The organism is Pseudomonas sp. FW305-96 (assembly GCF_058783825.1).
Genome location: NZ_JBYSYW010000029.1, coordinates 1 through 56,595, shown reverse-complemented (window position 1 = coordinate 56,595; position 56,595 = coordinate 1). Strand labels below are relative to the sequence as shown.

The following is a 56,595-nucleotide window of genomic DNA, read 5'->3' as shown; positions in this document are numbered from 1 at the left end:
AGCGACGGAACCGCGTAAACCAGGCGACAACGCCAGTTCCTTTCCCAACTACCCTTGTAGACCGTCATCTCTACCCCCATATTGGGGCGACTGACGCGTGAAGGAATCCATCTTGAGCGACCTCCTCAACCGCCGCCTGAGCCTGCTCGGCGACAATATCGACCTGCTCAAGCAGTGCCTGCACGGCATTGAGCGCGAATGCCTGCGCGTGACCGACCAAGGTCGCCTGGCCCAGACCCCGCACCCCGAAGCACTGGGTTCGGCGCTGACCAACGAGCAGATCACCACCGACTATTCCGAGTCGCTGCTGGAGTTCATCACCCCGGCCCTGGCGGACCCTGCCAAGGTGCTCGAAAGCCTCGAACAGACCCACTGCTTCGTCTACAGCAAACTGGGCGACGAACTGCTGTGGAGCCCGTCGATGCCCTGCGCGCTGCCGGCCGAGGAGGACATCCCGATCGCCGAGTACGGCAGCTCGAACATCGGCAAGCTCAAGCACGTGTACCGCAAGGGCCTGGCCCTGCGTTACGGCCGTACCATGCAATGCATCGCCGGCATCCATTACAACTTCTCGCTGCCCGAGGCGCTGTGGCCGCTGTTGCGCGATGCCGAAGGCGGCGAGCAGGACGACCGCGACTACCAGTCCTCGGCCTATATCGCGCTGATCCGCAACTTCCGCCGCTACAGCTGGCTGCTGATGTACCTGTTCGGCGCGTCCCCGGCCCTGGACAAAGGCTTCCTGCGCGGCCGCCCGCACCAGCTCGAAGAGCTTGACGCCGAAACACTGTACCTGCCCTATGCCACCAGCCTGCGCATGAGCGACCTGGGCTACCAGAGCAACGCCCAGGCGGGCCTCACGCCCTGCTACAACAACCTGGCCAGCTACACCGACAGCCTGCGCAAGGCCGTGGGCACGCCCTACCCGCCCTATGTCGAGGTCGGCACGCACGTCGATGGCGAGTGGGTGCAGTTGAACACCAACATCCTGCAGATCGAGAACGAGTACTACTCGAATATCCGCCCCAAGCGCGTCACTTACACCGGCGAGCGGCCGATCCAGGCCCTGACCTCGCGCGGCGTGCAGTACGTGGAAGTGCGCTGCCTGGACATCAACCCGTTCCTGCCAGTGGGCATCGACCTGACCGAAGCCCGTTTCCTCGACGCCTTCCTGCTGTTCTGCGCCCTCGAAGAGAGCCCGCAACTGGACAACGGCGAGTGCGGCCAGTGCACCGACAACTTCCTCACCGTGGTCAAGGAAGGTCGGCGTCCGGGCCTGGAGCTGCGCCGTGACGGCCAACCGGTCGCGTTGAAGCAATGGGCAAGCGAACTCATCAAGCGGATCGGCCAGCTGGCCGGGCTGCTCGACCGTGCCCAGGGTGGCAATGACCACGCCAAGGCCCTGGAAGCACAGCAGGCCAAGGTCGACGATCCCGAACTGACGCCATCGGCCCAGGTGCTGGCGCGCATGACCGAACATGACGAGACCTTCGTCCAGTTCTCCCTGCGCCAGAGCCGCCTGCACGCCGAGAGCTTCCGCGAGCAGCCACTGAGCAGCGCGCAGCAACAGGCCTTCGAAACCCTGGCTCGCGAGTCGATCGCCAAGCAGTCCGAGCTGGAACAGGAAGAGGTCGGTGACTTCGACCTGTTCGTCGGCGCCTACCAGGCCAGCATCCTGGCAATCAGCAACTGATGAACCGCACCGCCACCCCGCGCAAGCCACGCGCCAGCAGCCAGGCCAGGATCGAAGCGATCCTCGCCGCGGCGCGCGAGCTGCTGGCAGGCCAAGGTGTGGCGGGGTTGTCGATCTACAGCGTGGCCGAACGGGCGCAGATTCCGCCCTCGTCGGTGTATCACTTCTTCGCCAGCGTGCCGGCCTTGCTGGAGGCGCTGACCGCCGACGTGCATCGGGCTTTTCGCGAAGCCTTGAGCGCACCGATCGACAGCGCGGCGTTCAGCACCTGGCATGGCCTGTCGCGGCTGATCGAGCAGCGCATGCTCGCCATCTACAACGAAGACGCCGCGGCGCGGCAACTGATCCTCGCCCAGCATGGTTTGAGCGAAGTGGTCCAGGCTGATCGCCAGCATGATCTGGAACTGGGCGAGTTGATGCACCAGCTGTTCGACCGGCACTTTCAGTTGCCAGCGATGCCGAGGGATGTGCACGTGTTCGCCCTGGCGATGGAACTGAGCGACCGGGTGTATGCCCGCTCGATGCAGCTGCATGAGGCGATCACGCCACGCATGGCGGAGGAAGGGATGCGCGTGTTCGAGGCGTATCTGGGGCTGTATCTGCCGCCTTATCTGGCCAAACGCTGACCCTGAGCCCTGCAAATATCCTGTAGGAGCGGCTTTAGCCGCAATGCAGCCAACGCGATGTCTGGCACCCGCTCCGCGGGTGATCGCGGCTAAAGCCGCTCCTAGAAGGTACCGTGCAAGACTTCAGAGCTTGGCGATAGACACCTCGGTCGATTTCACGAAGGCGATCACCTCGCTGCCCACCTGCAACTCGAGCTCCTTCACGGAACGGGTGGTAATCACCGAGGTGACGATGCCAGAGGCGGTCTGCACGTCGATTTCCGACAGTACCGGGCCTTCGAGAATTTCCTTCACGGTGCCTTTGAACTGGTTGCGAACGTTGATGGCTTTGATGGTCATGGCGTCATTCCTTTTTGCGGTTTCGGGGATTCAATGAGCCCAGCGCAACTGCGTGGGCAACGGGCCGACAGGTTCCGGATCGGGCGGCGTGCCCGGGACGGAGAGAACACGGTTGAGCACTTCGCTTTCCAGCGCCGCCAGGCGGTGCGAACCCCGCACTCGAGGTCGCGGCAGGTCGATGACCAGGTCCAGGCCGACGGCGCCGTCTTCGATCAGGATCACTCGGTCGGCCACGGCGACGGCTTCGCTGACGTCGTGGGTGACCAGCAGCACGGTGAAACCGTGCTGGCGCCACAGGCGCTCGATCAGTTGCTGCATCTCGATACGGGTCAGGGCGTCCAGCGCGCCCAAGGGTTCATCCAGCAGCAGCAGACGCGGCTGATGAATGAGCGCCCGGGCCAGGGCCACCCGCTGTTTCTGGCCACCGGACAAGGCTGCCGGCCACTCATTGGCGCGATCGACCAGGCCGACCGCCTCCAGGGCTTCCAGGGCGCGTGGCCGCCAGTTGCCGGACAACCCCAGGCCAACGTTGTCGATCACCTTCTTCCAGGGCAGCAGGCGCGCGTCCTGGAACATCAGCCGGGTATCCTCGCGGGCCTCGGCAAGCGCCGCGGCGCCCGCCAGCAATTGGCCGCCACTGGGCTGGTCGAGCCCGGCCAGCAGGCGCAGCAAGGTGCTTTTACCGCAACCACTGCGACCAACGATGGCGACGAACTGGCCAGCCGGAATGTGCAGATCGATCCCGCGCAGCACTTCGCGCTGGCCGAACGTACGACGCAGGTCCCTGGCCGCCAGGGGGATGCCACGCAGCAGGCGTGGCGGTTGTGCCTTGAGTACCGTCATCACGCGCCCTCCTTCTTCGCCACCTGGTAGGCCGGGTGCCAACGCAGCCACACACGCTCCAGGCCACGGGCGGCCAGGTCGGCGAGCTTGCCGAGTACCGCGTACAGGACGATGGCCAGCACCACCACGTCGGTCTGCAGGAATTCGCGGGCGTTCATCGCCAGATAGCCGATACCGGCATTGGCCGAGATGGTCTCGGCGACGATCAACGTCAGCCACATGAAACCCAGGGCGAAACGCACGCCGACCAGGATCGAAGGCAGCGCCCCCGGCAGGATCACCTGACGGAACAGCGCGAAGCCCGACAGCCCGTAGCTGCGCGCCATCTCCACCAGCGCCGGATCGACATTGCGGATCCCGTGATAGGTGTTCAGGTAGATGGGGAACAGCGTCCCCAGGGCCACCAGGAAAATCTTTGCCGACTCGTCGATGCCGAACCACAGGATCACCAGCGGGATCAGCGCCAGGTGCGGCACGTTGCGGATCATCTGCACCGAACTGTCGAGCAGGCGCTCGCCCCAGTTCGACAGGCCGGTGATGAAGCCGAGCAACAAGCCGAGACTGCCGCCGATCACGAAGCCCAGGCCGGCACGCCAGCCGCTGATGGCCAGGTGGGTCCAGATCTGGCCACTGCGCACCAGCTCGACGCCGGCACTGACCACCGCGCTCGGCGCCGGCAGGATGCGGGTCGACAGCCAGCCTGCGCTGACCGCCAACTGCCAAACCGCCAGCAGCAGGATCGGCAGGGCCCAGGGCGCCAGGCGCTTGGACCAGGTGGTGGTGGATGCACGACTCATGGCCTCGGCCCTCAGCTCTGCGACACGGACTTGGGCAGGATGTCGTTGGCGACCATTTCACCGAACGGGCTTACGTAGCCACCGGTTTTCGGCTGCTCCGGGCGCTGCACGTCCAGATGCGGGAACAGCAGCTCGGCGACCCGGTACGACTCTTCGAGGTGTGGATAACCCGAGAAGATGAAGGTATCGATGCCAAGATCGGCGTATTCCTTGACCCGCGCCGCGACGGTCGGGCCATCGCCCACCAACGCGGTGCCGGCACCGCCACGCACCAGGCCGACACCGGCCCACAGGTTAGGGGCCACTTCGAGCTTGTCGCGCTTGCCACCGTGCAGGGCGGCCATGCGCTGCTGGCCGACCGAGTCGAAGCGCGCCAGCGACGCCTGGGCGCGGGCGATGGTGTCGTCGTCCAGGTGCGAGATCAGCCTGTCGGCGGCAGCCCAGGCCTCCTCGTTGGTTTCCCGCACAATCACGTGCAAGCGAATGCCGAAGCGCACCTCACGGCCCTGGGCGGCCGCTTTCTCACGTACCGCAGCAATCTTCTCGGCCACCGCGGCCGGCGGCTCGCCCCAGGTCAGGTACAGCTCGACCTGTTCGGCGGCCAAGTCCTGGGCAGCGTCAGACGAGCCACCGAAGTACAGCGGCGGGCGCGGCTGCTGGATCGGTGGGTAGAGCAGCTTGGCGCCTTTGACCTGGATGTGCTTGCCGTCGTAGTCGACCGTTTCGCCTTCAAGCACCTTGCGCCAGATACGGGTGAATTCCACCGACGCCTCATAGCGTTCCTGGTGGTTCAGGTGCAGGCCATCACCGGCCAGTTCGTCCGGATCGCCACCAGTCACCAGGTTGAACAATGCACGGCCGTTGGACAGACGATCCAGGGTGGCGGCCTGGCGTGCAGCCACGGTCGGCGAGATGATCCCCGGGCGCAGGGCCACCAGGAACTTCAGACGCTCGGTCACCGGGATCAGCGACGCGGCCACCAGCCAGGAGTCCTCGCAGGAACGTCCGGTGGGGATCAGCACGCCGCCAAAGCCCAGGCGGTCGGCGGCCTGGGCGATCTGGCTCAGGTAGCCGTGATCGACGGCGCGGGCGCCTTCGCTGGTGCCCAGGTACTTGCCGTCACCATGGGTAGGGAGGAACCAGAAAATGTTAAGGCTCATTGGAGTTGTCTCCTCAAGGGTGGCTCATGCCGGGGCGACGCCCCGGCGCAGGCGAAACGTTCAAGGCGCACTGGCGACCTTGGCCGGGGGTGTCCAGATCACGTCCTTGATGCTCAAGGGCTTGGGAATCAGCTTCAGGGCCTGGAAGGTGTCGGCAATCTTCTGCTGTGCGGCGATCACTTCCGGGGTCAGCGGCGCGGCTCCGTAGCCTTGGCGCTTGACCGAAGTCAGGGTGATGTCGGCGGGCAGGCCGAGCAACGGCGCAACCTGGTCGGTGACCTGCTGCGGATTGGCCTGGGACCATTCGCCCACGGCGCGCACTTCTTCGACCAGGGTGTTGATCACCGCCGGGTGCTGGGTGGCATAGCTGCGGGTGGCGAGGTAGAACTGATGGTTGTCGACCAGGTCCTTGCCGTCACGCAGGGTGCGTGCCTGCAGCTGTTGCTCGGCGGCGGCCTGGTACGGATCCCAGATCACCCAGGCATCGACACTGCCACGCTCGAAGGCGGCGCGGGCATCGGCCGGGGGCAGGTAGACGGGCTGGATATCGGTGTACTTGAGACCGGCGTCTTCCAGGGCACGCACCAGCAGGTAATGCACGTTGGAACCCTTGTTGAGGGCGACTTTCCTGCCCTTGAGCTCCTTCACCGACTGGATCGTCGACCCCTTCGGCACCAGGATCGCCTCGCTGTGCGGAGCTGGCGGCTCATAGGCGACGTAGAGCAGATCGGCGCCCGCGGCCTGGGCAAACACCGGCGGCGTTTCGCCGGTCACGCCAAAGTCGATGGAGCCGACGTTGAGCCCTTCGAGCAGCTGTGGCCCTCCGGGGAACTCGGTCCATTGCACGTCGATGCCCTGTTCCTTCAGGCGCTTTTCCAGCGAACCCTTGGCCTTGAGCAGCACCAGGGTGCCGTATTTCTGGTAACCGATACGCAGGCTCTCGGCCTGGGCTTGGCTGATGGCGCCGAAGGACACAGCCGCCGCGAACAGGGCGACCAGACCACGACGCAAGAAGACTGTGCGCATGGCGCTCTCCTGTGCGAGTTGGGTTCGGGTAGCACCTGCTTGCCTCGTTGGCGGGCGAGTAAGGTGGGGACAGCGATGGAGCGGTCAAGCCTGGTTCAGATACTCCAGCGGGCACTGATCAGGCGTTCGTTGAGCACGCCGGGGGCGACAGGTTGGGGCCGGCGTGCCATGGCGCTGTGGAACGTTTCCAGCGAATCCTGCAGGCGCTGCTCCAGGGCAGCGGCCAGTTGCGCGGGCCTGGAGCCCTCACCGTAGGCAATCTGGCTGTCGTCGGCGAAGATCCCTTGCAGGGTCTCCTGCGCCTTGAGGGCCGACAGCACGGGCTTGAGCGCGTAGTCCACGGCCAGCATGTGGGCGATGCTGCCACCGGTTGCGATCGGCAATACCACCTTGTGTTCCAGGGCCCGCTCGGGCAGCAGGTCGAGCAAGGTCTTCAAGGCCCCGGCGAAGGACGCCTTGTACACCGGGGTGGCCACCACCAGGCCGTCGGCCTGGGCTACAAGTTCGTTGAAGTGGCGCACCTGCGGGCTGTCGAAACGGGCATGCAGCAGATCTTCGGCGGGAAACTCACGCACCTGGAAGGTCACCACTTCGACACCCCGCTCCTGCAGCCAGTCGCGCGAGCGTTCTAGCAGCACGCCGGAGCGTGAACGAAGACTGGGGCTACCACCGACAGAGACAACCAGCATTGAAAGCGCTTCCTTCGATTCGATTGCAGGGCCGCGAGGGGTTGTCCCCGCTGGATGTAACGACATTAACAGCTCGTCACATATACCTATAAATCATATTTTTTCATTTGTTTATTCCATTTGTGAATTTCGGATTTGTTGTAGCCACGCAATAAAAAAGGGCCGTCGAAACGGCCCGAAGATCCCTGCTTGGCTAAGAGCAATGCAACGAGGAATGCTTCAGCGATTGGGTTGCGGGGTCAGCCGCAGATAGGGTTTCACCGCCCGATACCCTTTCGGGAAACGACGTTTGATTTCATCTTCGTCCTTGAGCGAAGGCACGATCACTACCTCATCGCCGTCCTGCCAGTTGCCCGGCGTGGCGACCTTGTAGTTGTCGGTCAGCTGCAGCGAGTCGATCACCCGCAGGATCTCGTTGAAGCTGCGCCCGGTACTGGCCGGATAGGTAATGGTCAGGCGCACCTTCTTGTTCGGGTCGATGACGAACAGCGAGCGCACGGTCAGGGTGTCGCTGGCATTGGGGTGGATCAGGTCGTACAGGTCGGACACCTTGCGGTCGGCATCGGCGATGATCGGGAAGTTGACCACGGTGTTCTGGGTCTCGTTGATATCGTCGATCCACTTGTGGTGCGAGTCCACCGGGTCCACCGACAGGGCGATGGCCTTGATCCCGCGCTTGGCGAAATCATCCTTGAGCTTGGCGGTCAGGCCCAGTTCGGTGGTGCACACCGGGGTGAAATCGGCCGGGTGGGAGAACAGCACGCCCCAGCTGTCGCCCAGCCATTCGTGGAAACGGATCTTGCCGGCGCTGGAATCCTGTTCGAAATCGGGGGCGATATCGCCAAGTTTGAGGCTCATGGAAGCGGCTCCTGTGCTGTGTCTGGCCTTGTGGGTTCAATGTGCCTGCTTCCGAATAAAAACAAAAAGAATAAATATCGATTTATTTATAACCATATTGCATACGAATTCGCAGGCACAAAAAAGCCTCGCACTAGGCGAGGCTTTCTTTGTGCAGCTACGACTTACATGAAGGCGTAAGTGTAGTTGACGATGAAGCGAGTCTGGTCCTGGTCTTTGGTGAACTCGCTGGTCGAGCCACCGCTGCCACGGTACACGCCTTGGCGCAGGCTGAAGCCCAGGCCTTTGAAGGTGCCTTGCTGGATGGTGTAGTCGACGCGAGCGTCACGCTCCCACTCGTTGTAGGTGCCGTGGCCACTCTTGTAGCGAATGTCGTCACCACGCAGGTAGGCGACGGAAGCCTTCAGGCCTGGTACGCCCAGCGCAGCGAAATCATAGGAGTACTGACCGAAGTTGGTGTTCTCGCCAGCACGAGCGAACTGGTTGATCATGCTGTCGGTGAACAGGTAGAAGCTGGAACCGCCAGCGCCTTCCGAAGTACCGCTGTCGTTCACCAGGTTGCCCTGGCCCATCCAGACGAAGCCGCCATCGTCGCCAACCTGCTGGCGACCGAGCATCAGCGCGTGGCCACCCAGGGTGTAGGTGAACATGGCCGACCAGGTCTTGTTGTCGACCTTGCCGGTGTTCTTGGCGTAGCCGCCGTTGTTGCTGAAGTTGTAGGTGGCGTCGTGGCCGTTCTTGCCGTCGCTGCTGCTGTCGAAGTAGCGCAGGTCGGTCTTGAACGACTGGTCGTCAGCGATCTTGAAGACGTGGGTGGCGCCCAGGAAGTGCTGCTTGTAGAAGTCTTCCAGGTTCGAGTAGTAGTACTGCAGGGTCAGGTCTGGAGTGAGCTTGTAGTCCAGGCCACCGTAGCGGAACTTGTTGCTTTCGGCCGTGGCGCCTGCCACGGACAGACCGGTACGGTTGCTCGAGGCACGACCCATGGCGTGAGTCAGCTGACCGGCGTTGATGGTCAGGTTGTCGATTTCCTTCGACTGGATGGTGCCACCCTCGAAGGTTTGTGGCAGCAGACGGCCATCGTTGGAGACCAGAATCGGCAGGTTCGGCGCGAGAGCGCTACCGAAGTGTGCTTCGGTCTTGGAGAAGCGAGCCTTGGCATTGGCACCGAAACGGGCCCACTGGTCTGCGGCACCTTTGCCGTCATCCGGGAAGAAGCCACCCTTGTGATAACCCTTGCCGCCGTCCAGACGGATGCCCCACAGGGCCTGGGCGTCAACACCGAAACCGACGGTGCCCTCAGTGAAGCCCGAGATGTAGTCGAGCTTGAAACCCTGGCCAGACTCACGCTGATCCGGGCGAGGGTTGCCGTGGGCTTCACGGTTATCGTTGTTGAAGTACATGGTGCGCGAGCTCAGGGACAGCTTGCTGTCCTCGACGAAACCTGCAGCGCCTGCTTGTTGGGCGAGAACCCCCAGTGCCACGGCCAGAGCCAGGCTGGACTTGTACATGTTTTGCTCCTCTACGTTCTAATTTTTGTGCGTCTCAAGCGGCGGAGTCTGCTGCCCCACTCACCCGGATTGGCGATTTAGCCCTAAAGCGTGACCGCCAAGTCAATCGCTAACGATCGATTCGCGACTTTGGTCTAATCCGTCGATCTGCGCTACAGGATAATGACAATCCTATAAATCCAAAATGACCGTTTTATGAATCTGTAAGATTTTTACGGAATAACATCGGAACCATTCCTGCAAATCGTTGTATCGACGCCGTCAATCATACCTTTAGGTTATGTGCAAACGTTTGCAGAGGTGGCGACAGATGGCCTCTCGTCGGAACCGATCAAGCCTAGCTGGCTTGGCAGATTCCGCCACCAGCACTGCCACCCCACACGGGCGGGGTGTCAGAGCGATTGGCTTTTAAGCTAATTCTAAAAAGTTATTTATTTCATGTTTCTTAGATCATCTAGTCTTCTCGCCATCTATCCCCGAATGCCTGACGAGAGGTTCAACCATGATCCCGCATGCTCCGCTGCGCCTGTTCGCCGCCCTGACCCTCGCCAGTGCCAGCTGGCTGGCCCAGGCCGCCGACCTGACCGTCGCCTACCAGACCACCGTCGACCCGGCCAAGGTGGCCCAGGTCGATGGCACCTATGAAAAGGACAGCAAGGCCAGCATCGACTGGCGCAAGTTCGACAACGGCGCCGATGTGATCACCGCCGTCGCCTCGGGCGACGTGCAGATCGGCTACCTCGGCTCCAGCCCGCTGGCCGCCGCCGCCACCCGCAAACTGCCTGTGGAAACCTTCCTGATCGCCACCCAGATCGGCGCCGGCGAGGCCCTTGTCGCCCGCGACAGCATCAAGACCCCGCAGGATCTGGTCGGCAAGAAAGTCGCCGTGCCGTTCGTTTCCACCGGCCACTACAGCCTGTTGGCCGCACTGAAGAGCTGGAACATCGACCCGTCGAAAGTGCAGATCCTCAACCTCGCGCCACCGGCGATCATCGCCGCCTGGAAACGCGGCGACATCGACGCCACCTACGTCTGGGACCCGGCCCTGGGCGTGGCCAAGGAGAACGGCAAGGTGCTGATCACCTCCGGCGAGCTGGCCGAGAAAGGCGCGCCGACCTTCGATGCCTGGATCGTGCGCAAGGACTTCGCCGCCAAGCACCCGGAGATCGTCAAGTCGTTCGCCAAGGTCACCCTCGACGCCTACGCCGACTACCGCAAGGACCCGAAAGCCTGGCTGGCCGACAAGGACAACGTCGCCAAACTGGTCAAGTTGTCCGGTGCCAAGCCCGCCGATATTCCGGTGCTGCTGCAGGGCAACGTCTACCCACTGGCCGCCGACCAGGCCAATGCCCTTGGCGCACCGACCACCCAGGCGCTGACCGACACCGCCACCTTCCTCAAGCAGCAGGGCAAGGTTGATGCCGTGCTGCCGGACTACGCGCCCTACGTCAGCGCACAGTACCTGCCCAACTGATCCGGAGCCCGTCATGGCCTTGCTCGAGCTGGAGCGCATCAGCGCACAGTACCCCGGCGCCACCACCCCGGTGCTGGCCGACATCAACCTGAGCCTGGGTCCGCGCCAGCTGCTGGTGGCCCTCGGGCCTTCCGGCAGCGGCAAGACCTCGCTACTCAACCTGATCGCAGGCTTCGTCGCCCCCAGTGGCGGGCACATCACCCTCGATGCCGCACCGGTGCAAGGCCCGGGCGCCGAGCGCGGCGTGGTGTTCCAGGACGATGCCCTGCTGCCCTGGCAGGACGTGCTCGGCAACGTCGCCTTCGGCCTGGAGCTGGCCGGCGTGCCGCGTGCGCAGCGTGAAGCCAAGGCGCGCGAGATGCTCACACTGGTCGACCTGGCCGGCTTCGGCGAGCGGCGTGTATGGCAATTGTCCGGCGGGCAGAAACAACGTGTCGGCCTGGCCCGGGCGCTGGCCGCCGACCCACGGGTGCTGTTGATGGATGAACCGTTCGGCGCCCTCGATGCCTTTACCCGCGAACAGATGCAGGAGCTGCTGCTGCAGGTCTGGCAGCGCACCGCCAAGCCAGTGTTCCTGATCACCCACGACATTGAGGAGGCGGTGTTCCTCGCCACCGAGCTGGTGCTCCTGGCGCCCAATCCGGGGCGCGTGGTCGAACGCCTGCAACTGGACTTCGGCCAGCGCTACGCCGCTGGTGAGTCGGCCCGGGCGATCAAATCCGATCCACGCTTCATCGAAACCCGCGAGCACGTGCTGGCGCGGGTGTTCTCGCAACGTCAGGAGTCCGCATGAGCAGCATCGAATTGCCAGCCGCCGCCAAGCATGCAGCCCGGACGCCACCTGTCGTGAAAACCCGCAAGCCCTTGCCGACCCGCTTGATCAGCGCCCTCACCCTGGCCTCGCTGCTGCTGGTGTGGTGGCTGGTTACCGCCGCCGGCTGGATCGAGCCGCTGTTCCTGCCCTCGCCCGCCGATATCCTGGCCAAGGGCTGGACGCTGCTCACCCAGGGCTACATGGACGCCAGCCTGTGGCAGCACCTGGGCGCGAGCCTGGGGCGCATCGGCCTGGCGCTGCTGGCCGCCACCCTGACCGCCATCCCGGTGGGCATCGCCATCGGCTACAACCGCGTGGCCCGCGGCATCCTCGACCCGCTGATCGAGTTCTACCGACCGATCCCGCCGCTGGCCTACCTGCCGCTGATCGTCATCTGGTGCGGCATAGGCGAGCTGTCGAAAGTGCTTTTGATCTACCTGGCGATCTTCGCCCCGATTGCCATCGCCACCGCCACCGGCGTGCGCACCGTCGACCCGGCCAAGCTGCGCGCCGCGCAGTCGCTGGGCGCCAGCAAAATCCAGCTGATCCGCCATGTGATCCTGCCCAGTGCACTGCCCGACATTCTCACCGGCATCCGCATCGGCCTCGGCGTGGGCTGGTCGACCCTGGTGGCCGCCGAGCTGATCGCCGCCACCAGTGGCCTGGGCTTCATGGTGCAGTCGGCAGCGCAGTTCCTGGTCACCGATGTGGTGGTCCTGGGGATCCTGCTGATCGCCCTGATCGCCTTCGCCCTGGAGATGGGCCTGCGCGCCCTGCAGCGCAAGCTGGTGCCCTGGCACGGCCAGAGCCATTGACCACCGAATGACCACGCCGGCAACCCGGCACCTGCAACGAGAAACCACATGAGCCTGACCGTTACCCCCTTGAGCCCGGCACTGGGCGCGCAGATCAGCGGCGTGGACATCAGCCGCGACATCACTGCCGAACAGCGTGACGCCATCGAGCAGGCGCTGCTCGAACACCAGGTGCTGTTCTTCCGCGACCAACCGATCACCCCCGAGCAGCAGGCGCGCTTCGCCGCCCGCTTCGGCGACCTGCATATCCACCCGATCTACCCCAATGTGCCGGAGACACCGCAGGTGTTGATCCTCGACACCGCAGTTACCGACGTGCGCGACAACGCCGTGTGGCACACCGACGTAACCTTCCTGCCGACCCCGGCGCTGGGCGCGGTGCTCAGTGCCAAGCAGCTGCCGTCCTATGGTGGCGATACCCTGTGGGCCAGCGGCATAGCTGCGTTCGAGGCGCTGTCGGCGCCACTGCGCGAGATGCTCGACGGCCTGACCGCCACCCACGACTTCACCAAGTCGTTCCCGCTGGAGCGTTTCGGCACCACGCCCGAGGACCTGGCACGCTGGGAGGCGACCCGGCGCAACAACCCGCCGCTGTCGCATCCGGTGGTGCGCACCCATCCGGTCAGCGGACGCAAGGCGTTGTTCGTCAATGAAGGGTTCACCACGCGGATCAACGAACTGAACGAACTGGAGAGCGAGGCGCTGCTCAAGCTGCTGTTCGCCCATGCGACGCGACCAGAGTTCAGCATTCGCTGGCGTTGGCAGGAAAATGACGTGGCGTTCTGGGACAACCGCGTGACGCAGCACTTTGCGGTGGATGACTACCGCCCCAGCCGGCGGGTGATGCATCGGGCGACCATCCTGGGGGATGCGCCGTTCTGAAAGATCCGGGGAGGCCATTGGCCTCCTTTCGCTGGCAGGCCAGCTCCCACAGGTTTTGCCACAACCCTGCGGGAGCGTCCCCAGCGTTCTACCTGACCAGGTGCAGGTACTGCATGTGCCGCTCGTACTGGTCGAGGATGTCGTTGATGATCTGTTCCTTGCTGTAGCCCACCAGGTCGTAGTTCTGGCTGCCCTCGGACAGATGCACCTCCGCACGGTAGTAGCGGCGGTTCTTCAAGTCCTGGGTGCCCAGCCCGCCCAAGGCGAACGATGGCGTGAAGTAGCCGCGCATCTGCACCTGGTAGATGAACGGCTGCTCCTCGCCATGGCCGATCTTCAGGCTGACGTTGTCATGGCTCGGGTCGTCCTGGGTGATCAACACCAGGCCCTTCTGCTCGAACACCTCGCGCACCTCGGCGATGGCCGGGCGCACCACGTCGTCCATGAAGCGATACACCTCGTCCCGAGACGGGAAGTGCACCGCCTGGCTCAGGCGTTGGCGCCAGCCACCACGCCCGCGCCGGGATTGGGCGAACGGCGCCAGCGAATGCATCTGCGCGATCTGCCGCTGGCTTTCCAGGTAGAAGGCCTTGTGCAGCCCCCACATCATGCACAGCAGGATCAGCGAGAACGGCAACGAGGTCAGCACCACCGCCGACTTCAGCGAGTCGATGCTGCCGGCGAACAGCAGGCTGCTGGTAATCAGCGCAGTCATCGCGCCCCAGAAGATCCGCAGCCAGTTCGGACCGTCCTCGTCGGCGCCGCCGCCCTTGGCCGACAGCGTCGACAGCACCACGGTGCCGGAGTCGGCAGAAGTGACGAAGAACACGAAACTGATGAACACCGTCACGGCGATCACCGTCTTGCTCCACGGGTAGGTTTCCAGCAGCAGGTACAGGCTCATCGACGGGTTGTCGAGGGCTGACTGGCCGAGCGCGGTCATGCCGTGGTTGATCACCTGGTCCAGGGCGCTGTTGCCGAAGATCGACATCCACGCCAGGGTGAAGCCCAGCGGGATCAGCAGCACGCCGAAGACGAACTCGCGAATGGTCCGGCCCCGCGAGATACGAGCGATGAACAACCCCACGAACGGCGCCCAGGCAATCCACCAGGCCCAGTAGAACACCGTCCAGCCACCCAGCCAGTCGCGTTGTTCGCCGTAGGCGTACACATCGAAGCTCTTGCGCGGCAGGGCGCCAAGGTAGTCACCGAGGTTCTGGATCAGCGTATTGAACAGGTGCTGGGTGGGCCCGGCGAACAGCACGAACAGCAGCAGCGCGCAGGCCAGGAACAGGTTGATGTCGCTCATCACCCGCACGCCCTTCTCCACCCCGGCGACCGCCACGGCCACGGCCGCGCCCATCATCAGGGTGATGAGGATCACCTGCACCCATTGGCTGTGGCTGATGCCGAACAGGTAGTCCAGGCCTGCGTTCAGGTGGAGTACGCCGAAGCCCATGTCGGCGCCCAGGCCGAACACCGTGGCGATGATGCCGAAGCCATCCACCGCGTAGCCGATCGGCCCGTTGATGCGCTTGCCGATCAGCGGGTATAGCGCCGAGCGCAGGGCCAGTGGCAGGTTGTGACGGTAGGCGAAGTAGGCCAGCGCCATGCCGACGAAGGCGAATACGCCCCAGCCATGCAGGCCCCAGTGCAGGAACAGGATCTGCATCGCCTGGCGCCCGGCCTCGGCCGTGCCCGCCTCACCTTGTGGCGGCTGGAGCATGTGGGTCAGCGGTTCGGAGACGCAGAAGAAGAACAGCGTGATGCTGATACCGGCGGCGAACAGCATGCCGGCCCAGGACAGGTAGCTGAACTCGGGTTCGTCGTGGTCGGCGCCGAGCTTGATCTTGCCGTAGCCCGACAATGCGGTGACCACCACGAAGACCAGGTACAGGGTCATGGCCAGCATGTAGTACCAGCCGACCGTGTTGGCCGCCCAGTTCTGCGCGGCCAGCAACCACTCGCCGGCAGCCTGGGGCTGGGCGATGACGATCAGGCCGAAAATGAGGATGAAGCTTGCCGCGAAATAGAACACGGGGGGGTTCATGCGGATCTTGCCGTTGGCAAGGTCGGGGTTCGGTGCACTCATTGAACGGGCACCTCGTCACGGGACGTGAGGTTCGGATTGAACGGGTTCAGCAAAGGCGATTCCTCCTTTTGAACACCGGCAATGGACCAGCGTTTTTCGTTGAACAAGCGTTCAAGTTAAACATGGATTGGATTTCAATGCGACCCGATGCCGCTCCAGGACGTGATCGAGGTGGAGGCGGGAAGTCCCGCCGCCACGCCTCATAAGCCTTGAGCTAGAGGGCTTTCTTGCCCTCGCAATCCAGTTGCAGGTTCGCCTGGGTAATGTTGCTGTCAGCCGGCACGCTGCGGGTCAGCCAGACATTGCCGCCAATGGTCGAACCCTTGCCGATGGTGATCCGCCCGAGGATGGTCGCGCCGGCGTAGATCACCACGTCGTCCTCGACGATCGGGTGCCGCGCCAGGCCCTTGTGCAAGGTGCCGGACTCGTCGCTGGGGAAGCGCTTGGCGCCCAGGGTCACCGCCTGGTAGATGCGCACCCGCTCACCGATGATCGCGGTCTCGCCGATCACCACGCCGGTGCCGTGGTCAATGAAGAAGCTCGGGCCGATCTGCGCACCGGGGTGGATGTCGATGCCGGTGGCCGAGTGCGCCAGCTCCGAACTGATCCGCGCCAGCAGCGGCAGGCCGGCTCGATAGAGGTGGTGGGCCAGCCGATGGTGGATGATCGCCAGGATGCCCGGGTAGCACAGCAGCACCTCGTCGACGCTGCGCGCCGCCGGGTCGCCGTGGAAGGCGGCGAGTACGTCTGTGTCCAGCAGCACGCGCAGCGCCGGCAGGGCCGCGGCGAAATCCTGGATCAGGCGCAGGGCGTGGGTATCGACATCGACCACATCGGTCTTGCCATGGCGCGCCGCGTAGCGCAGTTCCAGACGGGCCTGGGCCAGCAGCGCGGTGAGGGCGGCGTCGAGGGTGTGGCCTACATAAAAGTCCTCGCTTTCCTCGCGCAGGTCCACCGGCCCCAGGCGCATGGGGAACAGCGCGCCGCACAGCTGTTCGAGAATCTGCCGCAGCGCCTCGCGCGACGGCAGTTCGCGCCCGCCCTGCTCGCCGCTGCTGCGGCCATTGCTGCTGCGCCACTGCTCGCGGGCGTTGCGCAGGCCACTGACGATACCCTGCAGTTGCCAGTGCCCGGTTGATGGTTGTTCGCTCACGGTGTTTCTCCTGCCAGGCGGCTTTCTCTATTTGCATACGCTCCTACAAGGAGGTGCAAAACACGATACGTCAAATCTGCCTCTTGGAAAAAACAACGCTTTATTCCATCCTGAGCTAAGTCGGGTATAAGCCGCTGCAATTTGCAGCTTTGGAATAACAACCTGATTTTTTATTATTTCCCGGCCTATGAAGCCCACCTCTATAGTCGCCACCTCACTACTTCCACAACAAGCGCGGGGCATGCCATGACCAAATTCGCCAAACCCCTTCTCAACGCCAGCCTGGCGCTCCTGCTCGGCGCCGGCCTGCTCGGCCAGGCCTTTGCCGGCGAACAGTTGAAGACCATCCAGGAAAAAGGCGTGATCAACGTCGGCCTGGAAGGCACCTACCCACCGTTCAGCTTCCAGGACGAAAACGGCAAGCTGACCGGCTTCGAGGTCGAGCTGTCCGAGTTGCTGGCCAAGGAGCTGGGGGTCAAGGCCAAGGTCCAGCCGACCAAGTGGGACGGCATCCTCGCCGCACTGGAATCCAAGCGCCTCGACGTGGTGATCAACCAGGTGACCATCTCCGAGGAACGCAAGAAGAAGTACGATTTCTCCGAGCCCTACACCGTTTCCGGCATTCAGGCGCTGGTACTCAAGGGCAGCGACAACGAGAAAAACATCAAGACTGCCGCCGATCTCGGTGGCAAGAAGGTCGGTGTCGGCCTGGGCACCAACTATGAGCAATGGGTGAAACAGGATGTGCCGACAGCCGATGTGCGCACCTACGAAGATGACCCGACCAAGTTCGCCGACCTGCGCAACGGTCGTATCGACGCCATCCTGATCGATCGCCTGGCGGCACTCGAGTACGTCCAGAAAACCGCCAAGGACAAGAAACCGACCGCACTCGCTGGCGAGAAATTCTCCAAGCTGGAATCGGGCGTGGCCTTGCGCAAAGGCGAACCTGAACTGCTCGATGCGCTGAACAAGGCCATCGACAAGCTCAAGGCCGACGGCTCGCTGGCCAAGCTGTCCGAGAAATACTTCGGTGCCGATGTCACCAAATGATCGCTGAAAGCCTGCAACTCGTTGTCGATTCCGCGCCCTTCCTGTTGAAGGGCGCGGGTTATACCGTGCTGCTCAGCGTCGGCGGCATGTTCTTTGGCCTGGTGCTGGGTTTTGCCCTGGCGCTGATGCGGCTGTCGAAGATCCTGCCGCTGGACTGGTTGGCGCGTATCTATGTGTCGTTCTTCCGCGGCACGCCGCTGCTGGTGCAGCTGTTCGTGATCTACTTCGGCCTGCCGCAGATCGGCATCGAGCTCGATCCGATCCCGGCCTCGCTGATTGGTCTGTCGCTGAACATGGCGGCGTATATCTGCGAGATCCTCCGCGCGGCAATCTCCTCGATCGACCGTGGCCAGTGGGAAGCAGCCGCCAGCATCGGCATGACCCGCACCCAGGCCATGCGCCGGGCGATCCTGCCGCAAGCCCTGCGCACCGCCCTGCCTCCGCTGGGCAACAGCTTCATCTCGCTGGTCAAGGACACCGCCCTGGCGGCGACCATCCAGGTGCCCGAGCTGTTCCGCCAGGCGCAGCTGATCACCGCACGGACCTTCGAGGTCTTCACCATGTACCTGGCTGTCGCGGTGGTCTACTGGATCCTCTGCAGCATCCTGGCGCACTTCCAGAACCGCATGGAAGCGCGGGTCAACCAGCACGACCAGGAGCACTGAGATGATCGTAGTAGAAGGCCTGACCAAGCAGTTCAAGGGCCAGACCGTGCTCAACGGCATCGACCTGAGCGTGCAGCCCGGCGAAGTGGTGGCCATCATCGGCCCCAGCGGCTCGGGCAAGACCACCTTCCTGCGCTGCCTGAACCTGCTGGAAACCCCCGATGCCGGGCGCATCCAGATCGGCGATATCAGCATCGATGCCAACCGTCCGTTGGGTGGCCAGCAGAGTGCGATCCGCCGCCTGCGCCAACAGGCCGGTTTCGTGTTCCAGAACTTCAACCTGTTCCCTCACCGCACCGCCCTGGAAAACGTCATCGAAGGGCCGGTGATCGTCAAGAAGACGCCCCGCGACAAGGCCATCGAGCTGGCCAGGCGCCTTCTGGCCAAGGTCGGCCTGGCAGGCAAGGAGGACGCCTACCCCCGGCGCCTGTCCGGCGGCCAGCAACAACGGGTGGCCATCGCCCGCGCCCTGGCCATGGAGCCGGAAGTGATCCTGTTCGACGAGCCCACCTCGGCGCTCGACCCCGAACTGGTCGGCGAAGTGCTGGAAACCATCCGCGGCCTGGCCGAGGAGAAGCGCACCATGATCATCGTCACCCACGAGATGAGCTTCGCCCGCGATGTCGCCAACCGGGTGATCTTCTTCGACAAGGGCGTGATCGTCGAGCAGGGCGAGGCCAAGGCGCTGTTCGCCAACCCGAAGGAAGAGCGCACACGCCAGTTCCTGCGCAAGTTCCTCGGCACCGCCGCCGGCCAGGAATGAGCCCGATGCGCGGGGCTCACACCTCGCGCAGGTTGTGACAACGCCTGAAGCGCGCTTCCAGGTTGCGATCGGGCATCTGGTGGCTGCGCAGGGCGTTGAGGGTCTGCTCCACGTAATCGCGCGTGGTGCCGTAGCGCCCCTTGGCGCTGGCGAGGATCTGGCTGAGCAGGGTGTCCGGCAGGTTGCCCGCGTAGCACGGCAGGTGCCGCTCGAGTACGAAACCCAGCGCTTGCACCTTGCTGCCATCGTCCAGGCGGCAGCTCAACCAATGCGGACGATAAGCGGGGAACGGCATCTCACGTTGCCACAGGGCCATCAGCGAGTCGTGCAGGTTGGTTTCGTCCAGACGGAAGGCAAAGCCGCTGCAGGAGCCGCCACGGTCCAGGCCGAACACCAGGCCCGGGCACTCCGGAGTGCCACGGTGTTCGTGGGACCACAGGTAGAGGCCGCGGTGGTAACCATGCACCCGCGCCCGCTGGCGCTCGACCGAGTTGCATTCGGGGCGCCAGATCAGCGAACCGTAGGCAAAAAGCCAGACCGGGCCGCCTTCGTGCTGGGACATGGTTTCCTGCATCGAACGCTGCAGTTGTTCACGGGTCAACTGCTGCCCGAAGTCGAGTGACGGCGGATAGGCTATTTGCCAGGATGAACTTTCAAGCGTCGACATGAGCTGCCGCCATTAATTCCTGAGAACTACCAAAGTGCAGGTATTGCCGTGCCTGTTCGGATGCTATCGCGGGGCAAGCCCGCTTCCCCAAAGGCCTACCAGGATCGCGTGGGAACGGGTTTGCCCGGCGATTTACCTGGCACCTAACGTAAGGCAGAACGCACTTTGCACTCAACCCCGAAAACAGGATTTCATTAAAGCATCCGCTGAACGGAAACTAATAGTCCGAGTATAGCGAAACTTATTACCCGCACCGGTAACAATCTCCGCCATATAATCAACAGGAAAACACTTGGTTATTAAACCCGACACGCCCTTGCAGCGTGCCGGGTTACTTCACCCGCGTGGCGCGTAGGCGAACACGTCAGCCCGCATGCGGTGGGCATCCATGCCTGCCTCGACCAATGCATCGAGGGTGGCGTAGACCATGTTCGGCGAGCCACTGGCATAGACATGCACCTGGTTGAGGTCGCCAATGTCCTCGCATACCGCTTCGTGGAGCAGGCCACACCGCCCTTCCCAACCGCACAGATCGCTGACCACCTTGTGCAGGAACAGGTTCGGCAGGCGCTCCCACTCGGCCCAGTGCTCGATCTGGTAGAAGTCTTCAGGCCGGCGCACACCCCAGTACAAGTGCACCGGGTGCTTGAAGCCCTGCGCCCGGCAGTGCTCGATCAGGCTGTGCATCTGCCCCATACCGGTACCGGCGGCGATCAGTACCAGCGGGCCGTCAGGCAACTCTGCCAGGTGCGCATCACCAAATGGCAGTTCGATGCGGGCCAGGCCATTGCGCTGCAACTGCTGGATCAACTGCACGGCACTGCTTTCGCGGGCCAGCACATGTAGCTCCAGCTCACGCCCACCGTGGGGCGCCGAAGCGAGCGAAAAAGCTGCCTTGTCCATGCCCTCACGCTCGATCATCAGGTATTGCCCGGCGTGGTAGCGGGGCGGCTTGCCGGCCGGCGCGCGCAGGCGCACGCGCCAGACATCGCCACCGATCTCGACGCACTCGCTCACGGTACAGGCCAGCTTGCGCAGCGGCAGCTCGCCCAGGGCCAGCACACCATCCCACAGCAACACACAGTCCTCCAGCGGCTCGGCGATGCAGGTGAACAGCTCACCGTGATCGCGCACCTGGCCTTCCTGGCGAACACTGCCTTCCACCAGCAGCGCGGCACACACATGGCAGTTGCCGTTGCGGCAGCTATTCGGGCAGTCATAGCCCAGGCGCCGTGCCGCATCCAGAATCCTTTCACCCGGTTCGACCGCCAGTACCGCCCCGGAAGGCTGCAAGGTTACCTGCATCAATCTATTCCCAACTGGTCCCACAGCTCATCGATACGGCGGGTGACGGCCTCGTCCTTGACGATGACCCGGCCCCATTCGCGTGTAGTCTCGCCCGGCCATTTGTGCGTGGCGTCCAGGCCCATCTTCGACCCCAGCCCCGATACCGGCGACGCGAAGTCGAGGTAGTCGATCGGGGTGTTGTCGATCATCACCGTATCACGCTTGGGGTCCATGCGCGTGGTGATGGCCCAGATCACGTCGTTCCAGTCGCGAGCGTTGATATCGTCGTCGGTGACGATAACGAACTTGGTGTACATGAACTGTCGCAGGAACGACCACACACCCAGCATCACGCGCTTGGCATGGCCAGGGTACTGCTTCTTCATGGTCACCACCGCCATGCGGTACGAGCAGCCTTCCGGCGGCAGGTAGAAGTCGGTGATCTCGGGGAACTGCTTCTGCAGGATCGGCACGAACACTTCGTTCAGCGCCACGCCAAGGATCGCCGGCTCATCCGGCGGCCTGCCAGTGTAGGTGCTGTGGTAGATCGGCTTTTGCCGGTGGGTGATGCGCTCGACGGTGAACACCGGGAAGCTGTCCACTTCGTTGTAGTAGCCGGTGTGGTCGCCGTACGGGCCTTCCGGGGCCATCTCGCCGGGGTGGATCACGCCTTCGAGGATGATCTCGGCGGTGGCCGGTACCTGCAGGTCGTTACCACGGCACTTGACCAGTTCGGTGCGGTTGCCACGCAACAGGCCAGCGAAGGCGTACTCGGAAAGCGTGTCCGGGACCGGGGTCACGGCACCGAGGATGGTCGCCGGGTCCGCGCCCAACGCCACGGCTACCGGGAACGGCTGGCCAGGATGCTTCTCGCACCATTCGCGGTAGTCCAGCGCCCCGCCGCGGTGGCTCAGCCAGCGCATGATCACCTTGTTGCGGCCAATCACCTGCTGGCGATAGATACCCAGGTTCTGGCGGTCCTTGTTCGGCCCGCGAGTCACGGTCAGGCCCCAGGTGATCAGTGGCGCAACATCGCCCGGCCAGCAGTGCTGGATCGGCAGCTGGCCGAGGTCGACATCATCGCCTTCGACCACGATTTCCTGGCACACCGCGTCCTTGATCACCTTCGGCGCCATGGACACGACCTTCTTGAAGATCGGCAGCTTCGACCAGGCATCCTTCAGGCCCTTCGGCGGCTCGGGCTCCTTGAGAAACGCCAGCAGCTTGCCGATCTCGCGCAGTTCTTCGGTCGACTCGGCGCCCATGCCCATGGCCACGCGCTCGGGGGTGCCGAACAGGTTGCCCAGCACCGGCATGTCGAAGCCGGTGGGTTTTTCGAAGAGCAAGGCCGGACCCTTGGCGCGCAGCGTGCGGTCGCAGACTTCGGTCATTTCCAGAACTGGGGAGATGGGAACCTGGATGCGCTTGAGTTCACCGCGCTGTTCCAGGCCACGAATGAAGTCGCGTAGATCGCGATACTGCATGCAAGGGCCTCGTGTTGGGCGTATCGGTCGGGGTGCAGAGTGTAGCGCCGTTGGCGGGGTAAAGGCCAAGAATGACTTGGGGCCGCTTCGCGCCCCATCGCCGGCAAGCCGGCTCCCACAAGGTCAGTGTGAGCCCTGTGGGAGCCCCCCCCCCCCCCCGGCGATGGGCTGCGAAGCAGCCCCAATCAGTTCCAGCCTGAAACGCTTACTTGCGCTTCATCGACAGGAAGAACTCATCGTTGGTCTTGGTCTGCTTGAGCTTGTCGACCAGGAACTCGATGGCGGCGATCTCGTCCATCGGGTGCAGCAGCTTGCGCAGGATCCACATGCGCTGCAGTTCGTCGTCGGCGGTCAGCAGCTCTTCGCGACGGGTACCGGACTTGTTGATGTTGATGGCCGGGAACACACGCTTCTCGGCGATGCGGCGGTCCAGGGGCAGCTCCATGTTGCCGGTACCCTTGAACTCTTCGTAGATCACCTCGTCCATCTTCGAGCCGGTTTCGACCAGCGCGGTGGCGATGATGGTCAGCGAACCGCCTTCCTCGATGTTACGGGCGGCACCGAAGAAGCGCTTCGGCTTTTCCAGGGCGTGGGCGTCGACACCACCGGTCAGCACCTTGCCGGAGCTCGGGATCACGGTGTTGTAGGCACGTGCCAGACGGGTGATGGAGTCGAGCAGGATGACCACGTCTTTCTTGTGCTCGACCAGGCGCTTGGCCTTCTCGATGACCATCTCGGCAACCTGCACGTGGCGGGTCGGCGGCTCGTCAAAGGTCGAAGCGACCACTTCGCCGCGCACGGTGCGCTGCATCTCGGTCACTTCTTCCGGGCGCTCGTCGATCAGCAGGACGATCAGGTGGCACTCGGGGTTGTTGCGGGTAATGTTGGCTGCGATGTTCTGCAGCATGATGGTCTTACCGGCTTTCGGCGGTGCGACGATCAGGCCACGCTGGCCTTTGCCGATCGGGGCGCACAGGTCGATGACGCGACCGGTGAGGTCTTCGGTGGAGCCGTTACCGGCTTCCATCTTCAGGCGCTTGTTGGGGAACAGCGGCGTCAGGTTTTCGAACAGGATCTTGTTCTTCGCGTTTTCCGGACGGTCGAAGTTGATGGTATCGACCTTCAGCAGCGCGAAGTAACGCTCGCCTTCCTTCGGTGGGCGGATCTTGCCGACGATGGTGTCGCCGGTGCGCAGGTTGAAGCGACGGATCTGGCTGGGCGAAACGTAGATGTCATCAGGGCCGGCCAGGTAAGAGGCATCCGCCGAACGCAGGAAACCGAAACCATCCTGGAGAATCTCCAGCACGCCGTCACCCGAGATCTCTTCGCCGCTTTTCGCATGCTTTTTCAGCAGGGCGAAAATCACGTCCTGTTTGCGCGAACGGGCCATGTTTTCGATGCCCATCTGTTCGGCCATTTCCAAAAGATCGGTAATCGGCTTTTGCTTGAGTTCTGTCAGGTTCATAAGGGGAGTGACGTAATCATGTAAGGAAGGGAAAAATTAAGCAGTTGGCTTAATGAGGCCGCGCCGCTAGATGGCGACAGGATCGCGTACTGATTCGAATTAGGGATGCTTCGGCGACGGCGTGCAGAGGGCACTGGAGAAGCAGTGCGAGGCCGAATGTAACACTTGCTTTTTTCGACGTCTAGTGGTTTTGGCCAGTGTTTTACGGGGCTATCCGACTGGATGGTCGCAAGGCCGGGGCTCGCCAGCCTTCAGGGAAACCACCTACAGCAGATAAAGAAAAGCCCCGCATTTGCGGGGCTTCTTCACATCACAGGCTGGCGTCGAGGAACGCCTTGAGCTGCGACTTGGACAAGGCGCCGACCTTGGTGGCCTCGACGTTGCCGTTCTTGAACAGCATCAGCGTCGGGATGCCACGCACGCCGTGCTTGGCCGGGGTTTCCTGGTTTTCGTCGATGTTCAGCTTGGCGATGGTCACCTTGCCTTGATATTCCGAAGCGATGTCGTCCAGTACCGGCGCGATCATCTTGCATGGGCCGCACCATTCAGCCCAGTAGTCGACCAGCACCGCGCCTTCAGCCTTGAGTACGTCGGCTTCGAAGCTGGCGTCGGTGACATGTTTGATAAGATCGCTGCTCATGGATATCTCCAGGTCGTAAGCACAAAAAAACGTTGCCCATCATAGCCGCACCCAGGCGCGACAGGAAGCCACAGACGATTGAGTGTAACTATAGTGGTGCAAGACGCCACGAATCGAAACTGTCATATCACGGTCATAACATTGCTATGACATTGCCATGCATCAAGCCTTGCAGTGCCGCTCGTTGGCGTAGGACCACGATCGTGGCACGATTGCCGGGTTAACGACCGAGAACCTCCAGACCATGCCGCATACCACCGCGAAGAACCTGTCTCTGATCGCCGCCATCGACCTGGGCTCCAACAGCTTCCACATGGTCGTGGCCAAGGCCCATCACACGGAAATCCGCATCCTCGAAAGGCTTGGAGAAAAGGTTCAGCTCGCCGCCGGCATCGACGATGAGCGCAGGCTCAGCGAAGAAGCCATGCAACGCGGCCTGGAATGCCTCAAGCGCTTCGCCCAACTGATCAACGGCATGCCACAGGGCGCGGTGCGCATCGTCGGCACCAACGCCTTGCGCGAAGCACGCAACCGCAACGAATTCATCCTGCGCGCCGAGGCCATCCTCGGCCACCCGGTCGAGGTCATTTCCGGCCGTGAAGAGGCGCGCCTGATCTACCTGGGCGTGTCCCACACCCTGGCCGACACCCCGGGCAAGCGCCTGGTCGCCGACATCGGCGGCGGCAGCACCGAGTTCATCATCGGCCAGCGCTTCGAGCCGCTGCTGCGCGAAAGCCTGCAGATGGGCTGCGTCAGCTTCACCCAGCGTTATTTCCGCGACGGCAAGATCACCCCGGCGCGCTACGCCCAGGCCTACACCGCCGCGCGCCTGGAGCTGATGAGCATCGAGAACGCCCTGCACCGCCTGACCTGGGACGAGGCGATCGGCTCATCCGGGACCATCCGTGCCATCGGCGCCGCCATCAAGTCCGGCGGCCTGGGCAATGGCGAGGTCAACGCCGAGGGCCTGGCCTGGGTCAAGCGCAAGCTGTTCAAGCTGGGCGAGACCGACAAGATCGACTTCGAAGGGGTCAAGCCCGATCGCCGCACCATCTTCCCGGCGGGGCTGGCCATCCTCGAGGCGATCTTCGACGCGCTGGAGCTGCAGCGCATGGAGCACTGCGACGGTGCCCTGCGTGAGGGCGTGCTGTTCGACCTGCTGGGCCGCCACCACCACGAGGACGTGCGCGAGCGCACCCTGAACTCGCTGATGGAGCGCTACCACGTCGATCAAGGTCAGGCCGCACGCGTGGAGCGCAAGGCGCTGCACGCCTTCGATCAAGTGGCCAAGGCATGGGACCTAGAAGAGGGCAACTGGCGCGATCTTCTGGGTTGGGCGGCGAAAGTGCATGAAGTTGGCTTGGATATCGCCCATTATCACTACCACAAGCACGGAGCCTACCTGATCGAGCACTCCGACCTGTCCGGCTTCTCCCGCGAAGACCAGCAGATGATGGCACTGCTGGTGCGCGGCCATCGCCGCAACATTCCCAAGGACAAGTTCGCCGAGTTCGGCGACGAAGGCATCAAGCTGATCCGCCTGTGCGTACTGCTGCGCTTCGCCATCCTCTTCCACCACATCCGCGGCACCCAGCAGATGCCGAAAGTGGTGCTGCACGCTGGCGACAACAGCCTGGAAGTGGTTTTCCCTGGCAACTGGCTGGAACAGAACCAGCTGACCCAGGCCGACTTCGCCAACGAGGCGGAGTGGCTAGCCCGGGTCGGCTTCGTCCTCAGCGTACGTTGAGCACCGGGTTGCTCAGGCGCTCCAGCAGGGTCGCCTGGGCACTGCGCGGGTTCTGGTTGCCGGTCGGGGTGCTGCGCACGTAGCGCCCGTCCGGCTGCAAGGTCCAGGCCTGGGTGTTGTCGGTCAGGTAGCCTTCCAGTTCCTTCTTGACCCTTAGCAACAGCTTCTTGCCTTCCACCGGGAAGCAGGTCTCGACGCGCTTGTCGAGGTTGCGCTCCATCCAGTCGGCACTGGACAGGTAGATCTGCTCCTCGCCGCCATTGAGGAAATAGAACACCCGGGTGTGCTCGAGGAAGCGGCCGATGATCGAGCGCACATGGATGTTGTGCGAAACGCCCGGGATGCCCGGACGCAGGCAGCACATGCCGCGCACTACCAGGTCGATGCGCACGCCCGACTGGCTGGCCTTGTACAGCGCCTTGATGATCTTGGCGTCGGTCAGCGAATTGAACTTGGCGATGATGTGTGCCGGCTTGCCCTCCAGGGCGAACTGGGTCTCCCGGGCGATCATGTCGAGCATGCCCTTCTTCAGGGTGAAGGGCGCGTGCAGCAGCTTCTTCATGCGCAGGGTCTTGCCCATGCCGATCAACTGGCTGAACAGTTTGCCGACGTCTTCGGTGAGGGCGTCGTCGGAGGTCAGCAGGCTGTAGTCAGTGTACAGGCGGGCGTTGCCGGCGTGGTAGTTGCCGGTCCCCAGGTGCGCGTAACGGACGATCTCGCCCTGCTCGCGGCGCAGGATCAGCATCATCTTGGCGTGGGTCTTGAAACCGACCACCCCGTAGATCACCACCGCGCCAGCGGCCTGCAGGCGGCTGGCCATCTGCAGGTTGGACTCTTCGTCGAAGCGGGCGCGCAATTCGATCACCGCAGTGACCTCCTTGCCGTTACGCGCGGCGTCCACCAGGGCGTCGACGATCTCCGAGTTGGCGCCCGAGCGATAGAGCGTCTGGCGCACGGCAAGCACGTGCGGGTCCTTGGCGGCCTGGCGCAGCAGGTCGATCACCGGGGTGAACGACTCGAACGGGTGCATCAGCAACACGTCCTGCTTGCCGATCACGCTGAAGATGTTGTCGGCATTGACGAGCAGCTTGGGGATCGCCGGGGTGAACGGCGTGTACTGCAGCTCCGGGTGGCTGTCGAGCCCGGTGATGCTGAACAGGCGGGTCAGGTTGACCGGGCCGTTGACCTGGTACAGCTCGCTCTCGCTCAGGCTGAACTGCTTGAGCAGGTAGTCGGAGAGGTGTTTCGGACAAGTGTCGGCCACCTCGAGGCGCACCGCATCGCCGTAGCGGCGCGAGAACAGCTCGCCGCGCAGGGCCCGGGCCAGGTCGTCGACTTCTTCGGAGTCCAGCGCCAGGTCGGCGTTACGGGTCAGGCGGAACTGGTAGCAACCCTTGACCTTCATGCCCTGGAACAGGTCATCGGCATGGGCATGGATCATCGACGACAGGAACACATAGTTGTCGCCAGGCCCACCCACGTCTTCCGGCACGCGGATTACCCGCGGCAGCAGGCGCGGTGCCGGAATGATCGCCAGGCCCGAATCGCGGCCGAAGGCGTCGACACCCTCGAGCTCGACGATGAAGTTCAGGCTCTTGTTCACCAGCAGCGGGAACGGGTGGGTCGGGTCGAGGCCGATCGGGGTGATGATCGGCGCGATCTCGTCGCGGAAGAAGCGCCGTACCCAGGTCTTGAGCTTGGGCGTCCAGTAACGGCGGCGGATAAAGCGAATGGCGTGTTTTTCCAGCTCCGGCAGCAGCACGTCGTTGAGGATCGCGTACTGGCGATCCACTTCGAGATGCACCAGCTCGCTGATGCGCGCCAGCGCCTGGTGCGGCTGCAGGCCGTCGGCGCCGGCCTGTTCGCGGGCGAAGTTGATCTGCTTCTTCAGGCCGGCCACGCGGATTTCGAAGAACTCGTCCAGGTTGCTGGAGAAGATCAACAGGAACTTCAGGCGCTCGAGCAGCGGGTACGACTCGTCCAGCGCCTGCTCCAGCACGCGGATATTGAACTGCAGCTGCGAAAGCTCGCGATGAATGTACAGGCTGCTGTCGTCCAGGCTCGGCACGGCGATCGCCGGAGCCGGCGCAGGCGCTGGAGCAGGGGCGGCTTCAGCGACAGGTTCCGGCTGCGCTACCGCCGGCAGGTCGGGCGGCGTCTGCACCATCTCTTCGGGCACGGCCTGGGCATCCTTGATCGCGACAGGGTTGAGCACTTCGTTATTCATCTGACGTTCCTGGAGAGCGTTACTGCCCTCTCATCATTTGAGCGGCACGCACGGCGAAATAGGTCAGGATGCCGTCGGCGCCTGCCCGTTTGAATGCGGTGAGGGATTCAAGGATCACGGCTTCGCTGAGCCAGCCGTTCTGGATCGCGGCCATGTGCATGGCGTACTCGCCGCTGACCTGATAGACGAAGGTCGGCACCTTGAACTCGGTCTTCACCCGGTGAACGATGTCCAGGTACGGCATGCCCGGCTTGACCATGACCATGTCGGCGCCTTCGGCGAGGTCGGTGGCCACTTCGTGCAAGGCCTCGTCGCTGTTGGCCGGATCCATCTGGTAGGAGGCCTTGTTGGCCTTGCCCAGGTTCAGCGCCGAGCCGACCGCATCGCGGAACGGGCCGTAGTAGGCGCTGGCGTACTTGGCCGAGTAGGCCATGATGCGCACGTTGACGTGACCGGCAACTTCGAGGGCTTCGCGGATCGCGCCAAGACGGCCGTCCATCATGTCCGATGGGGCGACTACCTGGGCGCCAGCCTCGGCATGGGACAGCGCCTGACGCACCAGCGCGTCGACGGTGATGTCGTTCTGCACGTAGCCTTCCTCGTCGAGGATGCCGTCCTGACCGTGGGTGGTGAACGGGTCAAGGGCCACGTCGGTGATCACCCCCAGCTCCGGGAAGCGGGCACGCAGCGCACGGGTGGCGCGCTGGGCGATGCCGTCCGGGTTCCACGCTTCGGCGCCATCGAGGGATTTCTTTTCGGTCGGGGTCACCGGGAACAGCGCCAGCGCCGGAATGCCCAGCTCTACCCACCCCTGTGCGGCTTCCAGCAACAGGTCAATTGACAGGCGCTCGACGCCCGGCATGGACGGCACTTCTTCGCGGCGGCCTTCGCCGTCCAGTACGAATACCGGAAGAATCAGGTCATCGACAGTCAGGGTGTTTTCGCGAACCAGGCGACGGGAAAATTCGTCCCGACGGTTGCGACGCAGACGGGTGGCAGGAAACAGACGATTGGCGGGGGTAAAGCTCACGGCAGACTCCTGAGCCCGCGCAGGCGGGCGAGCGCGACAGTTATAAGCGGCCATTATGACGCCTGTGTGACACCCGAGGGCAACCCTGCGACTTGTGGCCGCAGTCATTGTCCTTGTAGGAAATGTTCACGTCGAGACACATTTGGACACTTTCCCGATCGCGCCCGAAGGGGTAGGCTGCGCGTTCATTTCGCCAGCACGCCAGAAAATGCTTCAACAATTCCTGAACGATTTCGGCTATTTTGCCCTTTTTCTCGGCACGTTCTTCGAGGGCGAGACGATCCTCGTGCTCGCCGGGTTTCTTGCGTTCCGCGAATACATGGATATCAAGCTGGTAGTCCTGGTGGCCTTTTGTGGCAGCTACGCCGGTGACCAACTGTGGTACTTCATGGGCCGCCGCCATGGGCGCAAGATCCTCGCCCGCAAGCCTCGCTGGCAGGCCATGGGCGACCGCGCGCTGGAGCATATCCGCCGCCATCCGGACATCTGGGTGCTGAGCTTCCGCTTCGTCTACGGCCTGCGCACGGTCATGCCGGTGGCCATCGGCCTGTCCGGCTACCCGCCACGCCGCTACCTGCTGCTCAATGGCATCGGCGCCGCAGTCTGGGCCCTGGCCCTGGGCCTGGCCGCCTACCACTTCGGCGCCATCCTCGAAGGCATGCTGGGCAGCATCAAGAAATACGAGTTATGGGTTCTCGGCGGCCTGCTGGTGTTGGGCCTCGCGCTCTGGCTGCGTCGGCGCTTTCGCAATAGCCGCGCCGAGCGTCGTGCGGCGGCAGAGGGCCAGGCCGCCGAGGCTGAGCAAGCTGTAGCCGAGCAGCAGCAGCCAGAACAACGGCGTGACCAGCACTAAGCCAAGCGCGCCGGCCAGATACAGCGCGGGCGCATTCGACAGCAGGCGCGCCAGTTCCAGGCGCCCTGCCCAGGCCCGGTCTTCCAGCGCCACGCCCAGCACGAACAGCCCGAACGCCATCACCATCCAGCCCAATGCCAGGGCCGCGGGCGTCACCTGCTCCGCCACCTCCATCAGATAACTGCCCAACGCCACGTAGACCGCGAACTGCGCCGTGACGTACAGCTGCTGCGCAGCGCCCAGCGGGATCGCGAACTTGCGAAACGCGGCGAGGTCCTGCTTGGCCTGTGGATAAGCGGCGGCCACGTCCGCCGGCCGCCAGCCGGTGGGCATGAACCAGATGCGCAGCTTGTCCCACCAACGGGCCGTTCGCCGGGCGTCGTCCCACAGCTGGGCATAGAACTGCACGTTGGCCCACAGCGGGTTCCAGCTCGCCAAAGGCGTGGTCACGCCAAAGATCACCGGCTCGCGCTCGTCCTCTTCCTGGAAGGTGCCGAACAGCCGGTCCCAGATTATGAACACGCCGCCGTAGTTGCGATCCAAGTACAGAGGATTCTGCGCATGGTGGACACGATGGTTGGACGGCGTGATGAAAATCCACTCGAGCCAGCCCAGCTTGGGCACATGGCGGGTGTGCACCCAGAACTGGTACAGCAGGTTCAGCGATGCCACGGTGATGAACACCAGGGGCGGCACGCCCAGCAGCGCCAGCGGCAGGTAGAAGATCCAGGAAAACAAGAACCCGCTACTGGTCTGGCGCAAGGCGGTGGTGAGGTTGTACTCCTCGCTCTGGTGATGCACCGAGTGCGCTGCCCACAGGATGTTGCGCTCGTGGCCCAGGCGGTGCAGCCAGTAGTAACAGAGGTCGTAAAGCACGAAGGCGACCACCCACACCCACCAGGCATCCGCCGGCAGCCGCAACCAGGCCAGGTGCTCCCATGCCACGGCATAGGTGACCAGCCCCACCCCTTTGGTCAGCAGCCCGGTGCTGGTGGACAGCGCACCGGTGCTCAGGCTGTTGATCGAGTCGGCAAGCTGGTAGTTGCGACGCCCGCGCACGCGGTCGGCGATCAGCTCCACCGCGATCAGCACGAAGAAGAACGGCACGGCCAGCAGAATCAGGTCCATGAACGGCCACCTCCAAGGTTGTCCACGAAGATTAGGCCCGGCGAAGGGCAAATCCCATGGCTACATCTGCCAAACTAGAGGACATTTAGCGCCTCGACACTGGAGTATTGAGCATGACAAAAAAAGTTGCGGTGATTCTGTCCGGTTGCGGCGTGTACGACGGCGCCGAAATCCATGAGAGCGTGATCACCCTGCTGCGCCTGGACCAGCGCGGCGCGCAGGTGCAATGCTTCGCGCCGAACATCGCGCAGATGCATGTGATCGACCACCTGACCGGGGAAGAGATGCCGGAATCGCGCAATGTGCTGGTGGAGTCGGCGCGCATTGCCCGTGGCGAGGTGAAGGACATTCGCGAAGCCAAGGTCGAGGACTTCGACGCCCTGATCGTGCCGGGAGGCTTCGGCGCGGCGAAGAACCTGTCGAACTTTGCCATCGAAGGCGCCAACTGCACCGTGCAACCGGACGTGCTGGCGCTGGCCGAGGCGTTTGCCGATGCCTGCAAGCCGGTCGGGTTGATCTGCATCTCGCCGGCCTTGGCGGCGAAGATCTATGGGCCGGGCGTGGTCTGCACCATCGGCACTGACGCCGGCACCAGCGCGGCGGTGGTGAAGATGGGTGGCACCCATGAAGAATGCGATGTGCATGACATTGTCGAAGACACCCAGCGCAAGCTGGTGACTACCCCGGCGTACATGCTGGCCAAGTCGATCAGCGAGGCGGCGGGTGGTATCTACAAGCTGGTGGATCGGGTGCTGGAGCTGACCCACGAGGGTGACAAGTAAGGCCTCGAAGGCCTGCTACGCAGGCCATCGCCGGCAAGCCGGCTCCCACAGGATCACCTACAGATGCGGGAACCGGCAGCCCCACGTACTTAACGCTTGGAAAGCCGTCCCAGAATCCGGTCCAGGGCATTGGCGAACGCCTGCTTCTCGCGTTCGCCATAAGGTGCCTGCCCGCCACCCACTTGCCCCTGCTCGCGCAGTTCGGTGAACAGGTTGCGCACCGCCAGGCGCTCACCCATGTTGCGCTCGTCGAACTCGCGGCCACGCGGGTCCAGCGCGGCCACGCCTTTCTTGATCAAGCGGTCGGCCAGTGGCACGTCGCTGCAGATCACCAACTCGCCCGGCACGGCGTTGTCCACCAGGTAATCGTCGGCCGCGTCCATGCCGCTGGGCACCACGATAAGCCGCACGCAGGCGAAGGCCGGCTTGATCTGTGGCTGACCGGCCACCATCACCACCTCCAGCTTGCGCTTGAGGGCGAACTTGACGATCAGGTCCTTGGCCGCCTTGGGGCAGGCGTCGGCATCGATCCATACACGCATGGGATTAATCCTGTACTCCGGGCAGTGACGTCGTGGGAGCGGGCTTGCCCCGCGATAGCGCCTGAACAGGCGGACATTATGCCAGCCCCAGCCTCATCGGGGGGCGGCGACGCACCACCCCTTCCCCCTGCACGGACTCAGCTGGCCGCCGCCCGGCGCTTCTCGGCCAAGCGGCTGCGTCCATAGAGGAACACGATAGCCAGCAACGCCACTGCCTGCGCACTCAGCGAGTAGAGATCGGCGTGGATCCCCAGCCAGTCGAACTCGAAGAACGCCACCGGCCGCGTACCCAGCACGCCGGCCTCCTGCAGCGCCTTGACGCCGTGCCCGGCGAACACCACCGACAGCGCACAGAGCAAAGCCGCGTTGATGCTGAAGAACAGCGACAGCGGCAGCTTGGCCGAGCCGCGCAGAATCACCCAGGCCAGGCCCACCAGCAGCACCAGCGCCGTGGCACCGCCTGCCAGAACCGCCTGGTGGCCAGCCGGGCCGGCCTGCAGCCACAGGGTCTCGTAGAACAGGATCACCTCGAACAGCTCGCGGTACACCGAGAAGAACGCCAGCACGGCAAAGCCGAAGCGCCCGCCGCCACTGACCAGGCTGCTCTTGATGTAGTCCTGCCAGGCGGCCGCGTGGCGGCGGTCGTGCATCCACACGCCTAGCCACAGCACCATCACCGCGGCGAACAACGCCGTGCAACCTTCGAGCAGTTCACGCTGCGCGCCACCGACATCGATCACATAGGCCGCCAGGGCCCAGGTGGCGAAACCGGCGACCAGCGCCAAGGCCCAGCCGACGTTGACGCTGCGCACCGCCGACTGCTGGCCGGTGTTGCGCAGGAAGGCGAGGATCGCCGCCAGCACCAGGATCGCCTCCAGGCCCTCGCGCAGCAGGATCAACAGGCCAGAGATGTAGCTCAACGACCAGCTCAGGCCATCGCTGCCCAGCAGCTTCGAGGCCTGTTCGAGCTTGACCTTGGCTTCGGCCAGACGCTGTTCGGCCTGGGCCACCGGCAGGCCGTCCTGCAGCGACTGACGGTAGGCCATCAGCGACTTCTCGGTGTCCTTGCGAGCCTGGGTGTCGATGTTGTCGAGCGAGCTTTCCACCAGCTCGAAGCCTTCCAGGTAAGCCGCCACCGACAAGTCGTAGGCCTGGTCATGGTCGCCGGCGCGGTAAGCCGCCAGGCTCTTGTCCAGGGTGCTGGAGGTGTACTCGAGCAGTTGCGCCGGGCCACGCTTGACCTGCGGCGGTTGCGCCCGCTGGGCGCGGAACGCGGCCACGGCGTTTGCGCCTTCACTGGCGGCAACCTCGGCCGGGGTCTGCCGGGCCAGGTCGGCGAGATTCCAGATCTTGTCACTCTTTGCCGCCTGCGGATCGGCGGTGAAGCTGGCGATGTAGGCCGCCACGTCCCAGCGCTGGCGCTCGTCGAGCTGGTCGGCGAATGAGGGCATCTCGGTGCCCTCGATGCCCAGCCCGAGGGTGTTGTACAGGTCGAACAGGCTGAGCTGGTCGAGGCGCGCGGCATCGCGTAGGTTGGCCGGCGCAGGCTCCAGGCCGACGCCGGCCGGGCCATCGCCCAGCCCGGTATCGCCGTGGCAGATCGAGCAATTCTGGGCATACAGCGATGCGCCACGGGCCGGATCCGGGGTGATCACCGGTGCCTGGCTGACCTCGTAGGCCACCGCCAGGCGTGCGCCCAGCTGGCGGGCCTGGCGAGCAACACCGGCGCCATCCTGACGCTGGTCGATGGCCTGGCGCAGGCTCTGGACACCCTGCTCCAGCGCGCCGCGCTCGGCATGCTCGGGCAGCCCCTTGACCAGCTCGGCCAGCACGCCGCTGAACTCCTGTTGCTCGCGGTATTCCCCGTCGTCCACCACCTTGCCGTCGCGCACGGTCGGCGGGTAGTCGGCACCGATGTAGTCCAGCAGATGCAACGCCTTGGTCGCCTCGGCCGGTGCTTCGGCCAGCGTCGGGGTGCTGCACAGCGCCAGTACCGGGCCAAGCAACAAGGCAGGCAGCCAGGCAAGCAGACGGGAACGGGAAATCATGGCCAATCTCGACGGAAATACGAAAGAGAACATTGTTCACTTCCACTCTCCCCCGCTCAAGGCTCACCCGCATATTTCATGAAAAATCTTGCGACAAATTGACCGGTCGACAACCTGGAAAGCGGTTTTCCGACCTGGCACGCCTGCAGAAAATGCGAAGCAATTCGCCATCACGTAGCTACTACTTTGGGTATAATCCCGCGCCGCCGTAGCCATTAGCAATCAAGGCGCCTCCATCGAGAGGTTCTGGCGATAAAACAGAGGGATCTGCCGCCCCCGCCCACGCGGCCAACCGTTTCAGGGAAAGAAGAAGTCCGATGGTATCCCGCGCCCTCACCCTGGCGACCCTGGTCGCCGCCGTGCAGCTCACCGGCTGCTCGGTGTTCCGCAGCTACGACAGCGAACTGCAGGAGACCAACAAGCAGTTGGCCGCCGGCAATGTCGACGCCGCCCTCGCCCTGCTGGAAAACAACAACAAGGGCGACAAGAAAGACCTGCTCTACTACTTCGAGAAAGGCGAGCTGCTGCGCTCCAAGGGCGACCTCAAGGGCAGCCAGGACGCCTGGCGCGCCGCCGACAGCGTGGTGTTCCAGTGGGAGGAGTCGGTCAAGCTCGACACCGACAAGTACCTGAGCCAGTTCGGCAGCTACCTGGTCAACGACAAGGTCCGCCGCTACGAAGGCTACGACTACGAAAAAGTCATGCTGACCACGCAGATGGCCCTGAATCTGCTGGCGCAGAACGATTTCGACGGCGCCCGCACCGAGATCAAGAAGACCCACGAGCGCGAAGCGATCATCGCCGAGCTGCGCGACAAGGAATACCTCAAGCGCGAGGAAGAGGCCGAGAAGGAAGGCATCAAGACCGAGTACAAGGACCTGCAGGGTTACCCGGTCGCCAGCCTCGACGCCCCTGAGGTGGTCGGCCTGAAGAACAGCTATCAGAGCGCCTTCAGCCATTACCTGTCCGGCTATGTCTACGAGGCCCTCGGCGAGAAAGGCCTGGCCGCGCCGGGCTATCGCAAGGCCGCCGAGCTGCGCCCGAACACAGCGCTGCTGGACCAGGCATTGCTGGCGCTGGACAAGAGCAGCGCCAAAGCCGGTGAAAGCGACGTGCTGATCGTGGTGCAGACCGGCCTGGCCCCGGCCCGCGATTCGATCCGTATCCCACTGCCACTGCCGATCCAGGACAACCTGGTGATCACCCCGCTGTCGTTCCCGATCATCAAGGAAGACACCTCCACCGCGCACCTGAGCGAGATCCAGCTCAACGACAAGGCCCTGGCCCTGACCGCGCTCAACAGCACCACCGCCATGTCGCGCCGCGCCCTGCGCGACGACATGCCGGGCATCATCCTGCGCACCAGCGTGCGCGCCATCAGCCGTGGCGTGGCACAGAAGAACCTGAACCAGTCCAACCCGATGGCCGGGCTGGTGGTGGGTATCGCCTCCACCGTGCTGGAAGGTGCCGATACCCGCACCTGGCGCACCCTGCCCGACGAAACCCAGGTGGCCCGTGTACGCCTCAAACAGGGCGAACACCACCTGAGCCTGCCGTCGAGCCTCGGCGGCACCCAAGTCACGGTGAAAGTCGATCGCCCCTACCAGGTGGTCAGCCTGCGCGTGGTCGGCAACCGCGTGTTCGCTGGCGGCCCGTCCGTCGAAGTCGCCCCGCAGGCCGCAGCCACCGCTGTCGCCAGCCTCAAGTAACCCAAGGATCGATCATGCGCAAGACATGCCTCGCCCTGGCCGCCGTCGCCCTCCTGGCCGGCTGCGCCACCCCACCCCCTGCCCCCGGCAGCGCCGCCAGCAAGGTGGTGACCATGGGCCAGCTGGATGACATCGAGATCGGCCAGATGCGCGTCGCCCGCGAAAACGGCTACCTCACCGTCAACGTGGCGCTGACCAACAGCAGCCGCAGCAACCAGACCCTGTTCTACCGCTTCGCCTGGTTGGGCAGCGATGGTTTCCCGGTGGCCGATGAAGAGAGCTGGAAGGCCCTGCCGCTGTACGGCAAGCAGGCCAAGTTCCTGCCCGCCATCGCACCGACCCCCGCAGCCCGTGACTTCCGCCTCGAAGTCCACACCCGGTAACCCCTTTCAGGAGCACATTCGATGTTTGCACGCCTTTCCCTCGCCGCCCTCGCCATCGCCCTGGTCAGCGGCTGCAGCACCCCTTCGCCGGTTCTCGGCGGCAAGAACATCAGCTACGGCGACAGCAAGGCTGTCGAGCTGGTCACCAACGAGTTCGGCTCCACCGACCTGCAGATGATCGCCGAGAGCATGACCCGTTCGCTGGCCCAGTCCGGCGTGCTGCACGGCCGCCCGGTGGTGCAGGTGTACGACGTCAAGAACAAGACCAGCGAGTACATCGATACCCGCGAGATCACCACCTCGATCAAGACCCAGCTGATGAAGTCCGGCGCCGCCCGCTTCGCCAGCGACAACACCGACATGCAGAGCCAGGTCGACCAGCTCAAGCTGCAGAACCAGAGCGGCCTGTACAAGAAGAAGACCGTGGCCAAGACCGGCAACATGATCGCCGCCAAGTATCGCCTGGAAGGCTCCATCAGCTCGATCGTCAAACGCAGCAGCGACTACAAGGACGTGTTCTACAAGTTCAGCCTGCAGCTGATCGACGTGGAAAGCGGCCTGGCCGAGTGGATGGACGAAAAAGAAATCCGCAAGACCACGGAGCGCTGATCGATGCGTGCATGGATGGCAATCATTGGCCTGGCCTGCGCCTTCGGCGCGCAGGCGGCCCCCAAGGTGGCGGTGACCGACCTGGCCTACCAGGCGCAGGTGGAGGAATACATCCACACCATCAACGCCCAGAGCAGCGGCCAGGCTGGCATGTACCACGCCAGCGGCCAGTCGAGCTACAGCGAGTACGAGAGCCTCAACAGCTACATCGAGCAGACCGAACTGCGCAAGTTCGGTGGTGATATCAAGGGTGAGATCCTCAAGACCGGCATGTTCCAGCTGGTCCAGGGCCGCCCCTACACCGCCGACTCGAAGGAAGACGTGTACGACGTGATCCGGCGCATCAAGAACGGTGCGTTCAAGGGCGCCGACTACGTGCTGTTCGGCACCCTGTCGGACATCGACTTCCAGCAGGACATCAACTCGCTGGATCACACCGACAGCTACTCGGCGGTATTGGGCCTGACCGTGGTCGCCGACTTCAGCCTGATCAACACCCGCACCTACGAGATCACCTCGGCGTTCACCGCCATGGGTGAGGGGCAGGACACCAAGCTGGTGAAAAGCCAGGACCGCCGCGTGACGCTGAACCGTCCGCGGGTGGTGCGGGATGTGTCGAAGGCGCTGGGCGAGGATGTTGCGCAGCAGCTGGCCGAACAGTTGGGCGGCTCGGTGCCCGGGCAGGCGAAACAGCCGCGTGGGCGGGACAACCTGCCGCCGGATGAGCCGGCGCGGGTGCTGAACTAAGCCTCTCCCCCAAGGGAAATTGAGGCTTCATAGGGGTTCGTGGGAGCGGCGATGCGTCGACCCGACTTACCCCGCGATGGATAGCACCGGCTTCGCCGGTATCGCGGGACAAGTCGGGTCGACGCATCGCCGCTCCCACGCTCTTCCTCAAGGTCTGGCACTGCTTTTCCATCCGCCGCCCAAGGCCAGGAACACGCCAATCTGCCCCATTGCCACCTGGCTGTTGGCCGCCGCCAGCTGCGCCCGTACATCGGTGTAGGTCCGCGTCGCCTGCAGGTCGGCCAGGAACGACTCACGCCCTACCTGATAGCGCATGTGGGTCTGGTCCGCCGACTCCTTGGCGGAGCGCTCCGCCTCGGCCAGCGCGTCGCGCCGATCCAGCAGCGCGCTGTACTGCGCCAGGCGGGTCTGGGTTTCGCGAATGGCGTTGAGTACCACCCCGTCGAAATGCGCCAGCGCCGCCTGGGTCGAGGCTTCGGCCATGCGGATGCGCGCGCGAGTGCCATTGGTGGGGATGTTCCAGCTGACCTGCGGGCCGAAGCCCCAGCGGTTGGTGGCCGGCTCACCGAGGTTGTCGAGGATGCCGATGGTGCCTACCTGGGCGCCGATGCTGATATCCGGGTACAGCGCGCCAGTGGCCACCCCGATGCTGGCGGTGGCTGCCGCCAGCTGGCGTTCGGCCTGGCGCACATCGGGGCGACGCTTGAGCAAGGCCGCGCCGTCACCGACCGGAACCAGTTGCGACAGCTGAGGCAGCTCGGCGCAATCGGCGGTGCCGGCAGGCAATTGTTCGACAGGCTTGGCCAGCAACGCGGCGAGGGTGTAGAGGCCAGCCTCACGCTCGGCCTTGAAGCGCGGCAGCTCGGCGCGCAGCGACTTGAACTGGGTCTGCGAACGGGTGACCTGGGTCTCGTCGCCACGCCCGGCATCGCGCAGGCGCTGGGTCAGCTGCACGCCCTGCTGCTGCAGGTCCAGCGACTCGCGGGCGATGTGGTATTCCTCGTTGGCCGAGCACACCTGGGTATAGGCCTTGACCACATCGGCCACCAGGGTGATGCGCGCGGTGTCGGCAGCGGCCTGCACGGCATCGGCATTGGCCTTGGCGGCCTCGGTGCCGCGCTTGAAGGTGCCCCACAGGTCGAACTGGTAGCTGGCGCTGATGATCGCCTCGCCGATGTTGGCCACCGGCACTTTCTCCGGCAGCAGGAACGCTTCGCCGGACTCCTGCAGGCGCTGGGCACCCAGCTTGACGCCACCATTGAAGCCACCCTGCGATTCGGCCACCTCCACCTGGGCGCGGGCCTTGGCGATGTTGGCGGCAGCCACGCGCAGCTCGGTGTTGGCGCCGAGCGCCTCGCGCACCAGCTGGTTGAGCCGTTGATCCTGATACAGCTGCCACCAGTCCTCAGGCACCGGCGCCGAGACCACGCTATCGGCGTCCTGGCGCAGCGGGCCGTTGAGGTCGCCGCGCTGCACGGCGGCCTCCTTGGGCAGCTGGTAGTCCGGGCCGACCATCATGCAGGCGCCGAGGGACAGGCACAGCCCCGCCAGGATCAACTGTTTCATGGGCGTTGGTCCTCGATGATCGACACCGTGGCGGTACGCCCAGCGATCATGCGAAAGTCCGCCGGCACTTCATCGAAGGTGATGCGTACCGGGATCCGCTGGGCCAGGCGCACCCAACTGAACGCCGGGTTGACGTTGGGCAGCAGGTTGGCGCCGCTGCTGCGGTCGCGGTCCTCGATACCGGCGGAGAGGCTCTGCACCCGGCCGCGCAGGCGGGTGGGGTCGCCCATTACACGGATATCCACGGCGTCGCCGATATGGATCCCGCCCAGCTTGGTTTCCTCGAAGTAGCCATCGACGTGGTACGAGGCGCTGTCGACCACCGACAACACCGGGCGCCCGGCGCTGACGAACTCGTGGGCGCGCGGGGCGCGGTCATTGAGATAGCCGTCCACCGGGCTACGCACCACCGAGCGGTCGAGATTGAGCTGGGCCACATCCACCTGCACCTGGGCCTCACTCACCGCCGAGCGGGCGCGGGCCTCGCGGGACTGGCTCTCTTCAAGCTGCTCGGCCGCCACCAGGTTGCCCAGCTTGCGGTTGCGCTGGGCCTCGCGGGAGGCCTGGGCCAGGGTTTCCTGGCGCTCGGCCAGGGTTGCCTTGGCCTGGCGCAGGGCCAGGGTGAAACGGTCCTGGTCGATGGTAAACAGCACGTCACCGCGCTTGATGGTCTGGTTGTCGCGCACCTCGACCTGCTGGATCAGCCCGGAAACATCCGGGGCGATCTGGATCACGTCAGCGCGGATATGACCGTCGCGGGTCCAGGGGGCGAACATGTAGTACACCACCATCTGCCACACGAGCACGGCGGCGAAGGTCACTACCAGCAAGGTCAGGACCACGCGGCCCAGGGTCAGCAAAGGTTTTTTCATGGCAGCATCAGGCTTCGGCAAAAGTGGTCCACCGCGCCAAGCAGCACGGCATACAGGGCAACGTTGAACAGCGCCCGGTGCCAGACCAGGCGGTAGAAATGCAGGCGCACCAGCACCGCGTGCACCCCCAGGTACAACAGGTAGGTGCCAAACATCATCACCAGCAGCGTGGGCAGGAACACCCCGCTGATATCCAGTTCACCGATCACAGGGGTGCTCCGTCGAGGCCCGGGGGCAGTTGCGTTTGTTCGGCGGGCTCGAGCATCACCTCGACACCTGGCAGCAGCGCCAGGCGCAAACCGGCCAGGGCGTGCAGCAGGTGGGTGCGGGCATCGCCGCGCTCGTAAAGCTCATCGAGGTTCAGCGCCTGGCGCGCGCGCTCCATGTTGCGCAGCAGTGCCGCCGGGGCATGCAGGCGCTCGCCGGCGCGCAGGCAGGCGGCGTAGTGCGCGCCGACTTCCTCGATCACCGTCTGCAGGCGCTCGCGAGCCTGGGCGCCGGCGCGGGGCATGTAGGCCAGCAGGTCGAGCAGGTTCAGGCCCACGCGCAGGTCGCGCAGGGCCACGCCGCTGTCCTGGCCGGTCTGCGACAGGCGTGGCAGGTGCTGCATCAGGCGGTCGAGCATCTGCACCCCGACCTGGCGGTGCTCGGCCAGGGTGGCCGGCGCAGTCATCTCGACGATATCGCGCCAGGCAAAGCGGGTCATGCGCTTGGCCGCCAGCTCCACGCCGAACGGGCGTACCACCAGGGTCCAGATGAAGGCGAACAGCAGCCCCACGGGGCCGGCCAGGTTGGAATTGAGGAAGGTGAAGAAGTCGGCGTCGTAGGCGCCCTGGATGCTGATGAAGGTCGAGGTGTTGACGATGGTCAGCAAGGTACCGAGGTAGAAACGCGGCTGCACGGTCAGGGTGCCGACGCAGATGAACGGCACGGCGAAGGCCAGCACCAGCATGGCGAAGTCGTGCAGGTTGGGCAGCACCAGGAACAGATACAGGCTGGAGAAGATCACCGACATCAGGGTCCAGAAGAAGAACCGGTAGATCTGCGGCGCCGGGTCGTCCATGGCGGCGAAGAAACTGCACGACACGGCGGCGAGGATCACCGCGCTGGCGCCGTCGTTCCAGCCCAGGCCGATCCACAGGCCGCAGGCGACGACGATGGCGGTGACCGTGGAAAACACCGAGTAGAGCATCAGGCCGCGGTCGAAGAACGGTGTCAACCGGCCCAGGCGCCAGTGACGGTAGACCGCGCGCCAGGGCGTGGCGTCGTCCTTGCGCAGGGCGTGCTGCAGGCTGCAGCAGTCCTGCCAGAGGTCGGCCCATTCGGTCAGGCGATAGAGGGCGTTGGACAGCAGCAGCTCAGAGCGCTGGTCGAGGGCGGCGGCGCCCGGCTGCAGGCGGTCGATCTGCTCGTGCAGGGCGGTCCAGCGTGCCACCGAGGCGCTGTCGGCGGTGCCTTCGAGCCATTCACGGGCGCTGCCCAGCACCGGTTGCAGCAGCGCGAACTGCGCCGGGGCGCGACCTTCAAGGGCGATCAGGGCATCGTCGAGCGCGTCGATCACCGGCAGCAGATGGATCATCCGCCCGCGCAATTCGCGGGCGTTCTTCAAGGTATGCGGGCCGGCGCCTTCATGGCCGAGCTGGCCGATCATCAGCTCCAGCGAGTTGAAGGTGGCGACCATCGCGCCACGCATGCCGCCGACCTTGTCGGCGCCGGCTTCGCGGGCCAGGTAGGTGTCGCAGTAGCGGATCGCCTCGCCGAACCAGCTGCCGGTGGCGCCGACCACCACGGGCGCCAGCCGGCGCGGCCAGAACACCGCGCCAACCACCGCCGCACAAACGATCCCCAGGCAGATTTCCTGGGCCCGGGACGAGGCCACGTCGAACACTGCCAGCGGGTTGTCGACCACCGCCAGGGCGATCATCGGCAGGGTGTAGCCGGCCAGCATCAGCACGTAGTTGTTGGCCGTGCGCAAGTTCAGCGAGAGGAACAGCAACGTGCCGGTCCACAGGGCGATGGCGATGCTCAGCAGCAGCGGGGATTGCACCAGCGGCGGCACCAGCAGGATTGCCCCACCTGCGCCCAGCAGTGTGCCCAGGGCGCGGTACAGCGCCTTGGAGGTGGTCGGGCCGAGGAATGGGCTGGAGACGATATAGACCGTGGCCATGGCCCAGTAAGGGCGTGGCAGCTGCATCAGCAGAGCGATATACAGGGCAATCATCGACGCGGCGAAGGTGCGCACGCCGTAGAACCAGTCGCGGGCCGGCGGGACCGAGCTGAAGAAGCCATTCATGGCTGCAGGCCTGCCTGTTCGAAGGCATGGATGACCCGCAAGGTGGCCTCCAGGTCGGCCTGGTCGATGCCTCCAAGCACCTCACGACGCAGGCGTACCAGCTCGCCTTCGATGGACTCGGCCAGGGCGCGGCCCTCGACGGTCAGGCTCAGCGCCTTGGCACGACGGTCCAGAGGGTCCTCGCTGCGGCATACCAGGCCAGCCTTGCACAGTTGGTCGAGCAGGCGCACCAGCGACGGGCTTTCCAACCCGGCCGCCTGGGCCACCGCCACCTGATGCACGCCATCGCCCAGGCGCACGATCATCAGCAAGGGGACGGCGCAGGCTTCGGAAATGCCATAGCCGGTCAGGGCGCCCTGACACAGGCGGCGCCAGTGCCGGGCAGCCACAACCATGCCGCTGCTGATCTTCAGGTGCAGTGCGTCGAGGGACATGTGAGAACCGAGGATATTCATAGTTTGCTAACTATCAATATACGCCCTGCCCTCCCCCTGTCGTCAACCGCAGGTGACGGAGGGCAAAGATGAAAGGTTGTTCATGATCCCTGCAGGCACGCTGCGCTCAAGGCTGGATCTGGTCTTCCAGCTTCATGGTCAGCGCCAGCGTGCTGCCCAGCTGGATCGCCTGGTCGCGCCAGCCCAGGTAGCGCGCCGCGTCGCGGCTGCTGAAATGCACCGCCAGCTCCTCGGCGGCCTGCATCACCCCGGTCGCCGCCGCCAGTTCCAGCCAGTACAGGCCGGCCTTGGTGTCAGCCTCCACATACACGCCATGCAGCAATCGGTAGCCCACCTCGAAGCGACAGCGCTTCTCACCACGCTCGGCGCCGCGCAGGAACCATTGGTAGGCCTCGAGCGGATCGACCTGCCACACCTGGTCGCCCTCGCACACCTCCTCCTCGTACAGATCGCCCAGCGCCGCGGCGGCATGCACCATGCCCCGCTCGAAAGCATGGCGGTAGTATTCGGCCGCATTGACGTAGGAAACATCCACGCCCTTGCCGAAGTACTGCTGCTGCCCAAGGTTGAACCAGGCCGCAGCATTGCCCTGCAACGCCGCCATGCGCAACAGGTGCCCCGCCAGCACCGTGTCGCCGCGCCAGTATTTGCCATTGAGCCAGATCCAGCCCAGGTCATTGAGCGCCGCGACATTGCCCAGCAGGGCCTGGCGGCAGAGGTCGTGGTAGACCGCCTGCAGGTCGACTGCCTCGTCCAGGCGGTCGATCAGGCCAAAGCGCTCGCCGCTCAGGGCCTGCTGGGCGGGCATGCCCACCCCGGCGAACAGCCGGTGGCGCTGCCCGGGGCGGGCCGGCGCCGGAACGATCCGCTCGGGTAGAAGCCGGGCAAGCAGCGAATGGATATTGCTGGCGGCAGACATGTTCATCCTCATTGAACGACCCACAGCTCCAACCTCCACTGTGGTGAGGCGTGATTCTGCGCGATGCCACGACAAAACCTGTCGCGAACGAATTGATCCCAGGCAACCAAATGCATCTTCCTTGATCTGAGCAGGCTGTGGCCAATTGCCATGCCCTGCCCGTGCCGCCATCCTATGCCGGCAAGCCTAGACAAGGACGTTTCCTTTTGCCGTTCGCCACCACCCGCGCCACCCTCAGCCGCCAATGGGCATTGCTGCGCCAGCTACCCAGCCGCTCTCCCGGGATCACCAGTGCCGAACTGGTGTGGCGCCTGCGTGACGTGGGCTTCAATGTCAGCAAGCGCACGGTCGAGCGCGACCTCAACGAGCTGTCGCTGATCTTTCCGCTGGAGCGCAATGACAAGAGCATCCCGTTCGGCTGGCACTGGTCAGCCAACGCCGGCGGCGAGTTGCGTGGGAACTTCGACCTGCAGGGGTATTTGCGCGGCGATACGTTGCAGCCTGGCCAAGGGGAAGGCATCGAACTGCAGGCGTGGATCAGCGACTTGCTGGCTCGCCGTCTGCGCGAGACGCCGCTGACCGCGGACATGCAGTTGACCGCGCTGGATCAGGGGCACCGATTGCGGGCAACCGTGGCGGATGGCTGGCCCTTGCGCTGGTGGTTGCTGAGCCAGGGGGATGGGCTGGTGGTGGAAGCGCCGCAGGCATTGCGCGAGGAGATTGCGCGGACATTGGCCAGTGCGGCGGCGCAATACCTGGAATGACTGGAGGCCCAATCGCGGGGCCGGATATCTAGCGCTGCATCCCCCAGCGCCGCACGGTCAGCCGTTCGAGGGTGTTGAACACCAGCCCCTCCACCAACAGGCCGATCAGGATCACCACCGCCAGCCCGGCGAACACCTTGTCGGTGTACAACTCGTTGCGGTTCTGGAAGATGTACCAGCCAAGCCCGCCTTTGCCACTGCTCGCGCCAAACACAAGCTCGGCGGCGATCAGCGTGCGCCAGGCGAAAGCCCAGCCAATCTTCAGCCCCGACAGGATCGACGGCAGCGCCGCTGGCACCAGAATGTGCAACACCAGACGCAGGCCGCGCAGCCCGTAGTTGCGCCCGGCCATGCGCAGGGTCTCGGACACACCGAGAAAGCCTGCGTAGGTGTTCAGCGCCAGCGCCCATAGCACCGAGTGCACCAGCACAAAGATCAGGCTGTTGTCGCCCAGGCCGAACCAGAGCAAGGCCAGCGGCAGCAGGGCTATGGCCGGCAGCGGGTTGAACATCGAGGTCAGCGTGCCCAGCAGGTCGCGCCCCAGCTGCGTCGAGACGGCCAGGCTGGTCAGGCCGAATGCCAGGACGATGCCCAGCACATAGCCCTTGAGCAGCACCACCAGCGAAACGCCGACCTTGGCTGGCAGCTCGCCGCTGAGCAGCCCGCCCCACAATGCGCTGGAGGTCTGCAGGAAGCCCGGCAGCAGCAGGTCGTTGCCGGTGTAGCGAGCCACCGCCTCCCAGGCCGCCGCGAGCAGTATCAGGATCACAGCCTTGCGCAGCCAACCCTGTTGCCACAACCGTTGCACCAGCGGCAGCGCGCGTTCCAGCGGCACTCCGGGCAGGGGTTGCAACAGCACTTCGTATTCCTGGCGTACAGGTGTCGTGGTCATGTAATGGCTCCTGTTCAGTAGGCAATACGGATATCGTTGAAACCCAGATCACCCGCGTTTTGCGGGGCGTCGGCCTCGTCGAACAGCAACCGGTGGATGCGTCGGGCACTGGCCTGGAAGTCGCTGGCGCCGAGGCTGCCGAGGTCGTACTGATGGCTGTGCACCTCGGCCCGCACGCGCCCGGGATGCGGCGACAACAGCAGGATGCGGTTGCCCACCACCAGCGCCTCTTCGATGGAATGGGTGACGAACAACAGGGTGAAACGCACCTCCTCCCACAGCAGCAGCAGCTCCTCCTGCATCTTGCGCCGGGTGAGCGCATCGAGCGCGGCGAACGGCTCGTCCATCAACAGGATCTTCGGTTGCGTGGCCAGTGCCCGGGCGATCGCCACGCGGGCTTTCATGCCGCCGGACAAGGTATGGGGGTATGCGTCGGCGAAGGCGGCCAGGCCGACCTTCTCCAGGTAATGCAGCGCCCGCTCTTCGGCCTCGGCGCGCTTGAGCTGGCCGGACACCAGCAGCGGGAACATCACGTTCTGCTTCACCGTCTTCCAGGGCGGCAGCTGGTCGAATTCCTGGAACACCACGATGCGGTCGGGCCCAGGGCCGCGCACCGGCTGGCCCTGCAGCAGGATCCGCCCTTCCCGGGGCTCGATGAAGCCAGCCACGGCCTTGAGCAAGGTGGACTTGCCGCAGCCGGACGGGCCGAGCAGGACGAAACGGTCGGCGCGGTCGACTTCGAAGCTGACTTGATGGGTGGCCCGCACCACGCGTTGGGCAGTGCGGTATTCGAGGCTCAGGTTGTCCACCGCCAGCAGCGGTGGCGTGGCGACACGGCTCAGGGTGCTGGCCGCGTGGCCTGGCAATGGGGCGGTCATTGGCGGTCAGCTCCCTTGCAGCGGGCGTTCATCCTGGAAGAAATAGTCCTTCCACGATTCGGGTTTGTGCTTGATCGCGCCGACCCGGTAGAGGAACTCGGCCAGCTTGTAGGTGTTCTTCGGAGTGACGGTGAATTCGTACTGCGGATTGTCGATCAGCTTGATCAGCGTCTCGCGGTCGATCTTGGCCTTGGTCACGCGGATGTAGGTATCGGCCGCGGCGGCCTTGTCTTTCTGGGCGAAGTCGGCGGCTTCGGCAAGGGCATCAACGAAGGCCTTGTAGGTCTTGGGATTGTCCTTGCGGAATTTCTCGGTGGCGAACAGCAGGGTCGGTGAGTTGGGGCCGAGCAGGTCGTAGCTGTTGAGCACCACGTGCACGTTCTTGTTGGCCAGTACCTGGTCCTGGAACGGCGGGTTGGAGAAGTGCCCGTTAAGCTCGGTGCCGCCGGCCAGCAAGGCCGCAGTGGCGTCCGGGTGCGGCACGGCCAGGGTGTACTTGTCCAGGCGGTTGTATTCCTTGTCGCCCCACTGCCGTGCGGCGGCATACTGCAGGAAGCGCGACTGCACCGAAACCCCCACCGCTGGGACGGCGATACGATCTTTCTCGGAAATATCAGCGATGGTCTTCACATTGGGATTGCTGCTGACCAGGTAGTAGGGGAAGTTGCCCAGTGAGGCAACGGCCTTGACGTTCTGGCGGCCCTTGGTGCGATCCCACACGGTGAGCAGCGGCCCGACGCCGGCGCCGGCGATGTCCACCGAGCCGGACAGCAACGCGTCGTTGATCGCCGCGCCACCGGAGAGCTGGGCCCAGTCGACCTTGATGTCGAGACCCTGCTCCTTGCCGTGCTTCTCGATCAGTTGCTGGTCACGGACCACGTTGAGCAGCAGGTAGACGATGCCGAACTGCTCGGCGATGCGGATCTGCCCTTCGGCGTGAGCCACGGTGGGCGCCGCCAGACTGCCAACAACCAGGCTGGCGCCCAGGCCGATACTTGCCGCCAGGCGGCTGATGGATTTGCGCATGGTGTATTTCCTCAGTCGTCAGAACGGGGCATCGCCCTGGATGGTGGTGCGGTACAGCTTGCGGCGCAGGTGCGCGGGGCAACCGGTGGCCAGGTGGATCAGCGAGCGGTTGTCCCAGAACACCAGGTCGTGGGGCTGCCATTGATGGCGGTAGAGGTTCTGCTCCAGCACGCTCAGGGCGTACAGCTGTTGCAGCACGTCGCGGCTTTCGTCATCCGGCAGGCCGACGATACGGGTGGTGAAGCCTTCGCTGACGAACAGCGCCTTGCGGCCGTTCTCCGGATGAGTACGCACCACCGGGTGGATGACCTCCTGGACCTGGGCCAGTTGCTCGGCGGTCAGCGTCGGGCGCCAGTTGCCTTCGAACTTGGTCTCGGCGTAGCGGGCGGTATAGGAATGGGCGGCACTGCGGCCCTCGACGACCCGGCGCAGGGCTTCGGGCACCGCGTCCCAGGCCTTGTGCATGTCGGCGAACAAGGTGTCGCCGCCCTCGCTGGGCAGCTCCTGGGCGTGCAGCATCGAGCCCAGGCTCGGCAGTTCCTTGTACGACAGGTCCGAGTGCCAGAACTTGCCGGCGTCGCCCAGTCCGACGTTGCGACCGTTCTCGACGATGTTGGACACGATCAGGATCTCGGGATGGCCGGTGAGCAGGAACTGCTTGAGCACATGGATCTGCAGTTCGCCGAACCGGCGGCTGAAGGCGATCTGTTGTTCAGGGGTGATGCGCTGGTCGCGAAACACCAGGACATGGTGGTCCAGGTGGGCGCGGTGAATGCGGGTGAAATCCTCGGCATTGACCGGACGGCTCAGGTCGAGGCCGATGATCTCGGCGCCAACGGCGCCGGGGAACGAGCGGATGTCGAAGGTTTGCGGTTGGGCGCTGTCGATGGTCGACAAGGCGTTCGAGGCGGCTGGCATTGTTCACTCCCACGCAGTGCGCGACTCCAGGGCGCGCAACGATCGGAAACGCACGGGGATTGCCCGTGTGGGTTCGAGTCGTGCGGCGCGCCGATTGGTCAGCGGGTACGCAGTGGGGTGACTATAAAGTCATAAGAACAGTAATTTAAATATCTTTATTGCATATTCATATGAATATGCTCAGCCCCGCGCAAACAGCAAAAGGCAAAGCGCGGGAGCGAGCTTGCCCCGCTCCCGCGCGCGATCAACGCTCGCGCAAGGCTTCCGAACGGGCCTTGATGATCGGCTTGAGCAGGTAGCTCATGATGGTCTTCTTGCCGGTCATGATATCCACCGTGGCCACCATCCCCGGGATGATCAGCAGCGGCTTCTCGTCGGTGCCCAGGTGACTCTTCTCGGTACGCAGCTTGATCAGGTAATAGGTGGTCTTCTTGTCTTCGTCGGTGATGGTGTCGGCACCGATCTGCTCGAGCTTGGCCTTCATCCCGCCGTAGATGGTGTAGTCATAGGCGGTGAACTTGACCGTGGCTTCCTGGCCCGGGTGCAGGAAGGCGATGTCCTTGGGCAGGATCTTCGCCTCGACCACCAGGGTGTCGTCCAGCGGCACGATCTCGATGATGTCGCTGCCCGGCTGGATCACGCCGCCGATGGTGTTGACCAGCAGCTGCTTGACGATACCGCGCACCGGCGAGATGACCATGGTGCGGTGCACGCGGTCGTCCAGCGCCTTGCTGGTGGCGGTGGCCTTGTTCAGCTCGGTACGGGCCTCGTTGAGCTGGGTCAGCGCCTCGCTGCGGAACTTGCCGCGGGTCTCCTCGATCTTGCTCTCGACCTCCTTGATCGCCGCCTCGGCCCGCGGGATGGCCAGGGTGGTGGAGTCCATCTGGCCCCGGTTCTCGACTTCGGCGCGGCGCAGGCGCAGCACCTCGACCTGGGAAATAGCACCCTGAGCCACCAGTGGCTCGGACATCGAGATTTCCTGGCGCAACAGCTGCAGGCTGTTGGCGTACTGGGCGCGCTTGGAGTTGAACTCGCGCAGCTCCTGCTGCTTCTGCACCAACTGCTGCTGCAGGCCGCCGATCTCATCCTGCAACTGCTGGCGACGGCTCTGGTACAGCGATTGCTCGTTGGCGGCCTGGCTCGGCGCGGCCTTGCGCAGCTCTTCGTCGATCTGCAGCGGCTTGTCCTCGACCTCGGCCGTGAGGCGCTGCACGCGCAAGGCCATGGCCAGACGCGAAGCCTCGGTCTCGTCGACATTGGAGGCAAAGCGGGTCTCGTCCAGACGCAGCAGCGGCTGGCCGACTTCAACGATCTCCCCCTCCTTGGCGAAGATCTCGGCAACGATGCCGCCTTCGAGGTTCTGGATCTTCTGCACCTTGGACGACGGGATGGCCTTGCCCTCCCCGCGCGTCACCTCGTCGATGGGCGCGACGCTGGCCCAGACGATGAGAAACAGGAAGAACGCGATCACCCCCCAGATGGTCAGGCGCACCACTCGCGGCGCGTCCTCGATCAGCGCCTTGTTGACCTCGGGCAGCGGCTGCCCGGCCAGCGACTCGGAGCCCTTGAAGTAGCGGCGCAGGTTGTCCTTGAAACGCCCCATATCCAGCTTATGCAACACTGATCTGCCCCTTCTTCAGCGCATCCATGACGGCGGCTTTCGGGCCATCCGCGACGATCTGTCCACGATCGATGACGATCAACCGGTCCACCAGCGACAGCAGCGATGCCCGGTGGGTGACCAGCAGCACGGTCTTGTTCTCGATGACCGCGGCCAGGCGCTGTTTGAGGCGCTCCTCACCGGTGTTGTCCATGGCGCTGGTGGGTTCGTCGAGCAGCAGGATCTGCGGGTTGAGCAGCAGCGCCCGCCCCAGGGCGACGTTCTGCCGCTGGCCACCGGAGAGGTTCTGCCCGCGCTCGCCGACCTGCAACTCGTAGCCGTCGGGGTGCAGGCGGGCGAATTCGTGCACGCCGGCCAACTCAGCGGCCTGCAAAATCAGCTCGTCCTCGATGTAGCGGGCGCCACTGACCAGGTTGTCGCGCAGGGTGCCGGCCAGCAGTTGGATATCCTGGGGCACATAGCCGATGTTGTGGCGCAGTTCGCTGACGTCGATCTGGCGGATGTCCACGCCATCGACCAACAGCGAGCCGTTGTCCGGCTCGTACAGGCCGACGATCAGCTTGGCCAGCGAGCTCTTGCCCGAGCCGCTGCGGCCGATGATGCCGACCTTCTCGCCTGGGCGGATGTTCAGGTTGATGCCCTTGAGCGCCTGGTTCTGCTGGTTCGGGTAGGTGAACTCGACGCCGCGGAACTCGATGGCGCCCTGCAGCACCTGGCGGCTCAGCGGGCGCTCCTCGAAGTTGCGCTCCTGGGGCAGTTCCATCATCTGGTCGGTGGCGACCATGGTCACCTTGGCTTGCTGGTAGCGGGCCAGCAGGCCGTTCAGCGAGCCCAGCGGGCCAAGGGCGCGACCGCTGAGCATGTAGCAGGCCACCAGGCCGCCCATGCTGAGGTTGCCGTCGATGATCAGGTACACGCCCACGCAGATCATCGCCACGCCGGCCAACTGCTGGATCAGCAGGGTGATGTTCATGGCCAGGCCCGACAGCACCTTGACCCGCAGTTCCAGGCGGCTGAGGGTGCCGAGGGTCTGCTCCCACATGTACTGGCGCTCGCTCTCGGCGTTGTTGACCTTGATCCCGTCCAAGCCGGCCAAGGTCTCGATCAGGCTCGACTGGCGCTCGGAGGCCAGGGCCATGGTGCGTTCCATGGTCGCCATCAGCGGCTTCTGCAACGCGTAGCCGATACCCAAGGCCAAGGGGAAGGCAAGGACCGGGATCCACACCAGGTGCCCGCCGATGATGGCGATGACCATCAGGATCAGCAGGGTGAACGGCAGGTCGATCAGGCTGGTCAGCGTCAGCGAGGCGAGAAAGTCGCGCAGGCCCTGGAACTCATGGATGTTCTGGGCAAAGCTGCCGACCCGCGCCGGGCGGTACTTCATGGCCATGCCGACGATGCGCTCGAACAGCGTCGCCGAGATGATCAGGTCGGTCTTCTTGCCGGCCAGGTCCAGACAGAGACTGCGCAGCCCCTTCAGAACCAGGTCGAAGACATAGGCCCCGGCGATACCCACCGCCAGCACCCATAGCGTCGAGGTGGCCTGGTTGGGCACGACGCGGTCGTACACGTTCATCACGAACAGCGGCGCGGCCAGGGCGATCAGGTTGATCACCAGGCTGGCGGCGATGGCATCGATGTACAGCCATTTGCTGCGCAGCAGCGTGTCGCGGAACCAGGAGCGCGCGCGTGGGATCAGGTTGCCGTGGTTGACGTCGAACTTGTGCTGGGGCTGGGCGAAGAACACCTTGCCGCTGTAGTCGCCCTGCAACGCCTCACGGGTGACATGCACTTCGCCGCCGTCGCTCTCGCTGAGCAGCAGCCGCGCGGTGTCCTCGTTTTCCCAACCCAGCAGCACCGCGCAGCGGCCTTCCTTGAGCAGCAGCATCGCCGGCATGGCGATGCTGGGTATCTGCTCCAGCTTGCGCTGCAACAGGCGCCCCTGCAGCCCGGCCCGGGCGGCCGCACGCGGCAGCAGCTCGGCGGTCAGGCGTTGCGAGGGCAAGGGCAGCCCGGTGGTCAGCATGGCCCGGCTGGCGGGCTTCTGATGCAGGACACACAGGGTCAGCAGACTGTCCAGCAGCGGGTCGTCATGCTGACTGCGTGGATCGTGGCTGAGTTGGACTCGACTGACTTCGGATTCCACGCGGCGCTCTCTTCATCCTTGCGGGGGTGGGTTCAAGGCGCCTTTCAGTTCATGCCTGGCAGGTTCACCTTGGGTTTCAGGTCGTTCTGCACAACGGTGGCCATCGGGGCTACGACACCCTGGCTCTTGAGCAGCTGGCCAATGGTCGCCTTGATTCGGTACTGAGTAAACATTTGTATGTTCTTCACCTCTACCAGACGACGCTGGGCGGTGAAGGTTTCATTCTCGCTGTCGAGCAAGTCGAGCAGGGTTCGCTCGCCCAGGCCGAACTGCTGTTGGTAGGCGCTGCGCACCCGGTTGCTGTGATCGACGTACTGCTGGGCGATCGGCACCTGGGCGTTGGCGTTTTCCAGAGCATTCCATGCCAAGCCTAACTCCTCATTGAGCTGGCGCAAGGCGTTGTTGCGAATGTCCAGGGCCTGGTTGGCCAGATACGACTTCGATTCCAGGTCCGCCTTGTTGCTGCCGCCGGCGTACAGGTTGAAGTTCATGCGCAGCATGGCCTGCCACTCGTTGTTGTGGCCCACCGCGCCGTCGAGGTTGTTGTCGGCCGTTCGTCCGAGTTCGGCATCGAAACGCGGATAGAAAGTAGACTTTGCCGCTTCGTATTGCTTCTCGGCAGCCGCGATGTCCGACTCGGCCGAACGCAGGATCGGGCTCTCTTCGACCAGTTGGTGACGCGCCTCTTCGAGGGTGGCCGGCAGCAGGTCGACAAATGGCGCGGGCGTGCTTAACTCGTCGGGCATTTGCCCGACGACGCTCAGGTAGTTGGTGTTGGCATCGGCCAGGTTGGTCTGCTCGGTGATCAGGTTGTTGCGGGCCTGGGCCTGGCGCGCTTCAGCCTGGTCGAGGTCGGCCATGCGGCCTACGCCACGGCTGGTGCGCAACTTGATCTGGTCGAGGATGCGCTCATGGTTGCGCAGGTTTTCTTCGGCCAGGCGCACCATCTCACGGCGCGACAGGACGTCCAGGTAGACCTGGGCGACGGTCAGCGCGGTACGCTCGGAGGTGCCCAGCAATGAATAGGCGCGAGCGTTGACGGTGGCTTGTTGACGCCCGACCTCGCTGGAGGTGGCAAAACCGTCAAAGACCATCTGCCGCAGGCGGATCGCCGATTCGCCACGGTTGAGCGTCTCCCAGCGGTTGCGGGTGCTTGGGCTGTCGGTGCCCTCGCGGCCATAACCGGCCGTCACATCGACCCGCGGCAAATAGCCGCCCTGGGCTGCACGCAGTTGGTAATCCGCAGCCGTACGGGCGTTCACGCCGGCCTGGATTTCCGGGTGTACCTCGAGGGCCTTCTGCATGGCTTCAGGCAAGGTTTGTGCTTGAGCGAAAGAGGCGGCGAGAGCGAAAGGAAGAGCGGTGAACAGTGACGCACGCATTTTTACTGGTTCCCGAGAGAGCTGTTGTCCCAAATCACAATCGAAGCCGTGCCTGCCTTGGAAAATGGCGAACCCTGATCTGTATGTAGGAAGCTTCCGAATAGGCAGTGCGGATTAATACAAAAGAAAGGGCTTGGCTGGCCAAATATCAATGTGACATTACCTTGGCGATTGTTTAGGATGGCAGCCAGAAGGTCAATAGTTTGGCATAAACTTAATAGCCAGAAATTATAGACGTAAAATTGACGCAATTATGCGTCAAAAACATTATTGAAACATTCCATCAGTCGCCGCCTTCGTATGCCGGCCGGGCATGGAAGCCAACTGAACGGGTAGTCCGGAGAGTCCAATGAGCACTGTTGTTGCCATCGTCAAAAGCATTGTTGGCCAAGTCATCGCAGTTTCCCCAGAAGGCATCCGGCGCGTACTGATCGAAGGCGATCGCCTGCTTGCCGGTGAACAGGTAGACACCGGCACTGGCGGCGCGGTCACTCTGGAGCTGGCCGACGGCCGTCTGCTCGACCTCGGTCGCGACACCCAGTGGAATGCCGACGCCCCCGACAGCAGCATCGACCTGAGCCAGGCCACCGCCCAGGCGGCGCCCTCGGTCGAGGAGCTGCAACAAGCCATCGCCGCCGGCGTCGACCCGACCACCGAACTGGAGGCCACCGCAGCCGGCCCGGCCGCGGCAGGCGGCGGTTCGGTAGGCGGCGGGCATAGCTTCGTCCTGCTCCAGGAAACCGCCGGGGTGGTCGACCCGACCATCGGCTTCCCCACCGGCCCAATAGGCTTTGCCAACGGGCTGGGTATTGATGAGCAGGGCGGGCTGGACGGCAACAACGCCAGTACCAACACCACCAACGCCCCGCTCACCACAGGCCTGACTCTCAGCGCCACTCCCACGATCACCGAGGCGGGTGGCGTAATTGTCTATACCGCCACCGTAGGCCAGCCACCGCTGACCAACCTGACCGTGACCCTGTCCAATGGCGCTGTCATCGTGATCCCGGCGGGCCAGACCACCGGCACCGTCAACGTCAATGTCCCGGCCAACGACACGCCCTACATCGATGGCGGCCAGATCTCCGCGACCATCACCGGAACCAGCGGCGGCAACGGCCTGATCGTCACGCCAAGCACTACGCCGGCGGTGACCGAGGTCACCGACACCATCGATACCACCACTGCCACGCTGACCGCCAACCCAAGCGTGACCGAAGGTGGCGTGATCACCTACACCGTGACCCTGACCAACCCGGCCCAGACCCCAGTCACCGTCACCCTGTCCAATGGCCAGACCGTCACCATCGAAGCCGGCAAGTCGTCAGGCAGCGTCGATTTCCAGACCCCGGCCAACGACGTCTATAACAATGGCAGCACCGTCAGCACCACGATCACGGGGGCAACGGGCGGTAATTTCGAGAATCTGGTGCCAAACCCGACACCAGCGGAAACGAAGATCAACGACTCCGTCGACACTACCACCGCCACCCTGACCGCGACCCCAAGCGTGACCGAAGGTGGCGTGATCACCTACACCGTGACCCTGACCAACCCGGCCCAGACTCCGGTCACCGTCACTCTGTCCAATGGGCAGACTATTACCGTCAAGGCCGGCGAAAGCACTGGCAGCGTCGACTTCCAGACCCCGGCTAACGACGTATTCGTCAACGGCAGCACGGTCAGCACCAGCATCACTGGTGTCACCGGTGGCAACTTCGAGAAGCTGGAACCCGACACTACGCCGACCCAGACCGTGATCAGCGACAGCATCGACACGGTGACCGTCAGCATCGCCAGCAATGGCAACGTGACCGAGGCCGAACAGCCGACCTTCACTGTATCGGTCAGCCAGAAGCTCGACCATGACCTGACCGTGACCCTGTCCAATGGCGCCACTGTGGTCATCAGCGCCGGCCAGACCCAGGCCACCTACAGCCTGCCGGCCCAGGGCGACGACGTATTCAAGGACGCCGGCTCCGTGACCCTCGGCGTGACCGATGCCAGCGTGGCGGGCAAGACCTTCGAGAGCCTGCAGTTGGGTGGCGATGCCACCGTGCAGATCACCGACACCGTCAGTGAAGTGGTCGCAACCCTCACTGCCGACAAGACCACTGTGTCCGAAGGTGGCCAGATCACCTACACCGTGACCCTGACCAATGCCCAGGGTCTGCCGGTCAACGGCCATAATGGCCTGACCTTCACCCTGACCGATGGCACCAAGGTCACCATTCCGGCAGGCAGCACCAGCGGCACCTTCACCATCAC

At 64.2% G+C, this 56,595-nt stretch carries 50 protein-coding genes and 1 pseudogene; 18 read left to right on the top strand and 33 right to left on the bottom strand.

Features of this window, described 5'->3' with window-relative positions; all coding sequences use genetic code 11:
* The first annotated feature begins 112 nt into the window (after positions 1-112).
* The gene (gene gshA, locus AC3WL2_RS19720) at positions 113-1,690 is read left to right on the top strand and encodes a glutamate--cysteine ligase (RefSeq protein ID WP_219730219.1); all 1,578 of its coding nucleotides are present in this window, start codon (positions 113-115) and stop codon (positions 1,688-1,690) included.
* Entirely contained in the window at positions 1,690-2,316 is a 627-nt protein-coding gene (locus AC3WL2_RS19715) for a TetR/AcrR family transcriptional regulator (RefSeq protein ID WP_102683464.1), read from the top strand. Before gshA ends, AC3WL2_RS19715 begins: the two co-directional genes overlap by 1 nt.
* Before the next feature lie 123 nt (positions 2,317-2,439).
* Here the strand turns inward: AC3WL2_RS19715 and AC3WL2_RS19710 are convergent, their stop codons facing one another.
* From AC3WL2_RS19710 to AC3WL2_RS19675, 8 genes are all read right to left on the bottom strand, one after another.
* On the bottom strand, positions 2,440-2,655 hold the full coding sequence (locus AC3WL2_RS19710; protein WP_008095172.1) for a TOBE domain-containing protein: 216 nt from the start codon (positions 2,653-2,655) through the stop codon (positions 2,440-2,442).
* 30 nt (positions 2,656-2,685) lie between these two features.
* On the bottom strand, positions 2,686-3,498 hold the full coding sequence (ssuB, locus tag AC3WL2_RS19705; RefSeq protein WP_102683465.1) for an aliphatic sulfonates ABC transporter ATP-binding protein: 813 nt from the start codon (positions 3,496-3,498) through the stop codon (positions 2,686-2,688).
* Positions 3,498-4,295, bottom strand: a complete 798-nt coding sequence (gene ssuC / locus AC3WL2_RS19700; RefSeq protein WP_046857519.1) for an aliphatic sulfonate ABC transporter permease SsuC — start codon at positions 4,293-4,295, stop codon at positions 3,498-3,500. The genes ssuB and ssuC overlap by 1 nt, the downstream gene beginning before the upstream one ends.
* An 11-nt stretch (positions 4,296-4,306) precedes the next feature.
* Positions 4,307-5,455: an FMNH2-dependent alkanesulfonate monooxygenase gene (ssuD, locus tag AC3WL2_RS19695; protein WP_038707156.1), complete on the bottom strand. Its 1,149-nt coding sequence runs from the start codon at positions 5,453-5,455 to the stop codon at positions 4,307-4,309.
* Positions 5,456-5,515: 60 nt separating this feature from the next.
* Positions 5,516-6,481 carry a sulfonate ABC transporter substrate-binding protein gene (locus AC3WL2_RS19690; protein WP_102683466.1) on the bottom strand — a complete coding sequence of 322 codons (966 nt, stop codon included), beginning with the start codon at positions 6,479-6,481 and terminating at the stop codon, positions 5,516-5,518.
* Positions 6,482-6,576: 95 nt separating this feature from the next.
* Positions 6,577-7,170, bottom strand: coding sequence for an NADPH-dependent FMN reductase (gene ssuE / locus AC3WL2_RS19685; RefSeq protein WP_023632430.1), 594 nt, complete (start codon positions 7,168-7,170; stop codon positions 6,577-6,579).
* 219 nt (positions 7,171-7,389) lie between these two features.
* Entirely contained in the window at positions 7,390-8,028 is a 639-nt protein-coding gene (locus tag AC3WL2_RS19680; RefSeq protein ID WP_102683467.1) for a peroxiredoxin, read from the bottom strand.
* A 164-nt stretch (positions 8,029-8,192) separates the two neighbouring features.
* Complete coding sequence (locus tag AC3WL2_RS19675) at positions 8,193-9,536, bottom strand: OprD family porin (protein ID WP_023632432.1); 1,344 nt, start codon at positions 9,534-9,536, stop codon at positions 8,193-8,195.
* Between the two features lie 502 nt (positions 9,537-10,038).
* Here AC3WL2_RS19675 and tauA point away from each other — a divergent pair.
* From tauA to tauD, 4 genes are read left to right on the top strand one after another with little or no spacing between them, the layout of a single operon-like run.
* Positions 10,039-11,010, top strand: a complete 972-nt coding sequence (gene tauA / locus AC3WL2_RS19670; RefSeq protein ID WP_102683468.1) for a taurine ABC transporter substrate-binding protein — start codon at positions 10,039-10,041, stop codon at positions 11,008-11,010.
* A 13-nt stretch (positions 11,011-11,023) separates the two neighbouring features.
* The gene (gene tauB / locus AC3WL2_RS19665) at positions 11,024-11,803 is read left to right on the top strand and encodes a taurine ABC transporter ATP-binding subunit (protein ID WP_102683469.1); all 780 of its coding nucleotides are present in this window, start codon (positions 11,024-11,026) and stop codon (positions 11,801-11,803) included.
* The gene (gene tauC, locus AC3WL2_RS19660; protein ID WP_102683470.1) at positions 11,800-12,639 is read left to right on the top strand and encodes a taurine ABC transporter permease TauC; all 840 of its coding nucleotides are present in this window, start codon (positions 11,800-11,802) and stop codon (positions 12,637-12,639) included. The genes tauB and tauC overlap by 4 nt, the downstream gene beginning before the upstream one ends.
* 48 nt (positions 12,640-12,687) lie before the next feature.
* Positions 12,688-13,521, top strand: coding sequence for a taurine dioxygenase (gene tauD, locus AC3WL2_RS19655; protein ID WP_102683471.1), 834 nt, complete (start codon positions 12,688-12,690; stop codon positions 13,519-13,521).
* 88 nt (positions 13,522-13,609) lie between these two features.
* On the opposite strand, the gene betT is transcribed toward tauD, so the two are convergent.
* Positions 13,610-15,571 (bottom strand): choline transporter BetT, encoded by a 1,962-nt coding sequence (betT, locus tag AC3WL2_RS19650; RefSeq protein ID WP_173862440.1) that lies wholly within the window; start codon positions 15,569-15,571, stop codon positions 13,610-13,612.
* Between the two features lie 256 nt (positions 15,572-15,827).
* Positions 15,828-16,766 (bottom strand): serine O-acetyltransferase EpsC, encoded by a 939-nt coding sequence (epsC, locus tag AC3WL2_RS19645; RefSeq protein WP_046857529.1) that lies wholly within the window; start codon positions 16,764-16,766, stop codon positions 15,828-15,830.
* A gap of 246 nt (positions 16,767-17,012) precedes the next feature.
* Here epsC and tcyJ point away from each other — a divergent pair, with 246 nt between their 5' ends.
* The 3 genes from tcyJ to tcyN are packed head-to-tail and all read left to right on the top strand — an operon-like array spanning position 17,013 to position 19,247.
* Entirely contained in the window at positions 17,013-17,819 is an 807-nt protein-coding gene (gene tcyJ, locus AC3WL2_RS19640; RefSeq protein ID WP_023630289.1) for a cystine ABC transporter substrate-binding protein, read from the top strand.
* Entirely contained in the window at positions 17,816-18,484 is a 669-nt protein-coding gene (gene tcyL, locus AC3WL2_RS19635) for a cystine ABC transporter permease (RefSeq protein ID WP_046857530.1), read from the top strand. Before tcyJ ends, tcyL begins: the two co-directional genes overlap by 4 nt.
* A gap of 1 nt (position 18,485) precedes the next feature.
* Positions 18,486-19,247 (top strand): L-cystine ABC transporter ATP-binding protein TcyN, encoded by a 762-nt coding sequence (gene tcyN, locus AC3WL2_RS19630; protein WP_046857531.1) that lies wholly within the window; start codon positions 18,486-18,488, stop codon positions 19,245-19,247.
* A 16-nt stretch (positions 19,248-19,263) separates the two neighbouring features.
* Here the strand turns inward: tcyN and AC3WL2_RS19625 are convergent, their stop codons facing one another.
* From AC3WL2_RS19625 to trxA, 5 genes are all read right to left on the bottom strand, one after another.
* Positions 19,264-19,914, bottom strand: a complete 651-nt coding sequence (locus tag AC3WL2_RS19625) for a gamma-glutamylcyclotransferase (RefSeq protein ID WP_102683473.1) — start codon at positions 19,912-19,914, stop codon at positions 19,264-19,266.
* 336 nt (positions 19,915-20,250) lie between these two features.
* Positions 20,251-21,219 carry a CDP-6-deoxy-delta-3,4-glucoseen reductase gene (locus AC3WL2_RS19620; RefSeq protein ID WP_102683474.1) on the bottom strand — a complete coding sequence of 323 codons (969 nt, stop codon included), beginning with the start codon at positions 21,217-21,219 and terminating at the stop codon, positions 20,251-20,253.
* The gene (ubiD, locus tag AC3WL2_RS19615) at positions 21,219-22,685 is read right to left on the bottom strand and encodes a 4-hydroxy-3-polyprenylbenzoate decarboxylase (RefSeq protein ID WP_102683475.1); all 1,467 of its coding nucleotides are present in this window, start codon (positions 22,683-22,685) and stop codon (positions 21,219-21,221) included. The genes AC3WL2_RS19620 and ubiD overlap by 1 nt, the downstream gene beginning before the upstream one ends.
* A 205-nt stretch (positions 22,686-22,890) precedes the next feature.
* Positions 22,891-24,150, bottom strand: a complete 1,260-nt coding sequence (rho, locus tag AC3WL2_RS19610; protein ID WP_011536308.1) for a transcription termination factor Rho — start codon at positions 24,148-24,150, stop codon at positions 22,891-22,893.
* Positions 24,151-24,460: 310 nt separating this feature from the next.
* Positions 24,461-24,790 carry a thioredoxin TrxA gene (gene trxA, locus AC3WL2_RS19605; protein WP_046857535.1) on the bottom strand — a complete coding sequence of 110 codons (330 nt, stop codon included), beginning with the start codon at positions 24,788-24,790 and terminating at the stop codon, positions 24,461-24,463.
* A gap of 244 nt (positions 24,791-25,034) precedes the next feature.
* Here trxA and ppx point away from each other — a divergent pair, with 244 nt between their 5' ends.
* Positions 25,035-26,537 (top strand): exopolyphosphatase, encoded by a 1,503-nt coding sequence (gene ppx, locus AC3WL2_RS19600; protein WP_102684972.1) that lies wholly within the window; start codon positions 25,035-25,037, stop codon positions 26,535-26,537.
* On the opposite strand, the gene ppk1 is transcribed toward ppx, so the two are convergent.
* Both ppk1 and hemB read right to left on the bottom strand, forming a co-directional pair.
* Entirely contained in the window at positions 26,524-28,704 is a 2,181-nt protein-coding gene (gene ppk1, locus AC3WL2_RS19595; RefSeq protein ID WP_371918078.1) for a polyphosphate kinase 1, read from the bottom strand. The genes ppx and ppk1 overlap by 14 nt on opposite strands.
* Before the next feature lie 79 nt (positions 28,705-28,783).
* A complete protein-coding gene (gene hemB, locus AC3WL2_RS19590; RefSeq protein WP_023631873.1) occupies positions 28,784-29,794 on the bottom strand; it encodes a porphobilinogen synthase in 1,011 nt (336 codons plus the stop codon).
* A gap of 208 nt (positions 29,795-30,002) precedes the next feature.
* Here hemB and AC3WL2_RS19585 point away from each other — a divergent pair, with 208 nt between their 5' ends.
* Positions 30,003-30,647, top strand: coding sequence for a DedA family protein (locus AC3WL2_RS19585; protein ID WP_173862468.1), 645 nt, complete (start codon positions 30,003-30,005; stop codon positions 30,645-30,647).
* Between the two features lie 501 nt (positions 30,648-31,148).
* On the opposite strand, the pseudogene AC3WL2_RS19580 reads toward AC3WL2_RS19585, so the two are convergent.
* A pseudogene (locus AC3WL2_RS19580) lies at positions 31,149-31,775 on the bottom strand (sterol desaturase family protein); the annotation flags it as partial.
* Between the two features lie 113 nt (positions 31,776-31,888).
* Here AC3WL2_RS19580 and elbB point away from each other — a divergent pair.
* On the top strand, positions 31,889-32,557 hold the full coding sequence (gene elbB / locus AC3WL2_RS19575) for an isoprenoid biosynthesis glyoxalase ElbB (RefSeq protein ID WP_102684975.1): 669 nt from the start codon (positions 31,889-31,891) through the stop codon (positions 32,555-32,557).
* Positions 32,558-32,646: 89 nt separating this feature from the next.
* Here the strand turns inward: elbB and AC3WL2_RS19570 are convergent, their stop codons facing one another.
* The gene (locus tag AC3WL2_RS19570; RefSeq protein ID WP_102684976.1) at positions 32,647-33,099 is read right to left on the bottom strand and encodes a YaiI/YqxD family protein; all 453 of its coding nucleotides are present in this window, start codon (positions 33,097-33,099) and stop codon (positions 32,647-32,649) included.
* 137 nt (positions 33,100-33,236) lie between these two features.
* The gene (locus AC3WL2_RS19565; RefSeq protein ID WP_102684977.1) at positions 33,237-35,180 is read right to left on the bottom strand and encodes a cytochrome c/FTR1 family iron permease; all 1,944 of its coding nucleotides are present in this window, start codon (positions 35,178-35,180) and stop codon (positions 33,237-33,239) included.
* Between the two features lie 284 nt (positions 35,181-35,464).
* On the opposite strand from AC3WL2_RS19565, the gene AC3WL2_RS19560 reads away from it, so the two are divergent.
* The 4 genes from AC3WL2_RS19560 to AC3WL2_RS19545 are packed head-to-tail and all read left to right on the top strand — an operon-like array spanning position 35,465 to position 38,595.
* Positions 35,465-36,856 carry a COG3014 family protein gene (locus tag AC3WL2_RS19560; protein ID WP_102684978.1) on the top strand — a complete coding sequence of 464 codons (1,392 nt, stop codon included), beginning with the start codon at positions 35,465-35,467 and terminating at the stop codon, positions 36,854-36,856.
* 14 nt (positions 36,857-36,870) lie between these two features.
* Positions 36,871-37,239 (top strand): YcfL family putative periplasmic lipoprotein, encoded by a 369-nt coding sequence (locus AC3WL2_RS19555; RefSeq protein ID WP_038707145.1) that lies wholly within the window; start codon positions 36,871-36,873, stop codon positions 37,237-37,239.
* Positions 37,240-37,260: 21 nt separating this feature from the next.
* Positions 37,261-37,848, top strand: a complete 588-nt coding sequence (lpoB, locus tag AC3WL2_RS19550; RefSeq protein ID WP_023632455.1) for a penicillin-binding protein activator LpoB — start codon at positions 37,261-37,263, stop codon at positions 37,846-37,848.
* A gap of 3 nt (positions 37,849-37,851) precedes the next feature.
* Positions 37,852-38,595, top strand: a complete 744-nt coding sequence (locus tag AC3WL2_RS19545) for a hypothetical protein (protein WP_046857545.1) — start codon at positions 37,852-37,854, stop codon at positions 38,593-38,595.
* Positions 38,596-38,742: 147 nt separating this feature from the next.
* On the opposite strand, the gene AC3WL2_RS19540 is transcribed toward AC3WL2_RS19545, so the two are convergent.
* The 6 genes from AC3WL2_RS19540 to AC3WL2_RS19515 all read right to left on the bottom strand — a co-directional run bounded on the left by AC3WL2_RS19540 (position 38,743) and on the right by AC3WL2_RS19515 (position 44,700).
* Positions 38,743-40,161 carry an efflux transporter outer membrane subunit gene (locus AC3WL2_RS19540; protein ID WP_102684979.1) on the bottom strand — a complete coding sequence of 473 codons (1,419 nt, stop codon included), beginning with the start codon at positions 40,159-40,161 and terminating at the stop codon, positions 38,743-38,745.
* Positions 40,158-41,033: an efflux RND transporter periplasmic adaptor subunit gene (locus AC3WL2_RS19535; RefSeq protein ID WP_102684980.1), complete on the bottom strand. Its 876-nt coding sequence runs from the start codon at positions 41,031-41,033 to the stop codon at positions 40,158-40,160. The genes AC3WL2_RS19540 and AC3WL2_RS19535 overlap by 4 nt, the downstream gene beginning before the upstream one ends.
* Positions 41,030-41,242 (bottom strand): DUF1656 domain-containing protein, encoded by a 213-nt coding sequence (locus AC3WL2_RS19530; RefSeq protein ID WP_011531590.1) that lies wholly within the window; start codon positions 41,240-41,242, stop codon positions 41,030-41,032. Before AC3WL2_RS19530 ends, AC3WL2_RS19535 begins: the two co-directional genes overlap by 4 nt.
* Entirely contained in the window at positions 41,239-43,326 is a 2,088-nt protein-coding gene (locus tag AC3WL2_RS19525) for an FUSC family protein (RefSeq protein WP_102684981.1), read from the bottom strand. The genes AC3WL2_RS19530 and AC3WL2_RS19525 overlap by 4 nt, the downstream gene beginning before the upstream one ends.
* Positions 43,323-43,760, bottom strand: coding sequence for a MarR family winged helix-turn-helix transcriptional regulator (locus tag AC3WL2_RS19520; RefSeq protein WP_023630816.1), 438 nt, complete (start codon positions 43,758-43,760; stop codon positions 43,323-43,325). The genes AC3WL2_RS19525 and AC3WL2_RS19520 overlap by 4 nt, the downstream gene beginning before the upstream one ends.
* Positions 43,761-43,887: 127 nt before the next feature.
* Positions 43,888-44,700 carry a tetratricopeptide repeat protein gene (locus AC3WL2_RS19515; RefSeq protein WP_102684982.1) on the bottom strand — a complete coding sequence of 271 codons (813 nt, stop codon included), beginning with the start codon at positions 44,698-44,700 and terminating at the stop codon, positions 43,888-43,890.
* 206 nt (positions 44,701-44,906) lie between these two features.
* On the opposite strand from AC3WL2_RS19515, the gene AC3WL2_RS19510 reads away from it, so the two are divergent.
* Positions 44,907-45,464, top strand: coding sequence for a WYL domain-containing protein (locus AC3WL2_RS19510; protein ID WP_102684983.1), 558 nt, complete (start codon positions 44,907-44,909; stop codon positions 45,462-45,464).
* A 28-nt stretch (positions 45,465-45,492) separates the two neighbouring features.
* Here the strand turns inward: AC3WL2_RS19510 and AC3WL2_RS19505 are convergent, their stop codons facing one another.
* The 7 genes from AC3WL2_RS19505 to AC3WL2_RS19475 all read right to left on the bottom strand — a co-directional run bounded on the left by AC3WL2_RS19505 (position 45,493) and on the right by AC3WL2_RS19475 (position 54,327).
* Complete coding sequence (locus AC3WL2_RS19505; protein ID WP_102684984.1) at positions 45,493-46,356, bottom strand: ABC transporter permease; 864 nt, start codon at positions 46,354-46,356, stop codon at positions 45,493-45,495.
* Between the two features lie 14 nt (positions 46,357-46,370).
* Positions 46,371-47,234 (bottom strand): ABC transporter ATP-binding protein, encoded by an 864-nt coding sequence (locus tag AC3WL2_RS19500; protein WP_102684985.1) that lies wholly within the window; start codon positions 47,232-47,234, stop codon positions 46,371-46,373.
* A 6-nt stretch (positions 47,235-47,240) separates the two neighbouring features.
* The gene (locus tag AC3WL2_RS19495; RefSeq protein WP_102684986.1) at positions 47,241-48,260 is read right to left on the bottom strand and encodes an ABC transporter substrate-binding protein; all 1,020 of its coding nucleotides are present in this window, start codon (positions 48,258-48,260) and stop codon (positions 47,241-47,243) included.
* 18 nt (positions 48,261-48,278) lie between these two features.
* Positions 48,279-49,178 (bottom strand): TauD/TfdA dioxygenase family protein, encoded by a 900-nt coding sequence (locus AC3WL2_RS19490; RefSeq protein WP_102684987.1) that lies wholly within the window; start codon positions 49,176-49,178, stop codon positions 48,279-48,281.
* Positions 49,179-49,422: 244 nt separating this feature from the next.
* A complete protein-coding gene (locus AC3WL2_RS19485; RefSeq protein ID WP_173862469.1) occupies positions 49,423-50,781 on the bottom strand; it encodes an HlyD family type I secretion periplasmic adaptor subunit in 1,359 nt (452 codons plus the stop codon).
* A 7-nt stretch (positions 50,782-50,788) separates the two neighbouring features.
* Positions 50,789-52,945, bottom strand: a complete 2,157-nt coding sequence (locus AC3WL2_RS19480) for a type I secretion system permease/ATPase (protein ID WP_102684989.1) — start codon at positions 52,943-52,945, stop codon at positions 50,789-50,791.
* Positions 52,946-52,989: 44 nt separating this feature from the next.
* Positions 52,990-54,327 carry a TolC family outer membrane protein gene (locus AC3WL2_RS19475; RefSeq protein WP_102684990.1) on the bottom strand — a complete coding sequence of 446 codons (1,338 nt, stop codon included), beginning with the start codon at positions 54,325-54,327 and terminating at the stop codon, positions 52,990-52,992.
* 349 nt (positions 54,328-54,676) lie between these two features.
* Between AC3WL2_RS19475 and AC3WL2_RS19470 the strand changes: the two genes are divergently transcribed.
* The coding region (locus tag AC3WL2_RS19470; RefSeq protein ID WP_146022581.1) for a retention module-containing protein at positions 54,677-56,595 on the top strand (1,919 nt) is incomplete at its 3' end.

What these genes read in the sequence shown, in the direction of transcription:
- AC3WL2_RS19715 (WP_102683464.1), top strand. Translation starts at nt 1,690, where the DNA reads ATGAACCGCACCGCCACCCCGCGCAAGCCACGCGCCAGCAGCCAGGCC.
- AC3WL2_RS19710 (WP_008095172.1), bottom strand. Translation starts at nt 2,655, where the DNA reads ATGACCATCAAAGCCATCAACGTTCGCAACCAGTTCAAAGGCACCGTG.
- ssuB (WP_102683465.1), bottom strand. Translation starts at nt 3,498, where the DNA reads ATGACGGTACTCAAGGCACAACCGCCACGCCTGCTGCGTGGCATCCCC.
- ssuC (WP_046857519.1), bottom strand. Translation starts at nt 4,295, where the DNA reads ATGAGTCGTGCATCCACCACCACCTGGTCCAAGCGCCTGGCGCCCTGG.
- ssuD (WP_038707156.1), bottom strand. Translation starts at nt 5,455, where the DNA reads ATGAGCCTTAACATTTTCTGGTTCCTCCCTACCCATGGTGACGGCAAG.
- AC3WL2_RS19690 (WP_102683466.1), bottom strand. Translation starts at nt 6,481, where the DNA reads ATGCGCACAGTCTTCTTGCGTCGTGGTCTGGTCGCCCTGTTCGCGGCG.
- ssuE (WP_023632430.1), bottom strand. Translation starts at nt 7,170, where the DNA reads ATGCTGGTTGTCTCTGTCGGTGGTAGCCCCAGTCTTCGTTCACGCTCC.
- AC3WL2_RS19680 (WP_102683467.1), bottom strand. Translation starts at nt 8,028, where the DNA reads ATGAGCCTCAAACTTGGCGATATCGCCCCCGATTTCGAACAGGATTCC.
- AC3WL2_RS19675 (WP_023632432.1), bottom strand. Translation starts at nt 9,536, where the DNA reads ATGTACAAGTCCAGCCTGGCTCTGGCCGTGGCACTGGGGGTTCTCGCC.
- tauA (WP_102683468.1), top strand. Translation starts at nt 10,039, where the DNA reads ATGATCCCGCATGCTCCGCTGCGCCTGTTCGCCGCCCTGACCCTCGCC.
- tauB (WP_102683469.1), top strand. Translation starts at nt 11,024, where the DNA reads ATGGCCTTGCTCGAGCTGGAGCGCATCAGCGCACAGTACCCCGGCGCC.
- tauC (WP_102683470.1), top strand. Translation starts at nt 11,800, where the DNA reads ATGAGCAGCATCGAATTGCCAGCCGCCGCCAAGCATGCAGCCCGGACG.
- tauD (WP_102683471.1), top strand. Translation starts at nt 12,688, where the DNA reads ATGAGCCTGACCGTTACCCCCTTGAGCCCGGCACTGGGCGCGCAGATC.
- betT (WP_173862440.1), bottom strand. Translation starts at nt 15,571, where the DNA reads ATGAACCCCCCCGTGTTCTATTTCGCGGCAAGCTTCATCCTCATTTTC.
- tcyJ (WP_023630289.1), top strand. Translation starts at nt 17,013, where the DNA reads ATGACCAAATTCGCCAAACCCCTTCTCAACGCCAGCCTGGCGCTCCTG.
- tcyL (WP_046857530.1), top strand. Translation starts at nt 17,816, where the DNA reads ATGATCGCTGAAAGCCTGCAACTCGTTGTCGATTCCGCGCCCTTCCTG.
- tcyN (WP_046857531.1), top strand. Translation starts at nt 18,486, where the DNA reads ATGATCGTAGTAGAAGGCCTGACCAAGCAGTTCAAGGGCCAGACCGTG.
- AC3WL2_RS19625 (WP_102683473.1), bottom strand. Translation starts at nt 19,914, where the DNA reads ATGTCGACGCTTGAAAGTTCATCCTGGCAAATAGCCTATCCGCCGTCA.
- AC3WL2_RS19620 (WP_102683474.1), bottom strand. Translation starts at nt 21,219, where the DNA reads ATGCAGGTAACCTTGCAGCCTTCCGGGGCGGTACTGGCGGTCGAACCG.
- ubiD (WP_102683475.1), bottom strand. Translation starts at nt 22,685, where the DNA reads ATGCAGTATCGCGATCTACGCGACTTCATTCGTGGCCTGGAACAGCGC.
- rho (WP_011536308.1), bottom strand. Translation starts at nt 24,150, where the DNA reads ATGAACCTGACAGAACTCAAGCAAAAGCCGATTACCGATCTTTTGGAA.
- trxA (WP_046857535.1), bottom strand. Translation starts at nt 24,790, where the DNA reads ATGAGCAGCGATCTTATCAAACATGTCACCGACGCCAGCTTCGAAGCC.
- ppx (WP_102684972.1), top strand. Translation starts at nt 25,035, where the DNA reads ATGCCGCATACCACCGCGAAGAACCTGTCTCTGATCGCCGCCATCGAC.
- ppk1 (WP_371918078.1), bottom strand. Translation starts at nt 28,704, where the DNA reads ATGGTGCAGACGCCGCCCGACCTGCCGGCGGTAGCGCAGCCGGAACCT.
- AC3WL2_RS19585 (WP_173862468.1), top strand. Translation starts at nt 30,003, where the DNA reads ATGCTTCAACAATTCCTGAACGATTTCGGCTATTTTGCCCTTTTTCTC.
- elbB (WP_102684975.1), top strand. Translation starts at nt 31,889, where the DNA reads ATGACAAAAAAAGTTGCGGTGATTCTGTCCGGTTGCGGCGTGTACGAC.
- AC3WL2_RS19570 (WP_102684976.1), bottom strand. Translation starts at nt 33,099, where the DNA reads ATGCGTGTATGGATCGATGCCGACGCCTGCCCCAAGGCGGCCAAGGAC.
- AC3WL2_RS19565 (WP_102684977.1), bottom strand. Translation starts at nt 35,180, where the DNA reads ATGTTCTCTTTCGTATTTCCGTCGAGATTGGCCATGATTTCCCGTTCC.
- AC3WL2_RS19560 (WP_102684978.1), top strand. Translation starts at nt 35,465, where the DNA reads ATGGTATCCCGCGCCCTCACCCTGGCGACCCTGGTCGCCGCCGTGCAG.
- AC3WL2_RS19555 (WP_038707145.1), top strand. Translation starts at nt 36,871, where the DNA reads ATGCGCAAGACATGCCTCGCCCTGGCCGCCGTCGCCCTCCTGGCCGGC.
- lpoB (WP_023632455.1), top strand. Translation starts at nt 37,261, where the DNA reads ATGTTTGCACGCCTTTCCCTCGCCGCCCTCGCCATCGCCCTGGTCAGC.
- AC3WL2_RS19545 (WP_046857545.1), top strand. Translation starts at nt 37,852, where the DNA reads ATGCGTGCATGGATGGCAATCATTGGCCTGGCCTGCGCCTTCGGCGCG.
- AC3WL2_RS19540 (WP_102684979.1), bottom strand. Translation starts at nt 40,161, where the DNA reads ATGAAACAGTTGATCCTGGCGGGGCTGTGCCTGTCCCTCGGCGCCTGC.
- AC3WL2_RS19535 (WP_102684980.1), bottom strand. Translation starts at nt 41,033, where the DNA reads ATGAAAAAACCTTTGCTGACCCTGGGCCGCGTGGTCCTGACCTTGCTG.
- AC3WL2_RS19525 (WP_102684981.1), bottom strand. Translation starts at nt 43,326, where the DNA reads ATGAATGGCTTCTTCAGCTCGGTCCCGCCGGCCCGCGACTGGTTCTAC.
- AC3WL2_RS19520 (WP_023630816.1), bottom strand. Translation starts at nt 43,760, where the DNA reads ATGTCCCTCGACGCACTGCACCTGAAGATCAGCAGCGGCATGGTTGTG.
- AC3WL2_RS19515 (WP_102684982.1), bottom strand. Translation starts at nt 44,700, where the DNA reads ATGTCTGCCGCCAGCAATATCCATTCGCTGCTTGCCCGGCTTCTACCC.
- AC3WL2_RS19505 (WP_102684984.1), bottom strand. Translation starts at nt 46,356, where the DNA reads ATGACCACGACACCTGTACGCCAGGAATACGAAGTGCTGTTGCAACCC.
- AC3WL2_RS19500 (WP_102684985.1), bottom strand. Translation starts at nt 47,234, where the DNA reads ATGACCGCCCCATTGCCAGGCCACGCGGCCAGCACCCTGAGCCGTGTC.
- AC3WL2_RS19495 (WP_102684986.1), bottom strand. Translation starts at nt 48,260, where the DNA reads ATGCGCAAATCCATCAGCCGCCTGGCGGCAAGTATCGGCCTGGGCGCC.
- AC3WL2_RS19490 (WP_102684987.1), bottom strand. Translation starts at nt 49,178, where the DNA reads ATGCCAGCCGCCTCGAACGCCTTGTCGACCATCGACAGCGCCCAACCG.
- AC3WL2_RS19485 (WP_173862469.1), bottom strand. Translation starts at nt 50,781, where the DNA reads ATGGGGCGTTTCAAGGACAACCTGCGCCGCTACTTCAAGGGCTCCGAG.
- AC3WL2_RS19475 (WP_102684990.1), bottom strand. Translation starts at nt 54,327, where the DNA reads ATGCGTGCGTCACTGTTCACCGCTCTTCCTTTCGCTCTCGCCGCCTCT.